Origin of the sequence: Pseudomonas sp. GX19020 (genome assembly GCF_023371075.1) — a bacterium.
Lineage (GTDB): Bacteria > Pseudomonadota > Alphaproteobacteria > Rhodobacterales > Rhodobacteraceae > Pseudogemmobacter.
This window is the reverse complement of record NZ_JAMCCR010000002.1, coordinates 111725-168990: the sequence shown is the minus strand read 5'-3', so window position 1 is coordinate 168990 and position 57266 is coordinate 111725. Positions and strand designations below refer to the sequence as shown.

Below are 57266 nucleotides of genomic sequence, written 5' to 3'. Positions count from 1 at the left end.
CGGGATCAGGCGATCAATCTGCCGCCAGGGTACCAGCTCCGGCTGGCGTCGCCGGTCTGGTATGAGATCTGGTCGCGCGATGCGGCGCGGCTCGGACGGTTGGGGGTTGCGGTCCTGCCCGAACAGATCGCCTCGCTGGCTGCTGACGAGCGGCAGGCGCTGGTATCCGATCAGCTGGCGCGCAGCGGGGCAGGGGCCGCGCTGCCGGACTGGCTGAAGCCGGCGCTGAGCCGGGCGAAAGCACGCCTTGCGATGCGGCTTTCCTGGCTCGACTGATCGCCTTCTCCGTCTCAGCTTTTGCCGATCCAGGGCAGGAAGCGTCTTTCCATCCAGCGCAGCAGGATTTCGGAGATCGTGGCCAGAGCCGAGATCACGAGGATCCCCGCAATTACCATATCCGTGACCAGGAACTGCGCCGCCGACTGGATCATGTAACCCAGGCCCCGTGTTGCCGCGACCAGCTCGGAGGCGACGAGCGTGGTCCAGCCCGCGCCAAGCGCGATGCGCATACCGGTAAAGATCGATGGAAGGGCTGCCGGCAGCATCACTTCGCGGATCAGTTGCGCACGGGTGGCGCCAAAGGTGCGGGCGGCGCGGATCTGGTTCTCGCCCGCGGCTTTGACGCCCGAGACGGTCGAGATCACGATGGGCGCCAGCATGGCAATCCCGATCACAAGGATTTTCGAGCCTTCGCCGATGCCGCACCAGATAATGATCAGCGGCAGATAGGCCAGCGGCGGCAGCGGGCGGATGAATTCGACCAGCGGATCAAGAATACCGCGCCCGATCTTTGACGTGGCGATCAGAAGCCCGACCGGCACCCCGATCAGCATTGTGAAGAACAGCGCGGCAAAAACCCGCCAGAGGCTTGCGCCCATATGTTCCAGCAGCGTGGCATTGGCATAGCCGTCAAAGGCCACCCGGGTCAGCGCCGCCCAGACCTTTGCAGGCGAGGGCAGGAATACCGGCGAGGCCCAGCCCGCCCAGGAGGCCAGCGCCCAGATCAGCACCAGCCCGCCTATTGTGGCAAGACCCAGCACCAGCCCCCAGGGCAGGCGCAGCTTTGGCCGCTCGCCCCTGGAGTGCGGCGTGGTGAGGGCGGCGGTATCTGCGGTATTGTCGGTCATCAGGCGGGCTCTTTCTCATAGATCGCGGCCAGCAGGCGTTCGCGTGCGGCGATAAAGCCGGGTTCGGATTTCAGCGCGCGCGGATCTTCGCCCCGGATGAAGCGGCGGCCATAGTCATAGCTTTCCTGAAAGCTGATCCGGCCCGGATCCGGTGCCAGCACCACGACCGAGGTTGAAAGAAACAGCGCCTCTTCGACCGAATGGGTGATCAGCAGCGCGCCGGTATGGCTCTGAGCCCAAAGCTGAAGCAGCAGCTCATGCATCCGGTCGCGGGTCATGGCGTCAAGCGCGCCAAGGGGTTCATCCATCAACAGAAAATCCGGCCCCGAGGCCAGCGCGCGGGCAATTCCCACCCGCTGGCGCTGCCCGCCGGAAAGCTGCCAGATATGTTTGTCTTCCTGGCCTTCCAGATGCACCGCCGCCAGCCAGCGCCGGGCGGTGGCTTCGCGCTCCTCCCGCGCCACCCCGGCCAGTTTCAGGGGCAGCGCGACATTCTCGACTACGGTGCGCCAGGGAAAGAGGGCGTCATCCTGGAAGACCACGGCCCGGTCCGGCCCCGGCCCGGTGAAAGGGGCGCCGCCGATGCTGACCTGGCCGGAACTTGGCTGCAAGAACCCTGCCGCAAGGTTCATCAGTGAGGTTTTCCCCGATCCCGACCGCCCGATAACCGAGATGAAATCACCCTGCGACAGCGAGAGGGTGACATCTTTCAGTACCGGCTGCGCGGTACCGGAATAGGTCAGGGATATATGCGACAGGCTGAGAACAGACATGATGCGACTTTCAGAACGGCAAAGCCCGGCGCCGGGAAAGGCGCCGGGAAGAGGCTTTTCGCGCGCGCAGATTACTTCAGCGCGGCCTCGGCAAAGCCCTTGTTCACGAAGGCGCTGTAATCCTCTTTCGCCGTCGCCGAGCCCTGTTCCTGCAAGAAGGCGGCGGTGTTCTTGATAGCCGCCGCAGTGGCGCCGCCAAGGAAGGCTTCCGAGGTCTGGTCCTTCAGCCCGGCAAAGACATAGCCTTTCAAAAGCGCCGGCACGTCAGCGGCAGGTGCGCCGGTCAGCTCGGCGATCTTTTTCGCCGCGTCGCTGTCGGGGCCCCAGGCGGCGGGGTCTTTGATATAGGCATCGGTCGCCTCGCCGGTCACTTTGACGAAAGCGGTGACGATTTCGGGATGCGCCTCGGCATAGTCCTTGCGCACGATCCAGGCGTCAAAGGTCGGGCCGCCCCATTCCGCCACGTCAGAGCTGTCGGCCAGAACCGTGCCGCCGGTGGTCTTGATCTGGTTCAGCACCGGATCCCAGATATAGGCGCCGTCGATGTCACCGCGTTCCCAGGCGGCCGCGATTTCCTGCGGGCGCAGGTTCAGAAGGTTCACCTCGGAAGCCGGGATGCCCCAGTGTTTCAGCGCCGTCAGCAGCGAATAATGCGCGGTCGACACGAAAGGCGTGGCGATTTTCTTGCCCTTGAGGTCTTCGGGTTTCTCGACCCCTTTGACGGCCAGCGCTTCGGCTTCGGCGATATTGCCGACAATATAGATGGTCTCGATCGGCAGATCCTGCGAGGCGGCTGCGGTCAGCGGCGATGAGCCGACATAGCCGATATCAATCGAGCCCGCCGCGACGGCCGCGATGACATCGGCGCCGCCTCCGAACAGGTGCCATTCGACATCGGCGCCGGTGGCGCTTTCATAGGTTTTGTCGGCCTGGGGCACGCGCGAGGGCTCGACGATCTGCTGCCAGCCGATCCGCAGCGTTTCGGCGAAAGCGGGCAGCGAGACGCCGGCAAGCAGGCCGGCAAGGGTCAGGGTGGTGGTCAGTTTGCGAAGGGTCATGTTGGTCTCATTCCGGGTTGTCACAGGCTGCCAGGGCGGCGTTTGCATGGGTCAAATCTGGCCGGGAAAGCCGTTTCAGGCCATTCTGAAGAGGCCACCGGTTAAAGCGAGCGGCATTTGCCGGCCCTGCGGGGAGGAGAAAAATATTCCCCTCCCCCGGTCAGCATCGCCTTTGATGGGGCAGAATCAGCCGGTGTCGCCCATTTCCCCGGCACCCCGGTGTTTCAGATGGTTGCGGTTTCGGTTTCACTCGATATAAGATGTAATAACATAACGTATTGAGGTCGCCATGCCCGCCAGCCCCTTTCCGAACCTGCCCCGCTCCGGGGATCAGCGCCTGCCTGTCACCGTGCTTTCGGGCTTTCTCGGCGCCGGGAAAACCACGCTTCTGAACCATATCCTGAACAATCGCGAGGGTCGTCGCGTCGCCGTCATCGTCAATGACATGTCCGAGGTGAATATCGACGCCGATCTTGTGCGCAGCGGTGCCGAACTGTCGCGATCCGAGGAAAAGCTGGTCGAGATGACCAATGGATGCATCTGCTGCACCTTGCGCGATGATCTTCTGAGCGAAGTCCGGCGCCTCGCCGGGGAAGGGCGGTTCGACTATCTGCTGATCGAATCGACCGGTATTGCCGAACCCCTGCCGGTCGCCGCAACCTTTGACTTTCGCGACAGTGACGGCGCGAGCCTTTCGGATCTGGCGCGGCTTGATACGATGGTCACCGTGGTCGATGCGGTCAATCTGACGGCGGATTTCTCAAGCCATGATTTCCTCGCCGATCGGGGTGAGAGCCTTGGCGAGAACGACACGCGCAATCTGGTCAGCCTGCTGACCGACCAGATCGAATTTGCCGATGTCATCGTTCTGAACAAGGCCGGGCTGGCGGGGCCGGTGCGTCTTGATCAGGCCCGCAAGATCGTCCGTGCCCTGAACCCCGAGGCGCGGCTGATCGAGACCGATTTCTCGCGCGTTTCGCCCTCGGACATCTTCGATACCGGGCTTTTTGATTTCGACCGCGCCCATCTGCATCCGATGTGGGCGAAAGAGCTTTACGGTTTTGCGGATCACCAGCCCGAGACCGAGGAATATGGCATTTCCTCATTCGTCTATCGCGCGCGGCAGCCGTTCCACCCGCAAAAGATCCATGACCTGTTCAATGGCGATCTGCCGGGGGTGATCCGCGCCAAGGGGCATTTCTGGATCGCCTCACGCCCGGACTGGGCGGTGGAATTCTCGCTTGCAGGCGCGATCTCCGGCGTCACGCCGTTGGGGCGCTGGTGGGCCACGGTGCCGCGTGACCGCTGGCCAACCCATCCCGAGGGCCTGGACCAGGTGATGCAGCATTGGGCGGAACCCTGGGGGGATCGTCGGCAGGAACTGGTCTTTATCGGGGCCGGGATGGATGAGGCGGCGATCCGGGCGGGCCTTGATGCGGCGCTGATGCCGGAGGCCGGGACAGAACGGGCAGGGGCGGCATGGGCCGATTTGCCCGATCCCTTCCCCGACTGGGCCCGGCGCGAGGCGGTCTGACCCATGGGGCGAAACCTGGTGACAAGCCTGCGCGGCCGCGCCCGCCCGCGCCCGATGGAGCGGTTTGACCGCCTGCCGCCCGATCTGCGCCGCTGGCTGTCGCAGGCCGTGTTGCCCTGGAGCCCGCATTCCGCATTGCGGCTCTGGACGCGGCTGGGCCGCGAGACAGGCGGAGACCTCGCGCGGATGCTGGAGCGGCTGAATCAGGCGGAACAGAGACTGATCTCGCGCGATGCGCTCGTGATCTGGGGAAGCGCTGCAGTTGGCAGCGTCGTCGCTGGCGGGGCGGTTTCCTGCCTGGATGATCCGGTTTGCACGCGGCGGTGAATTGCCGCGCCGTTCCGCCAGAGGTTATGAGAGGGTATGGTCCTGCGGCTCCTCTCCCTTCTCACTTGTTTCGCGCTGCCGCATTTGGCGCGGGCGCATCCGCATGAATTTGTCGATACCGGCCTCACCTTCCGGTTCGACGACCAGGGGCAGTTGGCGGCGGTGTCGGTGGCCTGGGTCTATGACGACCTCACCTCGCTTCTGATCCTGAGTGATCTGGGCATGGACCCCGATGGCGACGGCATCCTGACCGCAGCAGAGGCGAAAAGGCTGAACGAGATGGCGAGTACCTGGCCCGAAGGGTTCGATGGCAATCTCTGGCTGAGCCAGGGCAGCCAGCCCATCGCGCTGTCGCGCCCGCTGGACGGGGCGGCGGGTCTCAGGGAGGGGCGGATCTGGATGACCCATATCCGTGCCCTGCCCGGGCGGCGCGATCCGGCTGGCGGCGAAATCCGGCTTCAGGCCTATGACCCGTCTTACTACATCTTTTACGATCTGACCGGCACGCCGGGCATAGAGGGGCGGCCAGACTGCACCGCGCGGGTCGAGCCCGCTGACAGCAGCCGCGCCCGCGTCCTTTATGAAGAGGCGCTGGCCGCGCTGAGTGATGCGGAGCTTGAGGCCGGGGGCTATCCCGAAATCGGTGGCGCCTTTGCCGACACCGTCTTGCTGGCATGCGGTCAGCCATGAATGCCCGGCGTCTCTTCACAGCGGCCCTTATCCTGCTCGTGGTGCTGATAGCAATGGCGGTTTACGTGACCGGATTGGATGATGCATTGGCGCGCCGGCTGATTGGCTTGCAGCGTGACTTTCAAAACGCGCTCGGCCAGTCGTTGCGGGCGCTCCGCGCCGGCGACAGCGGGGCTGTGTCCGGGTTTCTTGGTCTCTGTTTTGCTTACGGCTTCTTTCATGCGCTCGGGCCGGGGCACGGCAAGGCGCTGATCGCCGGTTATGGTTTTGCAAGCCGCGCCACGCTGCGACGTCTCGTCTGGATTGCCGGGCTTGCAGCGCTTGGCCAGGCGCTGGTCGCGATTGTGCTGGTCTATGGCGGGATCTGGATGTTCGAGGGCGCGCGCGACCGGGTCGAAGGGCTGGCTGCTTTGATCGAGCCCCTCGCCATGCTGGCAATCGCCGGTCTCGGGGCCATGCTGTTTCGGCGCGGGCTGCGGCGATTGCAACCCGCGCCGGCCCACACGCATCATCACCATGACGAGACCTGTGGCTGCGGCCATGCCCATGCGCCCGGCCCCGATCAGGTTGCCGCCGCCTCTGGCTGGCGCGAGGTGCTGGCGCTGGTGGCCGGGATCGCGCTCCGCCCCTGCACGGGCGCATTGTTCCTGCTGATCCTGACCTGGCGGCTGGGGATCGACGGGCTGGGGATCCTCGGCACCATCGTGATGGCGGCTGGCACCTTCCTGATCACAGCGCTTGCGGCGACCCTCGCGGGTCTGACCCGCCAGGGTCTGGCGCTGGCCTTGCCCGGCGCCAGCCCGCGCCTCTTTGCGGCGGCCGAGATCGTGACCGGCGTGACCGTCATAATCCTTTGCCTGAGCACCGCGCTGAGATTGCTTTAGACAGCACCTCGCTGAACGCGCATGTCGCGGTCCCGCTGGCCGACGCGCCTGGGGAGTGGCACCGTCCGCCATTCTGCGCAAGGAGCGGATGGCATGGGGGTGAGCTGTGCCACGCAGTCAGGAACGGGGCTGACCGCGCGATGGCAGTGCCCTTGCGTGATCTCCGTCCGTTATTTGACCTCGCCGAGGGGATCCTGCTGGCGCAGAACGGCACCGCGCGTTCCGATCTGTTGACAGTGCGACGCCGGATCAGCTGCCGGTCCGCCGCCGCCATCGACGCCAAACCAGAGGGGGCTGTCGGCGGTGCGATATATGCGGCGGTTCCCCCGGTAAGCGTGGTTTCAGCAGATTAATGCGGTTTCATTTCTGCCGACCTAAGGGCTGTCCGCCATGACAGGGTCGTGACGTAATCCTGCGTCTGCATTGGTTCCGAATGTATAAAAGACGGCCATTTCAGGGCCGCATCGGGCGGTGTCAGCTGCGGCGGAAGGTGAGGTTCAGCCGCATATCACCGCAAACCGGGTGTGTGCCCGGTTTCAGCGAATCGATCCCGTGGAAGTAAAGCCGCGAGGGGCCACCCCAGACCACGACATCCCCATGCAAAAGCGGGACCTTCCGCGCCGGGTCGCTGCGGTTCAGCCCGCCGAAGCGGAAGATCGCGGCGAGGCCCAGCGAGACCGAGACGATGGGCTGCGAGAAATCGGCTTCATCCTGATCCTGGTGCAGCGCCATTTTTGCGCCGGGCTGGTAACGATTGATCAGGCAGACATCCGGGGCAAAGCCGGGATAGCCGGCCTCTGCGGCGGCATCCTGCGCGAGGGCGCGAAAGGGCGCAGGCATTGCGGGCCAGGGCGCGCCGGTTTCGGGATCAAGCGCCTGATAGCGATAGCCGCGCCGGTCGCTGACCCAGCCGCCGCTGCCGCAATTCGTCATCGCAACCGACATGGCAAAGCCGCCGCGCGTGACCATATGGCGAAAGGGCGAGATGGCGGCGACCGCCGCGATGCCATCGGTCAGCGCATGGGCCTGCGGGCCTGCATAGCCCCTGAGCAGCACCGCACCGGGGGCCAGGTCTTCGCGACCCCGTTGCGGGAGGTCTGCATCACCGAAAAGATCTGTCATTGCCGCCTCCGCGCCTTATCGCAGTATCGCCTCCCGGATGGCGGAGCGCAAAAGAAAAGGGCCGTCCCGGGCTGATCCCGGGCGACCCCATCCGTCTTACAACCGGTCTTCTGGCCTGATCCGAAGATCAGCCGTTGACCAGGTCTTTAAGAGCTTTGGCGATGGTGAATTTCACCTGCTTGTCGGCCGGTTTGGTCATGGTTTCACCGGTGGCCGGGTTGCGGACCTGACGCTCGGGGCGCTCTTTGCAGGCCACTTTGCCGAGGCCCGGCAGGGTGACCGCACCACCTGCAGTGACTTCCTTTGCCACCACATCAGCAATCGCATCCAGTGCGGCCGAAGCGGTTTTCTTGTCGGCGCCCATTGCTTCGGCAAGGGCAGCCACAAGCTGGGTCTTGGTCATCGGCTTGGACATTGGTGTCTCCTGTTCTCGTTCGGCGTGTCCTTCTGATCCCGGGCCTGCAATAGCGGCTTCGGGACCCCCTTTTCAGGGCTGTCGCTCAGTCACCTGGAAAGCGGGGCGAAATCAAGCCCCAGAACGCAGCCGGGGCTGGAAATCAGCGGTTTTCACCGGAATTCCCTATGTCTCACAGGAATGCGGTTTCCTCAAAGCTGCGCAATTTGCGCGAATGGATGCGTTCCAACGGGGTTTCGCGCAGCAGCTCCATCGCGCGGATGCCGATCTGCAGGTGCCGCCCGACCTGGGCCTGGTAGAATTCGGTCGCCATGCCGGGAAGCTTCAGCTCGCCATGCAGCGGTTTGTCGGAAACGCAAAGCAGCGTTCCGTAAGGCACACGGAAGCGGAACCCGTTGGCCGCGATGGTGGCCGATTCCATATCCAGCCCCACCGCGCGCGACTGCGACAACCGCCGCACCGGGCCGGACTGATCGCGCAATTCCCAGTTGCGGTTGTCGATGGTGGCGACAGTGCCGGTGCGCATGATGCGCTTGAGCTCATAGCCTTCCAGCCGGGTGACCTCTTCGACCGCGTCTTCCAGTGCGATCTGGATCTCGGCCAGCGCCGGGATCGGCACCCAGACCGGCAGGTCGTCATCCAGCACATGGTCCTCGCGCAGATAGGCATGGGCGAGGACGTAATCGCCAAGCGCCTGGGTGTTTCTGAGCCCTGCGCAATGGCCGACCATCAGCCAGGCATGTGGGCGCAGGACCGCGATATGATCGGTGGCGGTTTTGGCATTTGACGGGCCGACGCCGATATTGACCAGCGTGATGCCGTCCCCATCCGGGCGTTTCAGGTGATAGGTCGGCATTTGCGGCATTTTCGACGGAAGGAGGATCCTGCCATCTCCGGCGGTAATCTCCTGATCGCCGGTTGCGACAAAGCTGGAATAGCCGGAATTCGGGTCGTCCAGGGCGGCGCGGGCGAAGGCCTCGAATTCATCGACATAGAACTGGTAATTGGTGAACAGAACATGGTTCTGGAAATGCCGCGGGCTGGTTGCGGTGTAATGCGCCAGCCGCGCCAGGCTGTAATCGACGCGCTGCGCGGTAAAGGGCGCCAGCGGCATCGAGCCATCGGCGAAATGTTCAAGCGTTCCGTTGACGATGTCGTCATTGGTGGTCGCGAGATCCGGCACATCAAACACATCGCGCAGCGGGAAATCCAGCGCACCGGCCTGGGGGATAATCAGGTCGGGCTGACCCGCCACCGCGAAATGCAGCGGGATCGGCGTGACCGAGGGGCCAATGGTGACCGGCACCCCGTGATTGCGGATCAGAAGGCCGATCTGCTGGATCAGATAATTGCGAAACAGATCGGGGCGGGTCACGGTGGTGGAATAGGTGCCTGGCCGCGCGACATGGCCAAAGGACAGGCGGGTGTCGACATTCGAGAAACTGTCCACGACGAGGCGGATTTCCGGGTAATAGGCGCGGATCCGGTGTGCCGGTCGGCCAGTGATCAGCGCCTCGCGGAACTGGCTGATCAGATGGGCGGTGGCCTCGTCATAAAGCACATTCAGCCGGTCAACGGCTTCGGTGGCATCGGTGAAGCTTTGCGCTTCGCTCGGGTCTGGCAAAAGAAGGATCGACACTTGTCCGTTTTGTCCTTTGGATCGCTGCGGCCTGACGGATGATCCGGAGAGACATCCGGGGGGCCATCTGGCTGAGTTAAGCGCAAAGCGGGGCGCTGAGGCAAGTGAACTCCAGGTAACGGGGCGCGCGGGGGCCGAGCGGGGCGCTTGCAGTGGCGCGCGTGCAGGGAGATAGTCGCGGCCATGAAAACACTGCTTTCTCTTGGACATGGATATTGCGCCGCCGCGCTGTCGCGCGGGCTTTTGGCCGAGGGCTGGACCGTGATCGGCACCACCCGGGATGCGGCAAAAGCGGCGGCGTTTGAGGCAATGGGCGTCGAGCCGCTGGTCTGGGACCCTGCGCGGGGGGCGGCGCTTGCGCGTGCGCTGGCGCGCGCCACGCATATCCTGCATTCCGCCAGCCCTGACGAGGCGGGCGATCCGTTCCTGAACGCCTGGCCCGGGATTCGCGAGGCGCAGGTGGAATGGATGGGGTATCTTTCGACCACCGGGGTATATGGCGACACGCGTGGCGCCTGGGTGGATGAGACCTCGCCGGTTCTGCCGGCGCGGGCGCGTTCGGGCGAACGGGTCCGTGCCGAGCGCGACTGGCTGGCGAGCGGGTTGCCGGTGCAGGTGTTTCGCCTGGCCGGGATTTACGGGCCGGGGCGCGGGCCGTTCGAGAAGATCCGCAATGGTTCGGCCCGGCGGATCCTGAAAGAGAGTCAGGTGTTTTCGCGTATCCATGTCGATGACATCGTACAGGTGCTGCGGGCTTCGATCGCGGCGCCGCGCCCGGGACGGGTCTATAATGTCTGCGACGATCTGCCGTCCTCTGCCGCCGAGGTGCTGAGCTTTGCTGCCGGTCTTCTGGGGCTGCCGGAGCCACCGGCAGTGGAATTTGCACAGGCGCGGATGGGGCCGCTGGCGCGCAGTTTCTATGAGGAATGCCGGCGGGTCCGGAATACCCGGATCCGGGAAGAGCTGGGGGTGCGGCTGTTATACCCCGATTACCGGGCGGGGCTGCGGGGGATCCTCGCGGCTGAGGCCTGAGAGGGGTGCCGGCGGCGGGAGCCTCCGGCGGGGATATTTAAGAGACAGATGAAAGCCGCTTTCAGGAGCGGGCAGGGGCGGCGATGGTGACGGTTCCGGATTTCAGTTTTGAGGCGGAGGCGCTGGCGGCGGGTGCGACCTTTGTCGCGGGCGTCGATGAGGTCGGGCGCGGGCCGATTGCCGGGCCGGTGACGGCGGCGGCGGTGCGGCTTGATCCGGGGAACATCCCTGAAGGGCTCAGGGACAGCAAGGCGATGAGCCAGGCGGCGCGCGAGCGGCTTTCAGAATGGCTTCTGACCCATGCGGCGGTGTCGGTCGCGCATGCCAGTGTCGAAGAGATTGACGAGATCAATATCCTGCGCGCCAGCCATCTCGCGATGGAACGGGCGGTGGCGGGGCTGGGGCAGGGGCCCGATTTCGCCCTGATCGATGGCAACCTTTTGCCGCGCGGTCTGACGATCCCTGCCCGGGCGCTGGTCAAGGGCGATGCCCGCTGCCAGTCGATTGCCGCCGCATCAATTGTCGCCAAGGTTGCGCGCGACCGGATCATGGTGGATCTGGCGCAACAGTTTCCGGGTTACGGCTGGGAGCGGAATGCCGGCTACCCGACAAAGGCGCATCTCCAGGCGCTCCTGGATTTTGGCGTAACCCCTGTGCATAGACGGTCCTTCAAACCTATCCACAACATCTTGTATCAAGGGATTTATGTAACCCCTTGATTCAATAAACAATTTGACGCCGAATCGGTTCTGACTCATCTTTATCCACAAGACGGCACACAAGAATTGCCGCGAGCAGAGGCAGAATATGGCGACGAAAAAAGCACCGGCGGAGCATGCGCTTCCGCTGAACGAAATTCTTGCGGGTGATTGCATCGAGATCATGGAGAGCCTGCCGGCGGGCTCGGTAGACCTGATTTTTGCGGACCCGCCCTACAACCTTCAGCTGAAGGGCGACTTGCACCGGCCGGATAATTCCAAGGTCGATGCGGTGGATGATCACTGGGATCAGTTCGCCTCTTTCGCTTCCTATGACGAGTTCACCCGGCGCTGGCTGGCGGCTGCAAAGCGGCTGTTGAAGCCCAATGGCGCGATCTGGGTGATCGGATCCTATCACAATGTGTTCCGTCTGGGCGCCGAGCTGCAGAACCAGGGCTACTGGATTCTGAACGACGTGGTCTGGCGCAAATCGAACCCGATGCCGAATTTCAAAGGCAAGCGGCTGACCAATGCGCATGAGACGCTGATCTGGGCCTCGAAAGACGAAAAGGCGAAATATACCTTCAATTACGAGGCCTTGAAGGCTTTGAACGAAGGCATCCAGATGCGGTCAGACTGGGTGATTCCGATCTGCACCGGGCATGAGCGTCTGAAGGACGAGCATGGCGACAAGGCGCATCCGACGCAAAAGCCCGAGGCGCTGTTGCACCGCGTGCTGCTGGCGACGACCAATCCGGGCGATGTTGTGCTGGACCCGTTCTTTGGCACCGGCACCACGGGGGCTGTCGCCAAGATGCTGGGCCGCGATTTCATCGGGATCGAGCGCGAGGAAGCCTATCGCAAGGCCGCGCTGGAGCGGCTGGCGCGGGTGCGTAAATATGATGCTTCGGCGCTGGAGATCACCGGCTCGAAACGGGCTGAACCCCGTGTGCCCTTCGGCCAGGTGGTGGAGCGCGGCATGCTGCGCCCGGGTGAAGAGCTCTGGTCGCTGGGCAATCGCTACAAGGCCAAGGTGCGCGCCGATGGCACGCTGATCGGCAATGACGTCAAGGGCTCGATCCACCAGGTCGGGGCGGCCTATGAACGCGCGCCGTCCTGCAATGGCTGGACCTACTGGCATTTCAAACGCGACGGGAAAATGATCCCGATCGATATCCTGCGCCAGCAGATCCGGGCCGAGATGGGGGCCGATGCAGGAGCAGCCTCGGCGGCGGCTTCGCGCCCGAACTGATGCGATTACAATAAGATACATGAACGCCTGCGCCCCGGTCCGCCTGGGGTGCCACTGCCCCGCCATGTTCGCATGGCGGGGCCTTTTGTCACTGCCCGGCCTGGAGGCTCAGAGATTTTTTGCGGCGAAAGTCGCGAATTTCTCCAGCACGGTGCCGAGGAATTTCGCGGTATCGGGTTTCAGCCCGCCTTTGTCGTCGAGCATGTTCTGCACCTGGGCGAGATAGGCCTCTGGCTGTTGCAGCGTTGGCATATCGAGGAAGACCAGCGACTGGCGCAGATGGTGATTGGCCGCAAAGCCCGAAATCGCACCCATCGAAGCCGAGATCACCGCCGCCGGCTTGCCGCCCCAGACACTGTGCCCATAGGGGCGCGAGCCGACATCCAGCGCGTTTTTCAGCGCCGCCGGCACTGAGCGGTTATATTCCGGGGTGACAAAGATCACCGCCTGTTTCGCCGCAATCGCCTTGCGGAATGCGGTCCAGGCGGCGGGTGGGGTGCCCTCGTCCAGATCCTGGTTGTAAAAGGGCAGATCCCCGATCGGGATGATCTCGAGGGTCATGCCCCTGGGGGCGATGGCTTGCAGCCCTTTGGCGACCGAGAGATTGTAAGACCCGGCGCGCAGGCTTCCGACCAGGACGGCGACTTCCAGCTTGGACATTTGAAGGCTTCCTTCTGTTGATCCATGCATTCAGTGTTGCGCATTCCGGCCCGGGCGCAAAGGCTCGGGTGCCGGAGGCCCTGTGCAGATCGGCAAGGATCAGCCGCGAAGGTCAGCCGCGCCCGACATAGGGCATCGCGGTGGCCATGATCGTCGTGAAGAGCGTGTTCACCGTCAGCGGCTGGCGCGCGATCATCACGATGGCCCCGGCGACATGGGCGACATCCATCACCGGCTCGGGCCGGATGCTGCCATCGGCCTGGAGCATGCCCTTCGGCATTTCTGCGGTCATTGGCGTTGCGGCATTGCCGATATCGATCTGGCCGACCGCGATGCCATGGTCGCGCCCTTCGAGTGCGAGGGCCTTTGTCAGCCCGGTCACCGCATGTTTCGACGCCGCATAAGAGATTGTCTGCGGCCGCGGGACATAGGCCGAGATCGAGCCATTGTTCAGGATGCGCCCGCCTTTGGGCTCTTGCACCAGCATCTGCCGCCAGGCCTCGCGCGCGCAGTAAAAGGCGCCGTTCAGGTTGATCGCAATCACCGCATCCCAGGAGTCCGGCGTGGTATCCTCGACACGCGCCTGGCCGCCAAAGGCGCCGGCATTGTTGAAGAGGAAATCGATACGACCAAAACGCGCGACGATCTGCGCGAAAGCCTCACGGACCGCGTCGGACTGGCTCAGATCGGCGGTGACGATCAATGCGCGGTCGGGATCTGCGCTTTGCGCCGCCGTTTCTGCAAGGGGCGACTTGCGCCGACCGATCAGCGCGCAGCGATAGCCCGCCGCGATCAGTGCCTGCGCCACGGCGCGCCCGATCCCTGATCCGGCGCCGGTGATCACCGCAACCGGCAATTCGCTTTGTGTCATCTCAGCCCTCCCCGGCCTCGGTAATATCCACCGAATGGCGGCCCTCCTGCTGGCCGTCAAGCCGCAGCATCCCTGTCACCGGCGCCACATCACCATAATCGCGGCCCATGCCGACTTCTATATGGTCCGCGCCGGTGAAACAGGCATTGGTCGGGTCATAGTCGATCCAGCCGCGCTGGCTGCCGCCCCAGGCCCGGACCCAGGCATGCATCGCATCGGCACCGACAAGGCGCTTGCGCCCGGGCGGCGGCAGGGTGCGCAGATAGCCCGCCACATAGGCCGCCGGAATGCCGAGGCTCCTGAGGCCGCCCACCATGATCTGCGCGAAATCCTGACAGACGCCATGGCGCGCGGCAAAGGCCTCGGCCGGGGGCGTGTCGACATCGGTGGCGCCGGTTTCGAATCTCATATGGTCATGGAGCATGAGGCCAAGCCGTTCGGTCACCACCGCCACGCTGTCGCCCGGCCTCAGCGCGCCGGCGGCGAAATCGCTGATGGCGTTCACCTCTGGGATACGGCGCGAGGGCAGCTGGTAGTGCAGTGGCGATGTCGGCCCGAGGCTGCGGCATTGCGCGATCTCGGGGCCAAGCCGGCACACCGGCATCGAGAGGTCGAGCCCCTCGGCCTCTGCAAGCCGCTCGACCCGGGCTTCAAGGCGCAGTTCAAGCCATGTCAGCCCGGCGGGGATCGCTGCCTCAACGACGGAAGTGCCGAAAAAATCGGTGAAAAAGCTCAGCTCGCCCGGTTCCGGCTCCAGCGTGACCAGGGATCCCAGCAGGCGCTGGCGCCCGGGCAGCGTGGCGGGAAGGATGCGGAAATGCTGCCGCCCGGCGCCGCTGGGCCGGTCGAATTCATAGCTGATCTGCAGGCGCAGGTTATAGAGGCTCATCGGAAATAGCGCTCCGAGATCAGGTCTGAAACCTCGCCAAGCCGCGTCTGCACGGAATAGAGCGCTGCACTGTCGAGGGTGTCCGGCGTGGCGGTGGCGAGGTCGGTCTGCAACCGCAGCAATGCGCGCGCCGGGGCGCTCAGCCGGTTTTCGACGAGGGCTTCGGGCAGCATCCGGACCAGATCCATCATGCCATCAACCTGATTGCGGATCGCACGCGGGTTCAGCGGGTCCAGCGCCAGAAGCCCGATCACGGGCCCGCGCGCCGAGCTCATGGAATAGCGGCGCCGATGGATCATGACGGAATCGCCCAGCTCGATACACAGGTCGAGGCCACCGGGATCGGCTTCGGGATCGGTCAGCGCCGCCAGCCAGCCCGCCATATTTCGGGCGCGTTCCTGCATCCGTCCCAGCGTCAGAAACCGCCAGCCGATCAGGCGGTACATATTCTCATGCACCAGGCCCGAAAAGCCCGCGAGCTTGCGCAATAGTGCCGAAAGCGCCTGGGCCGCGTCATCTCCCGGGGTGACCTGCTGCGCCAGGCGCCGTGCCGATTTGTCGAGATCTGTCAGCGCCGCCCAGCCATCGGTCGAGAACCGGTCGCGCAGCTGCGCCGCCGAGGTGACTGCACGCCCGATCGTGTCCAAAAGCCCGTTGGGGATCGGATCGGCAGGGTCGAGACCGGCAAACTCCAGTAGCTGATCGGTCTCGGCCAGCAGCGGCAGTGATCCGGTGCCGCTTTCGGCGATGCGGCCATGGCGCGCGCGCAAGAGCCGCACCATGCCCTCGCTGCGTTCGACATAGCGGCCCAGCCAGAAGAGGTTGTCAGCGGCGCGGGCTGGCAGTTCATCGGGTTCGGGTGTGCCACTGTGCCCCGCGGGGTGGTTCATCAGGGTGTCGCCACCCACATGGTCGGGCGCGATGATCCAGACATCCGCCGCCCCGCCGCCGCGCTGCATCGCCAGCGCCGCCGGGTCGGTGGTGGCACCGATCCGGGCGAAACCGCCCTGCATCACCTTCCACCCCGAAGCGGTGCGCGCGAGATAGACCCTGAGCGACATCGGGCGCGGCGTGATCCGGCCATCGACCAGGGCGGGGGTGGTTGAAAGCAGCACGGCCTCCTGCGCCACCAGCGCGCCCTGGTCACGTTCAAGCCGGTCGCGCAGCGCGTCTGGCGTCAGGCTGGCCGCCGCCAGCGGGTCCTCCATCCGGTCATAGGGCAGGCCGGTGCCAAGCGCGGGGGAAAGGTTCATGCGATCTGCCGCTGCCATTACCGCCGCGCGGGCCGCCGCATCGCCGCACCACCAGGTGGCGATATTCGGCAGCAGCAGCTCTTCCCCGGTCAGGACCGGCGCGAGGCGCGGCAGGAAGGCCATCATCGCCCGCGTTTCCAGCACGCCCGAGCCGGGCGGGTTAACCATGGAAAGCCCACCCTGGCGCAGCGCCGAGACGAGGCCGGGCGTGCCAAGCCGCGAGGCGGGGTCCAGTTCCAGAGGGTCGGCAAAGGACCCGTCCAGCCTGCGCCACAGCACATCCAGCGGCTTGAGGCCCGAGACAGTGCGCAGCATCAGCCGGCCGCTTTCGACCGTCAGATCCTCGCCCTGAACAAGGCTGATCCCCAGATATCGTGCAAGCCAGGCCTGTTCATACCAGGTCTCGTTCCAGGGGCCAGGTGTCAGGATCGCCACCCGGGCGGCGGGATCCGCCCGCATCGACAGGAGGTGATCGCGAAATTCGCGGAAGAACCCCGCAAGCCGGTGCAGCTGCGGACCAAAAAGCTGCGGGCCAAAGGCGCGGGTGGTGGCGACCCGGGTCTCAAGCGCATAACCCGCGCCCGAAGGCGCCTCGGTCCGGTCGGCGAGCACCCACCATTGCCCGTCGGGGCCGCGCCCGATCTCAAAGGCGACGAAATGCAGGAAATGGCCCGAACGCGGGCGGATACCCACCATCGGGCGCGCCCAGGCCGGGTTACCGGCCAGCAGTTCCGCCGGCAGATGCCCCTCTGCGACCATCCGGTTCGGCCCATAAAAATCCGCCATCACCAGTTCCAGCAGATCCGCCCGCTGGATCAGCGCGGCGGAAAGCCGGGTCCAGTCGGCCTCGTCTATCAGCACCGGCAGATGGCTCAGCGGCCAGGGGCGCTCGACCGAGGCCGTACCGGCAGAGGTGTCATACTGACGGTAGATCACCCCGGAATCGCGCAGATAGAGGTCGGCGCGGTCGGTGGCACGGGTCAGATCGGTGGGGGAAAGCGCCGCCAGATGGTCCAGCATCGGCTGCCAGAGCGGGCGGACCTGGCCATCCGGCCCGATCAGCTCATCCGGGACGCCGGGCAGCGGCTGGTATTCGGCAAGACCGAAATCATGCCGGGCGAGGGGATCACCGGAGGAAGAAACATCACCAGTCATGGCCAGGATCAGATGCCGATGGGGCGCCTCAGGTCAAGGGTGAGCGGAAATTCCGGGTGGCGGATTTCGGCGTCAGGCCGCCAGAGACCGCCGGTCCCGCCCGAGGGCTGGAAGCGCGCGAGGCGACGCGCCTCTGCCTCGTTTCCGTTGACCGGGAAGGTGTCGTAATTCCGCCCGCCCGGATGGGCGACATGCCAGGTGCAGCCGCCAAGACTGCGCCCCGACCAGCGGTCATAGAGGTCAAAGGATAAAGGCGCCTGGGATTTCAGACGCGGATGGATGGCCAGTGCCGGCTCCCAGGCTTTGAACCGGACGCCCGCCACCGCCTCGCCGCTTCGGGTAGCGGTCAGGGGCAGTTCGCGCCCGTTGCAGGTCATGGCGTAGCGGGACGGATACGCCGTGGTCAGTTTCACCTGGAGCCGTTCGGTCGAACTGTCGGTATAACGCGCCGTGCCGCCAATGGCGCCGGTCTCGCCCAGCACATGCCAGGGCTCCAGCGCCTGGCGGATCTCGATATGGCTGCCCTCATAATCCACCTCGCCGCAGAAGGGGAAACGGAACTCTGCCTGCGCGCTGAACCATTCCTCTTTCAGATCAAAACCATGGGTGCGCAGATCGGCCAGCACATCGCGGAAATCCTGCCAGACGAAATGCGGCAGCATGAAACGGTCATGCAGGCTGGTGCCCCAGCGGGTCAGCGGGCCGGAGGCCGGAGCGTTCCAGAACCGCGCGATCAGGGCGCGGATCAGAAGTTGCTGGGCCAGCGACATCCGCGCATCCGGCGGCATCTCGAAGCCCCGGAATTCGACAAGACCCAGCCGGCCGGTCGGACCATCGGGGGAATAGAGCTTGTCAATGCAGATCTCGGCGCGGTGGGTATTGCCGGTCACATCGGTAAGCATGTTTCTCAGCAACCGGTCGGTCAGCCAGGGCAGCGGCGCTTCACCTTCGGAAGGCGCGGGGATCTGCGACAGTGCGATTTCCATCTCGTAAAGCGCGTCATGGCGCGCCTCGTCGATCCGGGGCGCCTGGGAGGTCGGGCCGATGAAGAGCCCCGAGAACAGGTAGGACAGCGACGGGTGCCGGTTCCAGTGCAGGATCAGCGAGCGCAGCAGGTCAGGGCGGCGCAGGAAGGGGCTGTCGAGCGTCGTGGCGCCGCCGACCACGACATGATTGCCACCCCCGGTGCCGGTATGTTTGCCGTCGATCATGAATTTCTCGGCGCAAAGCCGGCTTTGGCGCGCATCCTCGTAAACGCCATTGGTAATCGCGACGCAGTCTTCCCATGAGGTGGCCGGGTGGATATTCACCTCGATCACACCCGGATCGGGGGCGACGCGGATCACGTTCATCCTTGGGTCATGCGGTGGCTGATAGCCCTCGATATGGACCCTGAGCCCGAGTTTGGCCGCCGCAGCCTCGGTTGCCGCCAGCAGGTCGAGGTAATCCTCAAGCCGCACAACAGGGGGCATGAAGACCGAAAGCCGCCCCTCGCGCGGCTCGATAGACAGGGCGGTGCGGACGGCACCGCCAAGGTCGGAACCGGCGATCTGTTCGGTGATCTGCTGGCCTTCGGTCGCGGCGGTAAAGCTGGCGCGGGGCTGGGGATGGGCGTCAGATTTCGGCAGGTCGGGGCGGGGTTCGGTCGGATCGGCGGGGTTCAGCCAGGGGTATTCCGCGGCGGAGAGATGCTTCAGGCTGCCGAGCGGCAGACGGTAGCCAACCGGGCTGTCGCCAGGGGTCAGAAAGACCTTGCCCCGGCGCATGGACCACAATTCAGACATCCATTTGCGACTGCTTTCGCGCCCCTGCCAGGGCTGCACCGGCAAAACATAGCCGACAGGCTCCGTCAACCCGCGCGCGAAGACCTGCGAGATGCGATGCCGCGCCTCGGGGTCTTTCAGCTCGGGGTTTTCCGGGGTGACATTCTCGGGAAGCATCGCTTCTTTCACCAGCCATTCGGCGGGGTCTTCATAGGCGGGCAGGATGAAATCCTGCGGCAGATCAAGCTGTAGCGCGATTTCCGACAGCAGCGCCGCCGCCTGTTCGGGCGTCGCGCTCTGATCCTCGCCTTCGGGGGCGATCAGGCTGGCATCTTGCCAGACCGGATGGCCGTCCCGGCGCCAGTACAGCGAGAAGGTCCAGCGCGGCAGCGTTTCGCCCGGATACCATTTGCCCTGGCCGTAATGCAGAAAGCCGCCCGGCGCGAAACGGTCGCGCAACCGGCGCACCATCTGATCGGCAAGTGCGCGTTTTTGGAGGCCGACGGCTTCAGAATTCCATTCCGGGCTTTCGAAATCATCGATGGAGACGAAGGTCGGCTCGCCGCCCATGGTGAGGCGCACATCTCCCGCCGCCAGCGCCTGATCAACGCGGGCGCCAAGGGCGGTCAACTCCTCCCATGCCGCATCGGAAAACGGTTTGGTGATGCGCGGATGCTCAGAAATGCGGGTCACGCGCATGTCGAAATCGAAACCGACATTGGCCTGCCCCGTAAAACCGCCGGTGATCGGGGCGGCATTCCGGTAATGCGGCGTTGCGGAGAGCGGAATATGGCTTTCGCCGGTCAGAAGACCCGAGGTCGGGTCAAGCCCGATCCAGCCGGCGCCGGGCAGATAGACCTCGGCCCAGGCGTGAAGATCAGTGAAATCGACCTCGGTCCCCGACGGGCCGTCGAGCGCCTTCAGATCCGGTTTCAGCTGGATCAGATAGCCCGAGACAAAGCGCGCAGCGAACCCCAGATGCCGCAAAAGATTGACCAGCAGCCAGGTGCTGTCGCGGCAGGAACCTGAGCCAAGTTGCAGCGTCTGCGCCGGCGTCTGGACGCCCGGCTCCATCCGGATCAGGTAATTCACCTCTGACGAGATCCGCGCATTCAGCCCGACGATGAAATCAACGGTGCGCTGCGGCGCGCGACTGATCGAGGCGAGCAGGGCGTCGAATTCGGGGCCATGTGGCTCCACCTGGCGATAGATCGACAGGTCCTGGATCAGATCGTCGGGATAGGTGAAGGGGAAGGTCTCGGCGCTTTCCTCGACGAAGAAGTCAAACGGGTTGTAGACGGTCATGTCGGCGACCAGATCGACCTCGATCTTCAGCTCGCGCACCGGTTCAGGAAAGACGAAACGCGCCAGCCAGTTGCCGTAAGGGTCTTGCTGGTGGTTTACGAAATGGCCGCCCGGGCTGACCCTGAGATTGTGGCTGATCACCCGGGTGCGCGAATGCGGCGCCGGTCGCAGCCGGATCACCTGGGGGCCAAGCATGACCGGCTGGTCATAGATATAATGGGTCAGGTGATGGATTGCGGCCGTGATCGACATCGGAACTTCCTGTTGGCGACCGGCAAGATGTTCCACCCCGGCCCGGAACCCCAGAGTTCAGGGCAAATCCGGGTCGGACAAGGGGTTTTTGCGTCCCTTTTGCCCAATTGGCGCAAATCGGGGCAATTGCTGCCCGCCAATCGGGCAGTCCGCAGGGGTGCTACCCGTCAGCGGTTGTGACCGGCGGCGGCACCAGCGGTGGCAGGACATTCGTGTGCGGCTGGCGGCGCGCCTCGTCTTCCCGGATCTCGCGCTGCCATTCCCGCCAGATCGACATCAGAAGCGCCATCAGCACCGGACCGACAAAAAGCCCGACAATGCCCATGGTCTTTACCCCGCCGATCAAGCCGAAAAAGGTCGGCAGGAAGGGCAGTCGCACCGGGCCACCGACCAGCATCGGGCGGATGGTCTTGTCGACGATGAACAGCTCGACCGTGCCCCAGGTGAACAGCGCGACCCCAGCCCAGGGCGAACCCGAGGCGACCAGATACAGCGAGGCCAGCGTGAAGGACAAAGGCGCGCCGCCGGGGATCAGCGCCATGACGGCGGTGATGACGGCGAAGGTGACGGGCGAGGGCAGGCCGGCGAAGTAATAGGCGACGCCCAGCACCACGCCTTCGCCAATTGCGATCAGTGTCATGCCGGTCACTGTGGCCGAGATTGTCGCGGGCGCGATGCGCGACAGGCGATTCCAGCGCTCGGGCAGGATGCGGGCGCCGACGCGGTCGATCTGTTCCACCACGCGGTCACCGTCACGATAGAACACGAACAGCGCGATCAGCATGAATACGAGGTTCAGGAACAGGTGGAAGGCGGTCGATCCCGCGCTGAGCACGCCGCGATAGATCGAGCCGATATTCTCGCCCGAAATCAGCTGTACCAATTCCCCAAGGCCGCCGGGATGGCCGATGGTCGCGCGCCATTTCTCATCGATCCAGCCGCCGACCTGCGGCAGTTCGACCAGCCAGTGCGGCGGTGGCGTGCCGGTGCTGTTGATGCGGAACCCCCAGGAGATCCAGTCACGCAATTCGTGGAAGGCGTAGAACAGCGCCGCAAGGATCGGCAGCACCAGAAAGCATAAAAGCACAAGCACCAGTGCCGTGGCGGTCAGGGTGCGCCCCAGCTTTGGCAGCGAGCGTTCGCGCAGGGGCCAGCTTGCGACCGCGATCACGGTGGCGGCCAGCACGGGCACGATGAAGCCGTAGAAGAAATAGACCGAGGCTGCGAGGATCGCGAGCAAGAGCCAGCGCGCTGCCGAAATATCAGTGATCAGCGGGCGACGATATCCGTGCCGCGTCTCTGCAGCAAAGGACGGCTCGGGGCTGGGCGGAGGCCCGGGGAGGGAAGGGGTCGTCGTTGCGGCCATGTTCCGATCTTTTCCATTTTCCGGCATAGTCGCGCCCCGGGGCGCCAGTGTCGAGATGCCAGTGTCAGGACAGCGGCACTATGGATCGCAGTTTCATGAGACATTCCGATGAAAATCTCTTTTCTGCAGCAGGATTTTCGCGGCACTATGGCCGCGAGGTCACCATCACCAGATGGGGTGGCGACCCGCCAACTGCAAGTGTTTATGATCTGCAAGTGGTTGCTTTTCCGGATCGTTTTTCGATTTTGCCAATCCGCCGGAAGAGTGGGCGGGGCAGGACTTTCCGGCCCGCCCACTGCCTCTTCGCGACCGCGAAGGTTGTGATGCATATATTTGCAGATTATGGCCTAAGCCGAAAACGACTGGAAACTCAGGGCGATCCTGACGGGAGGCGAAGCTATGGCTCCGAAATTTGGCACCAGCGGCCTGCGCGGCCTCGTGACTGAACTGACTGACGCATTGGTTGCGGATTACACCCGCGCCTTTCTCGCAGCCTGCCCCAGGGAAGGCGGCTCGGGCGGTGGGCTGTTTGTCGGCGAAGATCTGCGGCCCTCAAGCCCTGGCATTGCGCGTGTGGTGATCGAGACCGCGCTGAAGGAGGGCGTTGATGTCACCGCCTGTGGCGCACTCCCGACGCCGGCGCTGGCCAATCTCGCGCGTCGGGCCGGAGCGGCGGCGGTGATGGTGACCGGCAGCCATATCCCCGCCGATCGCAATGGGCTGAAATTCTACACTCCTGCGGGCGAGATCACCAAAGAAGATGAGGCCGCGATCCTTGGGGCCCTTGGCCGCGATCCGGGTAATGCCGCCCATGACGGCCGCCGGCTGCAGGAGACCGGGGGCAATACTGCCTTTATTCACCGCTATGTGTCGGTCTTCGGCCCTGATGCGCTGCAAGGGCGGAGGATCGGCGTTTACAGCCATTCGGCGGTCGGACGCGAGGCCATGCTTTCCACGCTGCGCGGACTTGGCGCCGAGGCGATTGAGTTTGGCCATTCCGACAGCTTCATCCCGGTCGATACCGAAGCTGTTGACCCCGATGTTGCACGCCGGATCGCGATCTGGGTGGCAGAGAACGGCCTTGATGCCCTGATTTCCACCGATGGCGATTCCGACCGCCCGCTTTTGGCAGATGAGACCGGGCGCATCGTGCCGGGTGATATCCTCGGCCAGATCGCGGCGACGGCGCTGGGGGCGGATACGGTGGTGACGCCGGTTTCGTCGAATTCGGGTGTGATGCGGAAGGGGTTTGCCTCGGTCCGGCGCACGAAGATCGGCTCGCCTTTCGTGATCGCGGCAATGGAGGCTGCGGGCGGGCGCGTGGTGGGATATGAAGCCAATGGCGGCTTCCTGCTGGGCTTTGACGCGGCGCTGGCCGGCGGCGTGATCAGGGCGCTGCCGACCCGCGATTTCCTTCTGCCTATCCTGATGGTGCTGATCGCGGCGCAGGGCGGCACGGTCTCGACCCTTGTGGCGGGTGAGCCGCCGGTCGTGACCCTGTCGGACCGGCTGCAAGAGATCGCGCCAGAGCGCTCGGGTCCCTTTCTCGCGCGGCTGATCGGGGATCAGGGCGCGCGGGCAGCCTTTCTCGCCGGGCTTGGCCAGCAGGAAAGCGCTGTCGATCTGACCGACGGGTTGCGGATCTCCCTGGCGACCGGTGCCATTCTGCACCTGCGCCCCTCTGGCAATGCGCCCGAATTCAGGCTCTACACTGAGGCGGAAGATGCAGTCTCAGCACGGAGTTTAATGGATCGCGGGCTGACATCGCTGAGGCAGGAGCTGATCGGATAAAGGTGATTTATGGCTGAGACACGCAAAGCGCTGGTGACGGGATCTTCGGGCTTTATCGGCTATCACCTCTGCCGGCGCCTGCTGGCGGATGGGTTCCAGGTGATCGGGCTCGACAATATGTCCGATTATTATGACGTGACACTGAAACAGCGCCGCCAGGCGATGCTGAGCCAGGATCCGGGCTTTCAGGTCGTGAACGATTCGGTCGAAACGCCGGGTCTTATGATGCAGCTGTTCGACACCCATCGCCCCGATGTGGTGATCCATCTCGCCGCCCAGGCCGGGGTGCGCTATTCCATCGACAATCCGCGCGCCTATCTGGAAAGCAATATTGTCGGCACTTTCGAGATCCTCGAGGCCGCCCGCGCCTTCCCACCGCAGCATATGCTGTTGGCCTCGACCTCTTCGGCTTACGGCGCCAATACGAAGATGCCCTATGCGGAAACCGACCGCGCCGATCACCAGATGTCGTTCTATGCGGCGACGAAAAAGGCCACAGAGGGCATGGCGCACAGCTATGCGCATCTCTTCGGCCTGCCGGTGACGATGTTCCGCTTTTTCACGGTTTACGGACCCTGGGGGCGCCCGGATATGGCGCCGATCAAATTCACCGCGAGAATTCTCAGAGGCGAGCCCATCGACGTCTATAACCATGGCGAGATGAAGCGCGACTTTACCTATATCGACGATCTGGTCGAAGGCATCCGCCTGTTGATCGATGCGGCTCCGGCGACGCCGGAACATGGCCAGGTGCCCGAAGGCGACAGTCTCTCGCCGGTGGCGCCCTGGCGTGTGGTGAATATCGGCAATTCCGAGGCCGTCGAGCTGGATGATTTCATCGCAGCCATCGAGGCCGCCACCGGGCGCAAGGCGCTCCGCAATCTGATGCCGATGCAGGCCGGTGACGTACCTGCGACCTGGGCCGATGCGAATTTGTTGAAAAGCCTGACGGGTTATCAGCCGAAAACCCGCGTGACCGAAGGGGTGGCGGCTTTCGTCGACTGGTATCGTGACTACTACAATGTCTGAGAGCGCGGGCTTTATCGGCTCACATATCTGCAAGGCGCTGGCTTCGCGCGGGGTCCATCCGGCCTGCATTTGACAATCTCCCGACCGGCTGGGGTGAGGGGGGAACGGATTGCCGGCGCAGTTTAAGCCGGTGACGCATTTCGCGGCGCTGGCAGCATATACCGGCTCATACAGAGCATTTGCCGAGTGCCGCCATCCCTGACCCTGTTCCGGCAGGCGCACCCGACCCGGAAATATCAGTAAGCCCTTGTTTGCAAGGGTGTTATTTTGCGTGAGCAGCTAAACATGGGAAAAGGTGAGAGGCTGGACAACGACCCAAACGGATCTCGTTACGGCTGCTTCCTTCCGGACCTGACCGGGTTGGCGAGGCGTTCACCCGCGCCAACCTCTCAAGTCCGATATAAGCGGCCTGAAAGGCTGACGCAAGAGGGGCTCAGATGGCGAGACCGGCAAGGCGTGCGCCCGCCAGCAGGTCATCGGCGATGTGATGCGCCCAGCGGCCTGTCGGGCTGACGACGTCTTTCACCTGCACCACGGTGCAGCCGGCGCGGTGGCCGGCCTCAGCGCCGGTCTCGCTGTCCTCGAAGACCAGGCAGCGCGACGGGTCGAGATCCAGCATCTGGGCCGCCATCAGATAGGGTTGTGGATCGGGCTTCGGCCGCGTTACCTCGTCCAGCGTGATCACCCCGGCAAAGGCCGCATGAATGCCGGTCAGCTCCAGCTTGCGCAGCGCGCCCGGGCGCCCCGACGAAGTCACCAGCACCGCAGGCACCGCGAGCCCGTCAAGGAGCTGGCGCGCGCCGGGTTTCAGATCCAGGCCCGCTTCGAGATCTTCGTAAAAGGCGCGGTGCAGATCGGCCTGCAGCTGATTGGCGTCGAGCCCCGGCATCGTCTCACGCAGCAATTCGGTGATTGCGGGCTCGTCCTTGCCGATCATCTCATGCAGGAAATCGGCTTCGACCGGATGGCCATGCTCCGCAAAGACCCGCATGTTAGAGCGTAGCGCCAGCGCCTCGGTATCGACCAGAGTGCCGTCGAGATCGAAGAAAACCGCGTCAAACATATTCATCCTCAGCCATAGAATCCGCTGGCCGGACCCTGCACCATCACAGATGCAGACGAAAGCGCGAAAAGCCTGATGGCATCAGCCCGATTGGCTCGGGACTCAGCAAGGCGGCGGAGTCGAGCCGCTCGCCGGCGCCGGTTCCGCTGTCAAAAAACACCGAGGTGCCCGGCATCGGCATGAAGCGCCAGCCGGGGCGGTCATCTGAGACGATCCGCTCCTGGTCGCGGATGTAATCGGCGATGATCCCGGTGCAGTTGCGGCCTTCATCAAGGATCACCTCACCGGCGGGGCGGCGGGGATCGTCGGTTATGTAATTATTGACGACGAGGATCACTGGGTCCTCTGGCCCAAGCGGCCGGCCGTCGATCATGAGGTCCCTGATGCGGCCCTTGCCAAAGGGGCGCGCGATCCCGGGCAGGGCTGGGGGCAGGCTGAGGTCGATCTGATAGGCGGCGCCGATGGCCGCGGCGTAGCTGAAGGCCGGAATCACCGGATTGGTCAGGATCTGGTCAGGTTTGCCCGGCATGATCTGGTTGAAGAGGGTGCAGGAAAGGTCAAGCCGCCTGGCCAGCTCTGCTCCGGTGGTAAGGAGCGCGGTCAGCGTATTTGGAAACGGATAAAGGCTGAACACATGGCGCAGCGAGACATTTCCCTGCGGAATGTCGACATAGTTCATCGGCCCGCCGCGCCCGCCAGAGCGGAAAGACGAAACCAGCGCCACCATCGGCAGCTTGCTCCATGGACCGCCTTCGAGACGGGCGCGGGCATGCGCGCTGAGCGCAGCGCCGATGAGCCGCATCGCCTGGCCGTCAGCGACACTGGCAAACCAGGACGAGACCGGCATCGCGACCGCCCCAAGGCGCTGCCGCATCCGGAACAGCGCGGCGGAATGATCCTGGGCCAGCGCAAGCCGCAAGGGGGCCGAAGCCTCGCGGATGGTGCGCGACGGCATCCCGGCAACCGTTTCCTGGCCGGCGATCAGGTGCGTCCGGCTGCGCGTCACCTCCCATCGGCGGTTCGGGATGCCATTCACCGGGCTCAACCAGAGGTCGATCACCCCCAGATGTGACCCTTCATGCCCCGGCTGCACCACCGGCTTGCCGGAAATATGGCCGCTGACCCCGTTCACTCTTGGGTCGGCATAGCTGCGCAGGTCGGGAAAGGTGAGGTGGCTGTGGCCGGCAATCACCGCATCAAGCCCGGGGATCCCCGCAATCTCGACCGCCTGATTGTCTTCGGACACCCCTGCGACCGGCTGCGCGATGCCGGTATGAGCAAGGCAGATCACGATATCCGCCCCCTGCGCCCGCAATTCTGGCACCCAGGCACGGGCGGTCTCCTCCATCTGCCGTATCTCGAGCCGGTCCCGGATCCAGCGCGCATTCCATTGCAGCGTCTCGGGCGGGGTCAGGGCGAAAATCCCGACAGTGACCGCGCGCCGCGTTCCGTCCGGAAGTAAGATCTCGCGGGTCAACAATGTTGCAGGCGTGGCGAAATGCCGGTCTGCAAGCGGCGTTGATGCCTTTTCGATCAGGACATTGGAGGAAATCACCGGAAAAGCGGCGCTCTCAATGGCGCGGTTCAGCGTTTCGAGCCCGTAGTCGAATTCATGATTGCCAAGCGCCACAGCATCATAAGAGAGGGCGTTGAAGGCGGTGATCGCGGGATGCGGCCGTCTGCCGCGCCGCATCGTTCCGATCTCGGCCAGGGCACCACCCTGCAGAAAATCACCGTTGTCGAGCAAGAGAGAGGTGGGCGCAGTACGGCGCGCTTCGGCGATCAGACAGGCGATCTGTGCGAGGCCGGTGCCGGGAAGCTGACGATTTGCGAAATAGTCATAAGAGAGCAACTGCGCGTGAAGATCGCTGGTCGCGATAATCCTCAGCAGGCCCGAGCCGTCAGGCGGCGTTTCGCGGGCAAAGACCAATCCTCCGGACCAGAGCCTGTCAGGTTCTGAAGACACGTTGCCTTGCCTTCGAAGGGGGTGAGAGTGCAACCATTCCGGTCATATTTGATGAAACACGATTCACATTCTAATGTACAACTGAAGGTTGTCACGCCGGAGGCTCAGCTGCAAGCCCCTGCCGGAAACTCTCCGCCGGGTGTGGCGAAGGGGCTTTTCGGCGCCTGTCCGGCATGTCATCACCGCCTGAAGATCCCTGAAGGCTAATGCGGTGGAGCAAGTGATGCAACAGGCCAGTTCCGTGACTTTCGGCGGCACCGGGCGTGACAGGGGCCATGAGCTGCGGTCTGACCCCGAGGCGCTGGCGGCGCTTCTTGCAGGCGGGCTGATCCTGCCGCTCTGGCGCGGGATGCCGCTGGCCGATGACACCACATTGGGGTTCCTGTCTGCGGGTGATCCGTTGCTGGCCGATGCCCCGCCGCCGGTTTTTCTCGGGCTCTGGCGGGAAAAGGGCGTCTTTGCCGCTGATGTTTCATCCTGGAAGCCGGAAGAGGGTCTTCCGACCGAGACGATTTTCGATGCCGGGCGACAGCCGCATCCGCTGGCTCCGGCGGGGCGGCAATTCATCGAACTGCGCCAGATCATGGCCGCGCTTGACCCGGACGAGGCCGAGATGGCCGCAACCGCCCGGGCGCTGTTGGAATGGCACCGCACACATGGCTTCTGCCCGGCTTGCGGTGCGAAATCCGAGGCGGGCGGCGCCGGCTGGCACCGCAAATGCCCGTCCTGCAAGGCGATGCATTTCCCGCGCACCGATCCAGTGGTGATCATGCTGGTGACCAGGGATAATAACCTTCTGCTCGGCCGCAGCCCGGGCTGGCCCGAGGGCATGTATTCGACGCTTGCAGGCTTTGTCGAACCGGGCGAGACCGTCGAGGCTGCGGTGCGCCGCGAGGTTCAGGAAGAGACCGGCGTGATCTGCGGCGCGGTGCGCTACCTGGCCAGCCAGCCCTGGCCCTTCCCGGCCTCGCTGATGCTGGGCTGCCAGGCGCAGGCACTCAGCGATGAGATCATTCTCGATCCGGTCGAGCTGGATCACGCGCTCTGGGTCAGCCGCGAAGATATGGTGCGGGTGGTCAATGGCACGCATGAGGTGGTGCGACCGCCACGCCAGGGCTCTATTGCGCGCTATCTTATCGAAAGCTGGCTTGCCGACCGGCTGGATTAAGGGGATTGTCGCAAATCCGGTGGTAAAAGCCGGAATAAAATCGCGGCGAAATATCTGACGATACACAGGATATATCTGACGTAACGCTGCGCCCGGGTTTAAGGTCGTGGTATCTCCGGCAAGGTTGCGCCGGTACAGTTTTCACCCGCCGTTTCGCCTCGCAGATGTGGCGGTCCGCGGTCTGGCATATAACAACACTGACAGTCAGGTTCTGACATATGAAATTCAGCGCGAAGCAGGATATTGAGGCACCACTGGACTTTGTCTGGCAGGAAGTCATTGATTTCGACCATTTCGAGCGCATGGCCGTGCGCCGTGGTGCAGAGGTCGAGCGGATCGACCATCAGAAACGCCCGGGGGCCGGGATGGGCTGGCGACTGCGTTTTGCCTATAAAGGCAAGCCGCGCAAGGTGCTCTTGCGCATTTCCGAACTGAGCCCGCCCAACGCGCTTGACCTCGATCTCGACAGCCCGTCGGTGGCGGGAGGGGTGCGGCTGGAATTGCTGAGCCTTGCGCCGAAACGCACGCGGGTTTTGCTGGTCGCCGAGACCCGCCCGAAGACCATCGCGGCGCGGCTGCTGATCCAGTCGCTGCGCCTGGTCAAAGGCCGCACGCAGCGCAAGCTGGACGGGCAGATGGGCAAATTCGCGAAGATGATCGAAGAGCGCTGGCGGGAAAGCGCAGGCTGAGCGCGGGCTGGCCGGGGCCACAGGCAGGGTCAGCGCCCGGTCTCACGCAACTGGGTCAGGCGGGCATCCCGCCATCGGAATCGTCGCCAGCCTCTTCCAGCAGGCGACGATAATCCGGGATCTCGATCAGCCGCTTGCCATGCAGCCGGATCACCCCGTCGCGCTTCAGCGCCGAGATCTGGCGGCTGACCGTTTCCAGCGTCAGGCCAAGGTAATCCGCCATTTCTTCGCGGGTCAGGGGCAGCTCGACCGAGGCCTTGCCCAGTGTCTCATGCACCTTCAGTGACGCATCGCGCCGCGCCACAATCGCCAGCAGCGAGGCGATCTTTTCGCGCGCGGTCTTGCGGCCCAGAAGCAGCATCCATTCGCGCGCCGCATCCAACTCGTCCAGCGTCATTTCCAGCAGGCGCTGCGCCACATGCGGGGTTTTCACCAGCATGTCCTCGAAGGGTTTGCGGCGGAAACAGCACATTACCAGATCGGTCGTCGCGGTGACGTCATAGGTTGCGGTCGCCCGCCCCGGCCGCCCGACAAAATCCGATGGCAGCAAGAGGCCCACCATCTGGCGCCGCCCGTCTTCCATCGTCTGCGTGAGTGTGGCGATGCCCGAGACCACCGAGGCCACGAAATCCATCCGGTCCCCCGACCAGATCACCGTCTGGCCGGCCTGAAAGCTGCGGTAATATTTCAGCTGCTCCAGCGTATCCATCTCGTCGCTGTCACAACGGGCGCAAACGGCACGATGGCGGATCGGGCACCCGCCGCATTCCATGTGCAAAGCCTGTTTGTCGTGCAGCGTTAAATTCACGCCAGGTGCCTCATTCAAAATCATTGATCTGCGTCAAGGAAGCAAAGCCTGCGCCTCTTTAGGGTAGAGCCATGACGCCAGATAAGCAACTTGAACGGCTGGGACTTTTTGACGCGAAGGTGCCCCGCTATACTTCATACCCGACCGCGCCGCAGTTTCGGGACGGGATCGGGGCGCCTGAGTTTACCTCCTGGCTGGCGCAGATCCCGGCCCGGTCGAGCATATCGCTTTATCTTCACGTGCCTTTCTGTCGGAGGTTGTGCTGGTTTTGCGCCTGCCGCACCCAGGGCACGCAATCCGAAGACCCGGTCATCGCCTATGCCCGGACACTGCGCGACGAGATCGCGCTGCTGGCGCAACATCTGCCTGATAACGTTACCCTTTCAAGGCTGCACTGGGGTGGGGGCACGCCCACCTTGCTGCCACCGGAGGAAATCCTGCGCCTGACGGATGCGATTTTCTCGGTCGCGCCGATGGCACCGGGCGGCGAATTCTCGGTCGAGATTGATCCCAATGAGGCCGATGAGGCGCGCCTTGATGCGCTGGCGCAAGCGGGCATGACCCGGGCCTCGATCGGGGTGCAGGATTTCGATCCCGAGATCCAGAAAACGATCGGCCGCGACCAGAGTTACGCGCTTACAAAGCGCATATCCGATGGGCTGCGCGCCCGTGGCATCACCAGCCTGAATGCCGATATCCTTTACGGGCTGCCGCATCAGGACCGCGCCCGCATCGCTGATTCGGTGCAAAAGCTGCTCTCGCTGGGGCCGGACCGGGTGGCGCTTTACGGCTATGCCCATGTCCCCTGGATGAGCCGGCGCCAGCAGCTGATCCCTTCGGAAAGCCTGCCGACCCCGCAGGAACGGCTGGTTTTGTTCGACACCGCCCGGGCGCTGTTTGCCGCCGATGGCTATGACGAAATCGGCATCGACCATTTCGCGCTGCCTTCGGACGGGCTGGCGAAGACCTGGAAAGAGGGGCGTCTGCGCCGGAATTTCCAGGGCTATACCGATGATCAGGCCGGGGTGCTGGTGGGGCTGGGGGCCTCGTCGATTTCGCGCTTTCCCCAGGGCTATGCGCAGAACGCACCCGCCACGGCCGCCTATACGAAAGCGATCCGCGAGGGGCGGTTTTCGGTTGCCAAAGGCCATGCCTTCCAGGGCGAAGATCTGGTGCGGGGCCGTATCATCGAGGCGCTGATGTGTGATTTCCGTGTCTCGGGCACCGAGCTTATCCGTGATTACGGCGCCAGCCCGGCAGGGCTTGCGGCGCTGTTTGACACGGTTAGCGCGCGGTTCGGCGATATGGTCCGGCGCGACGGTGCCGATCTGATCATACCGCCCCGGGGCCGGCCATTGACGCGGATGATCGCGCGGATGTTTGACGCCTATGACAGCGCCAAAGCACAGCATTCAGCGGCGGTCTGATCCTTTACACGCCCCGGACCGTTACACGCCCCGCACCAGGCTTTCGACCAGTGCGACCTGGGCCGGCAGACAGACCCGCTTCAGATCGTATTTCGTGACCACCTCCGCACGGGCGCGGGCACGGATCTCGTCAAACCGCGCGGGTTCGGCCAGGCATTCGGCAAGCTGCCGCGCCCAGGCTTTCTGGTCGAAGAAATCCACCAGAAGCCCGGTCTCGCCATGGCGGATCATCTCTTCGACCGGCGCGGTACGTGATCCCACGACCAGAGCGCCTGCCGCCATTGCCTCGACCATCGACCAGGACAGCACAAAAGGATAGGTCAGATAGGCGTGCGCCCGGCTGACCTGCATCAGCCGCAGATAATCGGCATAGGGCAGCTTGCCGGTGAAATGCACGCGGGACAGATCAAGCCGGTCCTTCACCTCATCAAGGATGATATCCTTCCAGCCCTTCGCAGTCTTCGGCGGGGCGCCATAGCTCACCTCATCACCGCCCACGATCACCACCTGGGCATTGGGGCGTTCGCGCATCAGGTGCGGCAGCATCCGCATGAAGATGTGATAGCCGCGATAGGGTTCGAGGTTGCGGTTCACGAAGGTCAGCACCTCGTCTCCGGCCCGCAAGACCTGGCCCGAGGGGGTGGTGAAATACGCGCCCGGATCGGGGCGGACGATGTCGGTATCGACGCCGTCAAAGATCACATCCACCATCGGGCGCAGCGCGGCGGGCAGCGTCGAGGCCTGCCATTCGGTCGGCGCGAGCCCGCGATCCGCATGGATCAGCGCCTGGCCCAGATGCGCGGCGCGGCCCTGGGCGATCATCACCTGGTCAAAGCCGCCGGGCGAAAACTCGGGGTCAAAGCCCACATCCTGACCGGCACCGCGATAGTAGAATTCCGAATAGACCAGCAGTTTCGCGTCGGGCCAGATATCTTTCAGAAACAGCGTCTCGCCCCAGCCGGAATGGCCGATGATCAGATCGGGCGAGAACCCCTCGCGGTCGCGGATGGTCATTGCGGCACGGGCCGCCACCACGCCCCGGTCGGAATGGGTGGTGTAATTGCGCCCCAGACGCGTGGCACGGGGATCGACCGGGTCGGGCGTGAACTTGTAGCGCCAGGTCTTAAGCGGCGAGGGCCGGTCATTCCCCTGATCGGTCAGGGCCCGGCAGTCATGTCCACGCCGCACCAGTTCCGGCGCCAGATGCGGGAACTGGCCGGGGAAATTCTGGTGGACAAAGAGGATCTTCACGCATCATCCCCGGGGGGGCCTGCTGCAGCGCCTTCGGGAACCTCTTCTGCGCTGACAGGACGCAGATCGCCGAAAGCGGCCTCCATCAGGGCACGGGTGTAATCGCTGGCGGGGCGGCGGAATACCTGTTCGGTCGTGCCGGATTCGACCACATCGCCCGCCCGCATCACCATGACTTTATGCGACATGGCGCGGATCACCCGGAGGTCATGGCTGATGAAGATATAGGCCAGCCCCCATTTCCGTTGCAGCCCGCGCAGGAGTTCGACGATCTGCACCTGCACCGTCATGTCCAGCGCCGAGGTCGGCTCGTCCAGCACCACAAGTTTCGGGCGCAGGATCATGGCGCGGGCAATGGCGATGCGCTGCCGTTGCCCGCCGGAAAACTCATGCGGGTAGCGGGTCATCATCTCGGGGTCGAGCCCGACCTCGCGCATGATGTCTGTCACCATATCGCGCGGGTCGCGACCCGGTTCGACGCCATGCACGCCGAGGCCTTCGGCGATGATCTGTTCCGCCGTCATCCGGGGCGAGAGGCTGCCGAACGGGTCCTGGAACACGATCTGCATGTCGCGGCGCAGATCGCGCAAAGCCTGACCGCGCAGCCGCGAGATATCCTTGCCCATGAACAGCACCGGCCCTTCGGAACCGATCAGCCGCATCAGCGCCAGCGCCAGCGTGGTCTTGCCCGAGCCGCTTTCGCCGACGATTCCCAGGGTTTCCCCCGCACGGACCGAGACATTGGCATCGTTCACTGCCTTCACATGCCCGACGGTGCGCTGAAGGAAGCCCTTTGTGATCGGGAACCAGACTTTCAGATGTTCCGAGCGCACCACTTCCGGGGCGTCAGGTGCCACCGGCCCGGGGCTGCCGGCGGCCTCGGCGGCAAGCAGTTTTTGCGTATAGGGATGCTGGGGGTTACCAAAGACCTCGGCCGCCGGCCCCTGTTCGACGATCACCCCGTTTTGCATCACGCAGACCCGGTCGGCGATGCGGCGCACGATGTTCAGGTCATGGGTGATGAACAAAAGGCTGAGGCCTTCCGAGGCTTTCAGTTCCGCCAGCAATTCAAGGATCTGCTTCTGGATCGTCACATCCAGCGCGGTGGTCGGCTCATCCGCGACCAGCAGCTCCGGCCCGTTGGCCAGCGCCATCGCGATCATCACCCGCTGGCGCTGCCCGCCCGAAAGCTGATGCGGCCAGGCATTCAGCCGGCTTTCCGGGTCGCGGATGCCGACCTTGGTCAGAAGCTCGATCACCCGCGCCCGCGCTTTGGCGCCGCGCAGGCCCTGGTGGAGTTCGAGGCTCTCGGTGATCTGCCGCTCGATCGAATGGAGCGGATTCAATGAGGTCATCGGCTCCTGGAAGATGAAGCTGATATCATCGCCCCGCATCCTGCGCGGCTCTGGCTCCGAGAGTTTCGCGATGTCGCGCCCCTGCCAGGAGATGGTGCCCGAAACCGTGGCGTTATCGGCCAGAAGCCGCACGGTCGACAGCGCGGTCACCGATTTCCCGGAACCGCTTTCGCCGACCAGGGCCACCGTCTCGCCCTTGCCCACGGAAAAGGAAACGCCCTTCACCGCTTCGATCCGGCGGCCGTCCTGGGCAAAGCTGACGCGCAGGTCTTTTACGTCAAGCAGGCTCATCGGAAGGTCTTCCTCGGGTCGAATGCGTCGCGGATACCTTCAAAGATGAAGATCAGCAGCGTCAGCATGATGGCAAAGGTGAAGAAGGCGACAAAGGCCAGATGCGGGGATTGCAGGTTGGCCTGGGCCTGGCGCGAAAGCTGGCCAAGGGAGGGCGCCGACAAGGGCAGGCCAAAGCCGAGGTAGTCGAGCATCGCAAGCGTGCCGATGGTGCCGGTGACCATGAAGGGCAGCATGGTCAGGGTGGCGACCATCGCATTCGGCAGCATATGGCGGAACATGATCTGAAGATCGGGCACCCCGAGGGCGCGTGCCGCCCGCACATATTCGAAATTCCGCGCGCGCAGGAATTCGGCCCGCACCACGCCCACCAGCCCCGTCCAGCCGAACAGCACCAGAAGAAACACCATCAGCCAGAAGCTTTTCGCCCATATCGCGGTCAGGATGATGATGACATAGATCGAGGGGATCGAGCCCCAGAGTTCGATCACGCGCTGGAAGATCAGGTCGGTCTTGCCGCCGAAATAGCCCTGTACCGCCCCCGCCGCGACGCCAAAGACGCCGTTCAGCACGGTGACGATCAGCGCGAAGGTGACGGAAAGGCGGAAGCCATAGATCACACGGGCCAGAACGTCGCGGCTGGCCTCATCGGTGCCCAGCAGGTTCCGCGCCGAAGGGGCGGCTGGCGCGCGCCCGCCGGTATCGACAATGGTGCTGTAGCGATAGGGGATCGGCGCCCAGAGGATCCAGCCCTTCTGGACCGGCTCACCCAGAACGGTGCCCTTCTCGTTCAGTTCAGCCATGACGGCGGCGGTGTCATTCTCGCATTCGGCATTGCCGCCGGTCATGATCAGGCATTGCACTTCGGGCGCGCGCCAGGTCGCCTCGGTGCGCAGGACACCGCCAAACCGGGTTTCGGGGTAAAAGCTGAGAAAGGGCGTATGCCAGCTGCCCTGGTAGCGCACCAGCAGCGGCCGGTCATTGGCGATCAGCTCGGCGCCAAGGGTCAGCAGATAGAGCACGCCAAACAGGATCAGCGACCAATAGGCGCGCCGGTTGGCTTTGAAATTGCGCCAGCGGCGCTGGTTCAGCGGCGAAAGTGCCATCAGCCCGCCCTCTTAGAGAAATCAATACGGGGATCGACGAGCACATACATCAGATCCGAGATAATCCCCACGACCAGCCCGATCAGGCCAAAGGCAAACAGCGTGCCGAACATCACCGCAAAGTCGCGTTCAATCGTGGCACGGTATAAAAGCAGCCCCAGACCGTCCAGCGTGAAGATCATCTCGATGATCAGCGACGAGCCGAAGAAAACCCCGAGGAACAAGGCCGGGAAGCCCGCAATCACGATCAGCATCGCATTGCGGAAAACATGGCCGTAAAGCACGCGGCGTTCTGACAGGCCCTTGGCGCGGGCGGTCATGACATATTGCTTGCGGATCTCGTCAAGGAAGCTGTTCTTGGTCAGAAGCGTCAGCGTGGCAAAGCTGGCGATCAGCTGCGCCGTCACCGGCAGGGTGATATGCCAGAGATAATCGCCGACTTTGCCGATCCAGGACAGGCTGTCCCAGTTGTCCGATGTCAGCCCCCGCAGCGGGAACCATTGCCAGTAGGTGCCCCCGGCAAACAGCACCATCAGCAGGATCGCAAACAGAAAGCCCGGGATCGCATAGGCGGCGATGATGATGCCCGAAGACCAGGTGTCGAACGAGGATCCGTCCTTTACCGCCTTGCGGATGCCCAGCGGGATCGAGATCAGATAGGCGATCAGCGTCGACCACAGGCCCAGAGTGATCGAGACCGGCATTTTCTCGATGATCAGATCCACGACCGAGATCTTGCGGAAAAAGCTCTCGCCAAAGTCAAAACGGGCATAGTTCCACATCATGATGCCAAAGCGTTCCCAGAACGGGATCATCTCTTTGTGACAGGCCTCGTTGCGGATGTCGCGTCTGCCGGTGAAGCCATCGTCACAGATGATGCGGGCAAAGCCGAATTGCTCCTCAAGCTGCGCCCGGTATTCCGGCGACAGGCCTTGTGCGCCGGTATAGCCCGACTGGCCCGAGTCACCCGTTCCGGCATCGCCGCCCGCCCCGGCGATCCCTGAAATGGAATCGCCCGATCCCTGCAGCCGTGCCTCGATCTGATCCAGCGGGCCGCCCGGCACCACATTGGTGAGGGCGAAATTGATCAGCATGATGCCGAACAGGGTCGGGATCACCAGCAACAGCCGTCGGAGAATATAGGAGCCCAAGGTCGTCCCGCCTGTTCGTTCAAAATTCGGTCGTGAGAGGGTCGGTCAGAAGAGAGATCACTGTCGCAGCGCGCCGCGAGCCTTCAGCGCGGCGGCTTTTTCCGCATTGACCCACCACCAGCTCCGCTCGCCCGTGGCATAGGGCGGCAGCTCGGCGGGGTGTTCATACATATCGTAATAAGCGACCCAGACCTCCGGCTTGTGCCACATGGGCACGCGGAAGCGATCTGCGCGCAGCACCCGGTCAAGGGCATGAACCGCCGTGGTGACCTCGTCGCGGGACTGTGCCGCCACGATGACATTGATCAGCCGGTCCACCGCCGGATCTTTCAGCCCGGCAAGGTTCCTGACCGAGACATCCGCCTCGGCCGATCCGATCCATTGTCGCAGGCCGGAATCGGGGAAATAGTCAAAGACAAAGAAGGTGCTGGTGAAGTCGAAATCATATTCGGGGTTGCGGGTCCGCACCTCATATTGCGCAGAATCGATCTGGTTCACATTTGCATCAATGCCGACCGCGCGCAGGTTTTCGACAAAGGGTGCCAGGATCTTTTCAAAGGTCGGGTTGTCATCGAGGATCTCGATCCGCAGCACCTCGCCTTTCGCATTGCGGCGGATGCCTTTGTCATCCACCAGCCATCCCGCCTCATCCAGCAGTTGCGACGCTTTGATGAGGGATTTGCGGTCGAGGAGCTTTCCGGGATCCGAGACAGGCTGCGAATAGGGCTCGTCGGTCAGGATTTCGGCCGGCAGCAACCCTTCCCCGACCAGTGGCTGCAGCAGCGCGATCTCTTCCGGCGCGGGCGGGCCTTCGGCCTGCAACCAGGAATTTTCCCAGAAGGAATTGATCCGGTGGTATTTGCCGAAGAACAGCGTGTCGTTGCTCCATTCGAAATTGAACAGGATCGCAACGGCCTCGCGCAGTCGTGGATCCTGCCAGATGCCGCGGCGCAGGTTGAAGACCCAGGACTGGCCGTTGGAGACCCCGTCAAGCGCCAGTTCTTCCATGCGGACGCTGCCATTCTGGACGGCGGGGAAATCGTAATTCAGCGACCATTGCCGCGCGACGTTTTCCTGGCGGAACGTATAGGCGCCGCCTTTAAACCCTTCGAATCCGGCATTGGCCTCGGCGAAATATTCATAGCGGATCACATCGTAATTGTTCATGCCCTTGCCGAAAGGCAGATCCTGCGCCCAGTAATCGGGGTTGCGCCGATAGCTGATCGTGGTCGGGCTTTTCGCGGGCAGAACAGGCACATAGGCGCCGGTGCCAAGAAAGGGCTGCATCGAGCCCTGTTCAAGATCCATGTTCCGCGCTTCGTAATCGGCTTTTGACAGGACCGGCAGGCCGCCAACCATCGCGGGCAGGTGCCGGCTGGGCACCCCGGGCTGGAACGTGAATTTCACCCGCAGCGGGTCAAGCACCTCTGCCGAAGCCACCTGGGCCTCAAGCTGCGGGCGAAACTCGGCAAGACCCTTGGTCAGAAAGACGTTGTAGGAAAACACCACATCTTCGGCGGTGAGGGGCGAGCCATCCGAGAAACGCACATCATCGCGCAGGTTGAAGATCACCCAGGAGCGGTCTTCGGGGAATTCCATCGTGGTGCACATGAGGCAATAGGACGAGCCGATCTCGTCGGCGGTGCCGGTCAGGATCCCTTCCAGCATCATCGTGGCGCCCTGGGCCGCGCGGCCCTGGACCGAAAAAGGGTTCATCGAATCATAGCCGTCCTGAATGGCCTGCATGCTGAACTCGCCGCCCTTTGGCGCGTCGGGGTTCACATAAGGCAGGTAGGCCATATCCGCCGGATGCAGCAATGTGTCGGAATTGAAGGTGGCAATGCCATGCGAGATGATCACGCCGGTTTCGGCCTCAGCCGGGATTTCCGCTGTATCGGCCGGCGCGGCTGTCGGGGTGACTTCGGCCGGTGCGGCGTCCTGGGCGCGCAGGGCCCCGGCGGTTATCAGGGCCGCAGCCAGTGCGAGGGTTCCGGTCAGCAGGACGGCACGCATCCGGGACAGGGGGGCGGGATCCAGGGCCATGATCGCGGCCTCGCCCGCCATCATCCGGCCTTTGTCGCCCCTGCGATCCGTCCTTGCCGCCATTCCATCCCCCGGTTTCTGCCCGATCCGGATTGTGATGCTAAAGCCATGCCGCGCGGGGGGAAAGGCGCGAATGCGTTACTCTGATGATGAGCGCATGAAAAAGGCCGCACCAGAAGGTGCGGCCATTGTTTTCAGCGGAATTTTTCCCCGGATGGCGGGGAAATCCGTTACTTTTGCTGTTCCAGGAAGGCGATCAGGTTGATGCGCTCATCCTGCTTCGGCAGGCCTGCGAAAGACATCTTGGTATTGGCCGCAAAGGATTTCGGCGCGCGCAGGAAATGGTCCAGCTCTTCCGCATCCCATTTCGTGCCATCGGTGCCGTGATCCGCCATCGAGGAGGAATAGGCAAAGCCCGCAGAACTGGCGATCTGGCGGCCAACCACACCGTTCAGGTGCGGGCCGGTGCCGTCGGTGCCATCAAGCTTGTGGCAGGCCTTGCATTTGTTGAAGACCTTTTCGCCCTTGGCCGGATCTGCCGTTGCCATCAGCGCGGCGATATCAACCACCTCGGCCGGTTCGTCGCCGCCGGCAGCTGCGCCGGTGTCGATCGTATAGGCCTGAGCGACCTCTTCGCCATGGCCGCCGCCATGGGGCGCGGTGCTGTAAAGTGCAGACGCAGCCCAACCCCCCAGCAGCAGCACGAGAAGTGCGCCACAGACAGCTCCGGTCGCCTTGGTCATCGTCATTGTGTCGAACATGTCGAACGCATCCCTTGGTCGTCTTGCCCGGTATTAGCCGCTTCCCTGCATGGCTTGCAAGGTGTAGGAGCGCGACCAATCGTCTCTCATGTGCGAAACCCGCGATTTTTCAGGAGATCATGCCATGTCCGCAGCAGTTGTTGATGCAAAGCCCGGCCTGATTTCATTCCAGGGCGAGCCTGGCGCCTATTCGCACCAGGCCTGCGCCCAGGCGCGACCGGGGATGGAGGTGCTGCCCTGCGGTACTTTCGAGGAGGTGGTCGAATCTGTCCGCGACGGTCGGGCGGATCTGGGAATGCTTGCGGTCGAGAACTCGACCTATGGCCGTGTGGCGGATGTCCACAGCCTGTTGCCGAATTCGGGCCTGCATATCATCGACGAGACATTCGTGCGGGTGCATGTCAATCTTCTGGGGGTCAAAGGCGCGGGCGTGGCGGATGTGCGCGAGGCGCATGGCCATGTGGTGATCCTGCCGCAATGCGCGGGGTTTCTGAAAAAGCACAATATCCGCGGCGTGATCAGTTCGGACAATGCCAAAGCCGCGCGCGAGGCGGCTGAGGCGAATGATCCGTCCCATGCGGCTCTGGCAAGCGAACTGGCGGCAGAGATCTACGGGCTCGACGTGCTGGCCCGCCATATCGAGGATCACGCGAACAACACCACCCGCTTTCTGGTGATGAGCCGCGCGCCCGATCACCGTCGCCGGGCCGAAAAAATGGTCACGACCTTCACCTTCCAGGTCCGCAATATTCCGGCGGCGCTTTACAAGGCGCTTGGCGGCTTCGCGACCAATGGGGTCAACATGACCAAGCTGGAAAGCTATATGGTCGGCGGCCATTTCACCGCCACCGCCTTTTATGCTGATGTCGAGGGCCATCCCGAAGACCCGGCGCTGGCGCGGGCGCTGGAAGAATTGAGCTATTTCACCACAGAGCTGAATATCCTCGGCGTCTATCCGGCCTCTGGCGAGCGGCGTTGAGCCGCCCGCCAGGGGTCCTGTCGCTTAATGCGCCATGAAAACAGGAACTTCGGCGCTTTCCAGCATATTGCGGGTGGCGCCGCCCAGAATCGCCTCGCGGAAACGGGAATGACCGTAAGCCCCCATCACCAGCAGATCGGCGCCAATATCCTGGCATTGCCGCGCAAGAACATCCGAGACCCGCGGCAGCGTGCGCGCCAGCACGGAAACCTCGGCCCTGACCCCGTGGCGCACCAGCAGCTGGCACAGATTGCCGCCGGGATCTGACCGTTCGGGCCCGTTTGCCGACGGATCGACCACGGTGATCACCACCTGTTCGGCGGCCTTGAGGAGGGGCATCGCGCGGCGCGCGGCCACCATTGCCTCGCGGCTTTGATTCCAGGCCAGAACGATCCGTTTCGGCAAAGCCGCAGGCAGACCGGAGGCGGGCAGCACCAGCACCGGTGCCGCGCCGTCGAACAGGGCGGCCTCAAGCACCGCCTCGCCCTCGGCGCCCTGACCATCGCCATAGGGCTGCGGCAGCACCACCAGATCGCTGTAGCGCGCGCGGGCGCCGACCAGCTCTCCGAGGGCGCCCAGCTGACAGACCGCCGAATCAAGCGACCAGCGCAGGTCCTGGCCCTGGGCTTCAAGCGCCGCGCGCAGGTTTTTCTCGTGCAGGGCCGCCTCTTCGGCGGCGCGTTCCATCGCGACCTGCATGATCACCGCGCCGGTTCCGATATAGGCATAGCCCAGCTGCGAGCGGTCCACCCCGAGTGCGAGCGTTTCCAGATGCGCATCCATCGCAAGCGCGAGTTTCGTCCCCGCATCGACGGCGGTGCGCGTGCCAGTCTCTGAACTGGCGATGGTGAGAAGCGATTTATAGGCCATGACCCGTCTCCCGCAGGGTTGTCGAAGGTTCATTCACAACCATAACGCTAGAGGCCCGGCCCGGGTTCCGCCTTGATGGAGGTCAAATTCCCGGGCCTGCCGATGCTGTGTTTCGCGGCGTGGCAAGATGCCACAGCGCCCGGACGTGTTGACGCAGATCAAGGCGCGCGCGCCCCGTCTATAGCACAAGGCAGACAGTCCGGAGGTCTGTCAGGGGGATCTAACCCCCTCAGACGCCGTGGATATAAGACGAGGGAACGCCTTATGTGGGATTACGTCAAACTGATCGCGCTTGGCCTGACAGCGGTTCTGGCCGCTATCGCGGCCAATTTCGCGCGCGATCTGGCTTATCAGGTCAATGCGATCACGGTCATGCTGGCCGCCGCCATCACCTTTGTGGTGGTGCTGCGCGGCGTCGGTGAACCGAAGATCGTCAACAGGAACGAATATATGGACGGCGTCGTCCGCGCCGGGGTGATCGCCACCGCCTTCTGGGGCGTGGTGGGCTTTCTGGTCGGCGTGGTCATCGCCAGCCAGCTGGCCTGGCCCTGGCTGAATTTCGAATTCCTGCAGGGGATCGGCAATTTCGGGCGGCTGCGCCCGCTGCACACCAGCGCCGTGATTTTTGCCTTTGGGGGCAATGCGCTGATCTGCACTGCGTTCTACGTGGTGCAGCGCACCTGTGCGACGCGGCTCTGGGGCGGCAATCTGGCCTGGTTCGTGTTCTGGGGCTGGAACCTCATGATCGTCCTGGCGGCGAGCTCCTATGTGCTTGGCGGCAGCCAGGCCAAGGAATATGCCGAACCCGCCTGGCATATCGACATCTGGATCACCATCGTCTGGGTCGCTTTCCTCGCGGTCTATGCCGGCACGGTGATGAACCGCAAAGAGCCGCATATCTATGTGGCCAACTGGTTCTACCTCGGCTTCATCATCACCATCGCCATGCTGCATGTCGTCAATAACATGGCGGTGCCGGTTTCGATTTTCGGCTCGACCTCGGTGCAGGTCACCGGCGGCGTGCAGGATGCCATGATCCAGTGGTGGTATGGCCATAACGCGGTGGGCTTCTTCCTGACCGCAGGCTTCCTTGGCATGATGTATTACTTTGTGCCAAAACAGGCGGAACGCCCGGTCTACAGCTATAAACTGTCGATCATCCACTTCTGGGCACTGATTTTCCTTTATATCTGGGCCGGTCCTCACCACTTGCATTACACCGCTCTGCCGGAATGGGCCTCGACCCTTGGCATGGTGTTCTCGATCATCCTCTGGATGCCCTCCTGGGGTGGCATGATCAACGGTCTGATGACGCTTTCGGGTGCCTGGGACAAGCTGCGCACAGACCCCGTTCTGCGGATGATGGTTGTGGCGCTTGGTTTCTACGGCATGGCCACGTTCGAGGGGCCGATGATGTCGATCAAATCGGTGAACTCGCTGTCGCATTACACCGACTGGACCATCGGTCACGTTCATTCCGGCGCGCTTGGCTGGAACGGGCTGATCACCTTCGGCGCGCTTTACTATCTGACGCCGAGGCTCTGGAACCGCGAGCGGCTTTACAGCCTGGCGCTTGTGTCCTGGCATTTCTGGCTTGCGACCATCGGGATCGTTCTCTACGCCTCGGCGCTTTGGGTTTCCGGCATCATGGAAGGCCTGATGTGGCGCGAAGTCGATGCCAATGGCTTCCTCGTCAACGCTTTTGCCGACACCGTGGGCGCCAAATATCCGATGAACGTGGTGCGCACATTGGGGGGGCTTCTTTACATGGGGGGCGCGCTCATCATGTGCTGGAACCTCTGGATGACCGTCCGCGGTCAGGAAGCGAAAGCACCAGTCAATGCCAACAACGCCATTCCGGCTGCGTGAGCGAGGGTTAAATGTCCATACTCGACAAACATAAAAAGATCGAAACCCACGCGACACTCCTGATGGTGCTGGCCTTTATCGTCGTCGCGATCGGCGGCCTCGTGCAGATCGTGCCGCTTTTCTATCTCGAGAACACCATCGAGAAGGTGGAAGGGGTTCGCCCCTACACCCCGCTCGAACTCGCGGGCGCGCAGGTCTACAAGAACGAGGGCTGCTACAACTGCCACAGCCAGATGATCCGCCCGATGCGGGACGAGGTGACGCGCTATGGTCATTACAGCCTTGCCGTCGAATCGATGTATGACAAGCCGCATCAATGGGGATCGAAACGCACCGGGCCGGATCTGGCCCGGGTGGGCGGGCGTTATTCGGATGAATGGCATGTGGATCACTTTACCGATGCCAAACAGGTGGTGCCGGAAAGCCTGATGCCGCCCTATGGCTTTCTGAAGAACAAGGTGATCGATGGCAGATATATCGCCGATTCCCTGAAGGCGAGCCGCATCGTCGGCATCCCCTATACCGATGAGATGATCGAAAACGCGCAGGCCGATTTCCTGGCCCAGGCCAATCCGGATGCCGACAGTTCCGGTCTTGAGGCACGTTACGGCGAGGCCGCATTCGGCCGCGCCGTCAATGTCAGGAACTTCGACGGCTCGCCGAAGATCACCGAGATGGATGCCCTGATCGCCTATATGCAGGTCCTGGGGACGATGGTCGATTTCTCGACCTTCACCCCGGATCCGACACGCTGAGGAGGACAAAGAATGGAACTCTATTCATTCCTGCGCGCCACCGCCGACAGCTGGGGCCTGCTGCTCATGTTCCTGATGTTTGTCGGCATCGCATTCTGGGCCTTCCGCCCGGGCAGCCGGAAAGTCCATGACGAGATTGCCAGCTCGATCTTCCGCAATGAGGACCGCCCTGCTGCGGACCCCGCGGAGCCCCGTAACAGCCAGCGGACGGAGGCGTGAATCATGTGCGCCAAAAAGATTACCAAAGTCGAACGTGAGGTTCCGACCACAGGCCATGACTGGGACGGCATCCAGGAACTGGACAACCCGATGCCGCGCTGGTGGGTCTGGGTGTTCTATGCCTGTATCGTCTGGGGCATCGGCTATACCATCGCCTATCCGGCCTGGCCTTTGCTGACCCGTGCGACGCAGGGCGTGATCGGCAATAATGAGCGCGCCAATGTCGCGGCCGAGATCGCCGACTGGAATGCGAGGAATGCGGGCAATCGTGAAAAGCTGGTGGCGACCGATCTGAACGCGATCGGCGATGATCCTCAGCTTGCGGCTTTTGCCGAAAACGCAGGTGCGGCCGTGTTTCGCACCAATTGCGTCCAGTGTCATGGCGCAGGTGCGGCCGGGATTCAGAGCCTTGGCTATCCGAACCTTCTGGATGATGACTGGCTCTGGGGCGGCTCGATGGAGGCGATCCATCAGACTGTCAGCCACGGGATCCGCAATACCACCGACCCCGATGCGCGCTACAGCCAGATGCCGGCCTTCGGGAAGGATCAGCTGCTGGAGAAACCGCAGATCGCGGAAGTGGTGGAATATGTGCTGCAGCTTTCGGGCCAGGAGCATGACGCCACACTGGCCTCTGCGGGGGCGACGGTCTTTGCCGATAACTGTTCCTCCTGCCATGCCGAGACCGGCAAGGGCGACCGCGAACAGGGCGCCCCTGATCTGACCGATGCGGTCTGGCTCTATGGCGGCTCGCGCGAGGCGATCACCTATAGCGTCAACAATGCGCGGTTCGGGGTGATGCCAGACTGGGCGGGGCGATTGTCAGAGGCCGATATCCGCGCGGTCAGCTGGTATGTCCACAGCCTTGGCGGTGGCGAGTGATACATGAGACGGGCCCTTCGGGGCCCGTTTTCATATCCGGGATCAGAGAGAAAGCCGGGGCCCTGGCGCATTGTGCGTTTCCAGAACCTGTTGCCGGTCTCTTCGCCATCGCGGATTAGCCGGCCACCTGAGTGCCGGCTATCTGTGCCGATACCGCAGCCATGTGACTGATTATCCAGGCACTTTTCCTTCTGGTGCGCGGTCCTGAATGACCGCACTCATCTGTGGGGATGATGGCAAGAGACGGTGCCGGCAGGCTAAGAAGCGTGGTCAAGTCATAAGGGGCAGACCTCGCGGGCCACACTGCCCCTGTCCCCGGCGAGGAACAGGCTCAGCTTAGCAGGCGCCAGATACATAACCGTCAGGTTTTCCAGGACTGGCTGATCCTTGAAGCCGGCGGGCAGGAGGAAGATAACCCGTTTGCAGGTCCCGACCATTTCGCGATGCGGCTGGCCAGGGGCTTCGCCGGTCCCGCCGGCTGACTGGGCGGGGGACTGTTTTCTGTACCTCCGACAGGGGCGGGCGAGTGTTTGCGAGCGTTGTAACCTGAGGGGCCGCGCCGCTGAATAGCGGCGGCGCCGCAGAGGCCGCGACAGGATCGCAGGGCAAGGCATCTCCCTTCAATTGCAGAGTCCCTGAAACAAAAACCTGACCTTTCGATGCGATCTTCCGGGCGCGCCGTCCCGAAAGCACCGCGAACCTGCCTGATTTGAGCCCAAAACAATGGACATGGTCAGACCATGTGCAGTCACGAGTCAGGGTGGCAAATGTCAGGCCAGGTTTTGCAGTTTGAGGAAGAAGGCGGTCACCGGTTTGTTGTGGCGGTCAGAACACGGCGTTTGGGGCAGACGGATCTCTTCGCGCGCCTGTCCAGCCCCCGGCCGGCTGAATTCAGGTCGCGGCGGGCCGGAAGTGGCGCGGTCAGGACGGGCGGGAGCGGCCAGGATCCCGGACAGGATATGGCATGGGAGACCGCCTCCAAAGCCCAGGCCGGAGCCTTGTAGCGACCGGCAGGATCAGCCCCGGCATGCAGGGGCCGGGTTCGGTTCTGATTTCTGTAAGCGGCCTGTCCGCGCTAAATTTGAGAGGCCTTCATGACGAAGGGTAACATCAGGCTGAAGCATCGCGAGGGGTTCGGGGAACTGAACCGCTATTGGTCGCGCCTGGCGGATCTTGAGAAGGCTGTCGAGGATTTCTACGATTTCTCGCTCGCCTTTGTCGAAGAGCCGATTGACCGGGTGCTGGATAAGATCCGGTCGTTCGAGCCTTCGGTCTCGGTGATCGGCCAGATCAAGGCCGGGAAAAGCACACTGGTCAATGCGCTGGTGGGCGAGACTGATCTCTTGCCCTCAGATGTGAACCCCTGGACTTCGGTGATCACCGCGCTGCATCTGAACAGCCGGCACCGGCCGATGAATACCCGCGCGCTGTTTCGCTTTTTCGACCAGCATGAATGGGACCGGCTGGTCGCAACCGGGGGCCGGCTTGGCGAGATGGCCGCCCGCGCCGGATTCGATCAGGAGGCCGATGAGGTGCGCGCGCAGGTCACGCAGATGCGCCAGAGCACCGAGGCGCGGCTGGGGGCCGATTTCGCCGGTATCATCGGGTCAAACCATTCCTTCCCCGATCTCGATAAGGAAACGATCAACCGCTACATCTGCTACGGTGATCCGTCCGACCTGAAGGACGCAACGGGTGACGGCGTCTATGCCGATATCACCAAGACCGCCGATCTTTATATTGACGCCGAAGGGCTGCCGTCGGGCCTGTGCATCCGCGACACGCCCGGCGTGAACGACACATTCATGATGCGCGAGCAGATCACGCTCAACGCGATTCAGGACAGCCGGGTCTGCGTCGTTGTGCTGTCGGCGCATCAGGCGCTTTCCACTATGGATGTGGCGATCCTGCGCATCATCTGTGCCGTCGAGGCGCGCGAAGTGGTGATTTTCGTCAACCGGATCGACGAGCTGGCCGATCCGAAGGCCGAAGAGGAAAAGATCAGCGCTTCGATCCGCCGCACCCTGGCGCGGCTGGGGCTGAACCAGGATATCCCGATCCTGTTCGGCTCGGGCTATTGGGCGAATTTTGCGCTTTCGGGCGAGGGCACGCTGATGCCGCGCAGCCTTGCGGCGCTGCAACAGCTGACTCCCGATCTGGATGTCACTGACAATGGCGCGCTGCGCGAGGCGGCGTTCGAGGCCTCGGGCGTGCCCGCCTTGCACCGGCTTATTGCCGAACGTGTGATCGATGGCCCGGGGGCGGCTTTCCTGAAAGACATCGAAGCCGAGATCAAACTCATCATCGAAATGAGCGAAGCGGTGGATTCGGCGGCACGGCTGCGGGATGCCGGCATGGCGGTGCTGACGATCAGCCAGGAAGATCTGATGCTGAAGGTGGCAGATTCGCTGCAAAAGGTAATGACCACCTTTGACGCGGCAGCCGTCGATCTGCGCGCCGCGTTGCACGAACGCCTGATCCGCGCCCGCGATACCTTTGTCGAGTCCGCGGTCGAGGCGCTGCAATCGCATATCCAGGCCTTTGGCGAGACCGGCTCCTGGGATCACGACCCGACCGGCCTGCGGATGATGATGCGCACGGCCTATCTTTCTTCCTGTGCCCGACTGCGCCGCGAAGGCGAGATCAGCTTTGAATCGATGCTCGATGCGGTGCAGGACGTGCTGCAAAATGAGCTGGGCGTCTATCGCAATGCCGCCAGCATCGATTTTCCCGAACAGCAGCAACATAGCGCGCCGACCGTGCTGGCTCGCACGCTGTCCTTCGACCTTCAGGCGACGTGGTGGCATCGGATCTGGGATACCGGTGCGACCGGCAGGCTGGCCGGGCGCTTCCTGCGCTTTGGCCAGGCGAAGAAGGTCGAAAAGAAATACCGTGCGTTGATTATCGAAGAGACCCAGCCGCTGATCGACAATCTGCTGGCGGATTTCTTTGATCCGGCGGTTGCGGCCACGCGCGGGATCGTCACCGGATTTGCGCTGGATCAGAGCCGGTTCTGCGAGGCGCTGCTGGAGCGGCTGCATGAAAAGGGGCCGGACGAGGTGAATTCCGGGCAGATGGATGAGACCAGTCTCGCCCGTCTGGCCGATACGCGGAGGATGTCGGCGTGATGGGCTTCTGGAACCGCAGGAAACCGGCTGACCCGGCGGCTGAATGCCCTGGTGCTCCGGTGCAGCGCAAGCCACGCATCCTGATCGCGGGCGAATTCAGCGCCGGCAAGACCCAGCTGATCAACGGGCTGGTCGGTGGCCCGGTGCTGCCGTCGAATGTCACCGCGACCGCGCTGCCGCCGGTCTGGCTGGTGCGGGGCGAGCCGTCGCTGATCCGTGTCGGTCTGTCGGGCCGGGGCGAGCCGCTGGCCGATCTGAACACTGTCGATCTGGAAACGACCCGATATTGCGTGATGGCGCATCCGGCACCGGTCCTGACCGGGATGGAAATAATCGACACGCCCGGCAATTCCGATCCGAACATGGCGGCCGAGACCTGGCAGCGCATGCTGGAATTTGCCGATGCCGTGGTCTGGTGCACCAATGCGACCCAGGCCTGGCGGCAAAGCGAAAAGGCGGTCTGGCAGGCGATGCCCGCGCGGCTGCGGCAGAATGCGACCATGGTGGTGACCCATGCCGATCTGCTGGGCAGCCCGGCCATGGCTGACCGCGTGTTGCAGCGCGTCCAGCGCGAGGCCGGCGCGTTTTTCGAGAGCTTCCTCATGGCGTCGCTCCTGCAGCGCGACGATTTTGACCGCATCGCGGCCCGTCTGCGTATGGTCAGCGGTTGCGTGCGGCTGGACGGGGCGCCCAATACGCTGATCGACCAGTTCGCGGCCTCGGTGCCGGTACGTGTCACGACGCCTGAGCCGGCGACCTCATCCGTTGCGACCGGGGCCGCGGACCCGCAGCCCGCTCCTGCCCTGAACGCGCAGAAGGAGGCCGGCGAGGATCCCGATCCTTCCGCATCACCGCGCGATGTGGTCGGGGCCAATGTCCTGCAGCTCGTCCGGAACCGTCGCCCGGAGGAGACCCCGCCCGATACTGCGCCAGAAACCGCGCCTCTTGCAAACGCGGCTCTGGTCCGCGCCGCGCTGGCCGGGGCAGGGATCGGGCGTGCGCGCAGCCTCTGGAACGAAATGAGCCAGAGCGTTGACCACAGCGATCCGGAATCGCTGCTCGCCGCTGTGGAGCACTTTATTGCCCGCCTGGATGCGCAGCCCGCCCAGTCCGGCGCTGTGAATGGTAACTCTGTGAATAGTGGCTCTGCCAGTAGTGCCGGACGTGCCGGTTTCTCTGCGGATTTTTGTGAGTGAGAAGCTGACATGCAAATTGCACCTAACCAGCGCCAGGAACTGAATTTTCTTCGGGATTCCCTTGACCGGATCGACAAGGTCATCAGCCGTGACATGCGTCCGGGCTTTCGCGCGCTGCGCGAGCGGCTGGACAACTGGGCCGCAAAAGTCGCGGTGATCGGCCAGGTCAAGGCGGGCAAGTCGACCTTTCTGAACGCTTTCCTTTACAGCCATGATTTCCTGCCCTCGGATGTGAACCCCTGGACTTCGGTCGTCACCAATATCCGCGTGAACCTGCCCGGTGACCCGGTGATGGGGGCAAAGTTCGAATTCTTCGGCAATGCCGACTGGAACGAGATCGTCAATGGCGACAGCCGCATCCGCAAGCTGACCGAACAGTTGCTGCCGGGCTTTGATACCCAGCTTTTGCGCGAGCAAAGCGACCAGATGCGCCGGCGCGCCGAGGAACGCCTTGGCAGACGCTATGCCGATCTGCTGGGAACGGCGCATGATTACGACTATGTCTCCTCGGATCTGCTGCGGAGCTATGTCTGCGCCGGGGCCGAGGATGAGACCGATCCGACGGCGGCAGGGCGCTATGCGATGCTGACCAAAGTTGCGAATGTCTATATGCGGCTGCCGGAATTCCAGGTGCCGACCATCATCACCGATACGCCCGGCGTGAATGACCCGTTCCTTGTGCGCGATGAATTCACCTGTCGCAGCCTCGATAAGTCGGATGTGTTTGTCATCGTCCTGTCGGCGCATCAGCCGCTGACCGATGTCGATATCGCGCTGATCCGCATTCTTGCGAAACAGGATAGCAAGGATGTTCTGGTCTTTGTGAACCGGATCGACGAGCTTGACGATTACGACACAGATGTGCCGCGCGTGATCGAGGATGTCTCGCGGCGTCTGTGCGGTGCGATCCCCGATATTGATTTCACCATCGTGGCCGGTTCGGCCTGGATGGCGGATCTGACGCTCCAGGACGGGGATGAGGCCGAGGCCGATCGCGCCGCCCTCGATGACACCCGCCTCGCGCGCTATATCCATTCGCGCTACGGCTATCTGCCCGATGACCGCTGCGAGCGCCTGATGCTCGCCTCTGGCATGCGCGACGTGAAAGTGGCGCTGTCACAGCTGATCGATTCAGGTGTCGGCCGGTCGCAGATGGCGCAGATCAGGGCCGATATCCGGGCCGAGCTGAATGGCGCGCTGTTTGTGGCGCGGCGCGAACGCGCGTCGCTGCAAACCCAGGCCGGCAGTGTCAACAGTGAGGTCGCCAATATGGCGATCGAGGATCTTCAGCTTGAGATCGACGCCATCCGCAAGGTGCAGACCGGGCTGGAAGCCCATGTCGAGAATGCCGAGGTGCAGATCGAGAAAGTGCTGACCAGGTCCTGGTCCAGGCTGGAAACCCGGCTGATCGGCATGATCGAGAGCTTTGTCGAAGATCAGAAGCCGGAATTCGAGGCGCGGATCATGGCCGGAAAGCTGCGTGGCGAGACGTCGCGGGCGATGGAAATTGACCTCTCGCCTTTGCAAAAGGTTATGGAGCGCGAACTGACCGCGGCCTGGAGGAATTCGCGCGCGGGCACCGATGTGGTTCTTTCGAACGGGTTGTCATCGTGCCAGCAGACCATCAAAGACCGCTTTCAGGAACGGGCCGAGGGGGTCAACCTTTCCGATCTTCCCTATGATGAATTCGTCTCGACGCTGACGCTGGCGAAACGGTCGCTCAGGGTGAATTTCATTTCGAATCGCAGCTGGGCCTTCTGGCGCCGGCCCGGGATCAATGTCGAAAAGAGCCTTGCCGCGCTGCGCATGATCGCGGCAGAAGAGCTGCGCCCGCCGATGGAAAAACTTCTGGCCGCTTTCAACGAGGCCCAGGTGGAACGCGCAGATGCCGGCATCGACCGGCTCCGCGTGATGCTCCGGATGTTCGAGCTCTCGTTGAATGAGCGGGTCCACCGGCTGAAAAAAGACATGGTGGAATTCGGGATGGTCGTGAATGACCCCGATTTCCGCAGCCGCATCGTCCACCGGCTGCAAAGCCAGATGGAGGTGCTGGAGCGCCGGCTGATCAACCTTTCAGCCGTAGAAAGCGCGCTGGCGCAGGCGGAGATGACGCGGGCCGCTGCTGCGGCCTGACGGACAGACAGCCCCTGACCGGGGGGTGGACAGCCTGGCACGCCAGGCTGGTTGGCCGGGGCGCCGGATATGGCGGGAACGGGTTTTCAAACCACCGGTTCCCGCCATTCTTCGATGTGAATTCCGCTATTTTTCAAGGCTTTGCAACACAGCTGAAAGGCGCTTCCGGAACAAAGAAAATCCTCCGGAGATCCACAGATTCTTCACAAAGCCGGGTCAATTTCATCCTGTACGAGGAGGAGGTCATCTGGCTGGCTTCCCCGGATGTGTGATGGTTCTCGTGTCGGAGCGGTTTTTGCTCTTTCTGGTTCTTTGTCCTCAGCCGGCGGCCCGCCTGTTACCTGATCCCCGGGGATTTTCAGGCGGGTTGTGTCCCCTTCGGGACGCAGCTGTCCTTGCGATGCTGCGATCTGTGCTCCCGCACAGGGGAAGGGGAATATGAAAGTCATTCAATCCGCCGCACAAGCGCTTTCCGGTTCGGCCTCTGACGCAAAACCTTCCTCCGGGTTTCCTGCAGCTATCTGTTCCGCGATACGCCCGGCGGGAATGACACGTTTCTCACGCGCGAAGAAGTCACCCTGCAGGCGCTGCGCGGGGCAAAGGTCTGTGTCGTGGTTCTCTCGGCGCATGAGGCGCTGAATACCACCGATCTTGCGCTGATCCGGCTGATTGCAAACGCTGAATCGCGTCAGGTTGTGCTGTTCGTCAACCGTATCGACGAGCTCCATACGCCCTCTGAGCATGTGGCCGGGATTCATGAGGGTATCCACAAAACGCTGCGCCCCTATGGCCGTCTGCGGGATGTTAAGGTGGTATTCGGCTCGGCCCGCTGGGCTGCGATGGCGTTGCAGGGCGAGCGCCCGGATCGTGACGATGATGGCAAAACTGCGCTGTCCGACTGGGCCTCAAATTGCGATGTCGGGGCCGATCCGCAAGGCATTGGTCAGCGGGCGCGATAGTGCAGGGCGGCCGACAGCTGTCGATCCGGAACAGCTGCGCGGCGATCTCGATGCCGTTGTCGGTCGCGCGCGGGAAAAGCTGGAAGAGACGCTTTTCCGGCTGGAGGGCGAGATCGCACCGGCACTGACCCAGGTGCAGCAGGATTATGTGCTCCGCGCCACCGACGCTCTGACCGATCATCTGTGCAGGGCCGGCCCGGAGGACAGCTGGACCTTCAATTCCTCGGGGCTGCGCCTGGTGCTGCGCACGACCTTTGACCGGTTTTCGGCCCGGGTGCGGGTGCAGGTGGAAACGGTGTTCTGTGGCGCAGCAAGTGATCTGAGCCCGCTCTGTGCCGGCGCATTGGGGCCTGCGGGCCGCGGTATCCAGATCGGGCCGCCGCAGGTGCCGAAAGCGCCGCCACCGGTGGTGATGGGCAAAACCATCACCATCAACCTCCGCCGCAGCTGGTGGAAGCGCTGGTGGCTGCGTCGCAGGGATCCCGCCACGTTTGCCGCCGGGTATCGCGGCCTGATCGAGGTCAGGATCGGCGCGGTGACCGATGAGCTGAAACAGAGCCAGGTCATTGAAGTATCGAAAGAAATCAGGCGAATTTTCGATGATTTCCTCGCAGAGCAGACCGCGACCGTGCTTGATCTCGCCAGCCGACAGCCCGAGGCCAGTGATTTCGGGTCTCGGCGTGCCAATGTGTTTGACAGGATCCGACCGGAGAAGGCGTCTGAGGCTGATCCCGGGGAACTGCGCAAATCGGTGGGGGGCTGTTGATGGGCGCTCGGGATGGTCGTGAGCGTCTCGTCCCCGGGGGGGCAGCATCCGCCTGATCTGGCGGATTGCGGTTCTGTTCCGCCGGAAAGCACGGCTTCTATCAGGCTTTTTGTGAGGCCGACATTCTGCAACACCGCGACCTGATCGCCAGGCCGGGCGTCACGGACCAGAATATTCCGCTGAAGGGCCGGAACCCCGGCATCGGCCACACCAGGGCGCTGATCTGAGGCAACTGGTTGGCCAGGCCTTACGTGAAAGGGGGCGCGGCTGCGTCAGACCTCGCGCAGGCTGATCACCTGCACGGAAAAGATCACCTCTGACAAGGAGTGCCACAAGATCGAACGCCGGCCGGAGCGTGAGACCGGAGCGCATCCAGAGGGTTGATCTGCGACTGCGGTCCGCCTCGGATGGTGACGCCGCCAGATGCCCGTTCGGCTTTGTTGGAGAGGCAGGCGCATTATCACGGCAAGCCCGCAGTTCAGCACGCCTGTCCCGGAAATATCGGCGGACTCTGGGGGCTATCGTCATGTCGCGGATGCAGAGGGTCTGGCACGAGAGATTTCGGCCGGGACATCTGTCCGCGCCGGTTCCCGAAGGTGACAACGGCCTCGCTGCTGGCCGTTATCTTTGTGGCCAGGTCCGTTTCCGGTCGGGCCAGCCGGTCTCGATGGTCTTTGCCGGTGAGCGCCGGGTCATCACCACGGATGAATTTGAGGCGATTTGCGCCGGTCGCGGGCGCTGAGTGCCGGATGGCACGAGGGCAGGCGAACGGCCTGACTGGGCCCCGCATCTGGGATTGATCCAGGTCAAGGCCCTGACAAGGCGCTTTTGGCACTAAGAAGCCGCCCCGCCTTTTCGAACCCCATCGGAGACGGCGGGGGGCGACCCTGGCCCAACCCTTCCTGTTCGCGCGTTCCGGGGTTTGGTCAGGGTCGGGATCCGGGCCGCAAACGCTGACCCTTGCGGTCACGGCTGCGGCATTTGCGCACTGCGGCACCGCACAGGATCAAACTTGAATCGCCCATGGAATATTTGACGCATGTCAAAGCCGGATTGCTGCCGGTCTGCGATACCAAACTGCAACAGCCGATTCCGGAGCGAGTCCGTGTCCATACCAGAAGCCAGCCCGCCGAGCCTTTATGCGGCGCGTGAGCCGATCTTTCCCCGCCGCGTCAAAGGCCATTTTCGCACCGCGAAATGGTGGATCATGGCGATTACGCTGGGCATTTATTACATCACGCCCTGGATTCGCTGGGATCGCGGGCCGAACCTGCCCGACCAGGCGGTGCTGGTGGACCTGGCCAATCGCCGCTTTTTCTTTTTCATGATAGAAATCTGGCCGCATGAATTCTATTTCGTTGCGGGTCTTTTGATCATGGCGGGGCTGGGGCTGTTTCTGTTCACCTCGGCCGCAGGGCGGGTCTGGTGTGGCTATGCCTGCCCGCAAACCGTCTGGACCGACCTTTTCATCCTGGTCGAGCGATGGATCGAGGGGGACCGCAATGCCCGCATCCGTCTGCACCGGAGCAAATGGACGGCAGAGAAGATCCGCAAAAGCGCGGTGAAATGGACGGCATGGTTCCTGATCGGGCTTGCAACCGGCGGTGCCTGGATCTTCTACTTCACCGATGCGCCGACTTTGCTGCGTGACCTGGTGACGCTCAGCGCCAGCCCCGTCGCCTGGATCACCATGCTGACGCTGACCATGACCACCTTCGTCTTCGGAGGGTTCATGCGCGAACAGGTCTGCATCTATATGTGCCCCTGGCCCCGGATTCAGGCCGCGATGATGGATGAAGAGACCATCACCATCGCTTATCGCGACTGGCGCGGCGAGCCGCGCGGCAAGCCAGGCGCCGAGAAGGGCGACTGCATCGACTGTATGGCCTGCGTCAATGTCTGCCCGATGGGGATCGACATTCGTGACGGTCAGCAGCTGGCCTGTATCACCTGCGGGCTTTGCATCGACGCCTGCAATGACATGATGGACAAGATCGGCAAGCCGCGCGGCCTGATCGACTATCTCGCGCTGACCGACGAGGCGCGCGAGCGCAGGGGCGAGCCTGCGGTTCCGGCCTGGAAACATGTTCTGCGCCCGCGCACAATCCTTTACACCCTGCTCTGGGCCGGGGTCGGGGCGGCGCTGGTGGCGGCTTTGTTCCTGCGCAGCCCGATTGATGTCAACGTCACTCCGGTGCGCAATCCGACCTTTGTGACGCTCTCGGACGGCACGATCCGCAACACCTACGAGATCCGTCTGCGTAATATGGAAGGCGAGGCCCGCTGGTTCTCCTTCTCTGTCGAAGACCCGGCGCTGGCTTTGTCGGTCGAAGGCGGCACAGGGGGACGGATCGAGGTTCCGGCCAATGAGACCGCGCATGTGCGGCTTTACGTTACGGCGGCACCCGGGACGGCGGCAGCCAGAGCGCAGCGCAGCGATATCCGGCTCTGGATCGAGGGCGAGCCGGTGCCCGGCGTCAAAGATACCACCGATCTTGTGTCGAAAGACACGGTCTTCAACGGCAAAGGCGATCAACCATGAGCAACTTCCAGCTTCCGGGCTTTCAGCCGATGTTCCTTCTGTTCGTCCCGCTGGTTCTGGTGGTGATCGGCTTTGGCCTCTGGTTCCGGCGCGGCAAGCTGACAGGGGGGAAAGTGCTGTTCGCGGTGCTGTCCTTCTTCGGGATCATCACGGCGGTGAATGTCTTCATGGCGTTCAAGGCGGTATCGACCTTTCCGGGGCTCGAGGTGCAAAGCTCTTACGTTGCGGGCCGGGGATTCGACGGGCGTCGCGAGGCGCAGGAGGCGCTTGGCTGGGGGATCGAGCAGGTTTACGAGCCGGGCCGGATGTCCCTGACGATCACCGATACCAGCGGCCAGCCGGTCGAGGCGCGCGCGCTTGAAGCGCTGATCGGCCGCGTGACCATCGCGAGGGATGACCAGAGCCCCGATTTCCGCTGGACCGGGAAAGGCTATGAGGCGGCGGTCGAGCTTGGCTCGGGCGAATGGATGATGAAGGTGCAGGCCATCGCGCAGGATGGCACGCCTTTTGAACGCCGGCTGGATTTCACCGTGGCACCAAAGGGCTGAGGTCAGAATCATGAGCATGACGGCCAGCGATCTGAACCGGATGTCTGATAGTCCCGGCGGCATTTCGGCCTGCCCGGCCTGTGTCGTCGCCCCCGCTGCCGCCGATCTGGCGCGGGTGGTGAAGGATGCGCGCATCGTGCTGTCGCTGCCCGCGGCGCATTGTGCGGAGTGTATCTCGACGGTGGAAAAGGCGTTGCAGGCAGTGCCGGGGGTGCGCTCGGCACGGCTCAATCTGACACTGAAACGGGTCTCGGTCGATGCCGGGCCAGAGATCACGCCCGCCGACCTGGTTCAGGTGCTGGATCGCGCCGGCTATGAGGCGCATGAGCTGGATCCGGGGCTTTTGTCGGTGACCGAGACCGATCGCCAGGGCCGCGATCTTCTGATGCGGATGGGTGTCGCCTTCTTTTCCATGATGAATGTCATGCTTTTGTCGGTGGCGGTCTGGTCCGGCGC

General features: G+C 63.3%; 49 protein-coding genes and 1 other RNA gene (2 of these 50 running past the window's edge). 27 read left to right on the top strand and 23 right to left on the bottom strand.

What is annotated here, in order from left to right:
• Positions 1-276, top strand: partial view of a hypothetical protein gene (locus tag M3484_RS05470; RefSeq protein ID WP_249496072.1) — the 3' portion only. The gene continues 105 nt to the left of window position 1, outside the view; 276 of the gene's 381 nt are visible here — the last part of the coding sequence; its start codon lies beyond the left edge, outside the window; its stop codon occupies positions 274-276.
• 14 nt (positions 277-290) lie between these two features.
• Here the strand turns inward: M3484_RS05470 and M3484_RS05465 are convergent, their stop codons facing one another.
• From M3484_RS05465 to tauA, 3 genes are all read right to left on the bottom strand, one after another.
• On the bottom strand, positions 291-1127 hold the full coding sequence (locus M3484_RS05465; protein ID WP_249496071.1) for an ABC transporter permease subunit: 837 nt from the start codon (positions 1125-1127) through the stop codon (positions 291-293).
• Entirely contained in the window at positions 1127-1900 is a 774-nt protein-coding gene (locus M3484_RS05460) for a taurine ABC transporter ATP-binding protein (RefSeq protein WP_249496070.1), read from the bottom strand. Before M3484_RS05460 ends, M3484_RS05465 begins: the two co-directional genes overlap by 1 nt.
• 71 nt (positions 1901-1971) lie before the next feature.
• On the bottom strand, positions 1972-2958 hold the full coding sequence (gene tauA / locus M3484_RS05455) for a taurine ABC transporter substrate-binding protein (protein ID WP_249496069.1): 987 nt from the start codon (positions 2956-2958) through the stop codon (positions 1972-1974).
• Between the two features lie 289 nt (positions 2959-3247).
• Here tauA and M3484_RS05450 point away from each other — a divergent pair, with 289 nt between their 5' ends.
• The 4 genes from M3484_RS05450 to M3484_RS05435 are packed head-to-tail and all read left to right on the top strand — an operon-like array spanning position 3248 to position 6393.
• On the top strand, positions 3248-4492 hold the full coding sequence (locus tag M3484_RS05450) for a GTP-binding protein (protein WP_249496068.1): 1245 nt from the start codon (positions 3248-3250) through the stop codon (positions 4490-4492).
• A 3-nt stretch (positions 4493-4495) separates the two neighbouring features.
• Positions 4496-4819 carry a DUF6525 family protein gene (locus tag M3484_RS05445; protein ID WP_249496067.1) on the top strand — a complete coding sequence of 108 codons (324 nt, stop codon included), beginning with the start codon at positions 4496-4498 and terminating at the stop codon, positions 4817-4819.
• A 36-nt stretch (positions 4820-4855) separates the two neighbouring features.
• The gene (locus M3484_RS05440; RefSeq protein ID WP_249496066.1) at positions 4856-5509 is read left to right on the top strand and encodes a DUF1007 family protein; all 654 of its coding nucleotides are present in this window, start codon (positions 4856-4858) and stop codon (positions 5507-5509) included.
• Complete coding sequence (locus M3484_RS05435) at positions 5506-6393, top strand: nickel/cobalt transporter (protein ID WP_249496065.1); 888 nt, start codon at positions 5506-5508, stop codon at positions 6391-6393. Before M3484_RS05440 ends, M3484_RS05435 begins: the two co-directional genes overlap by 4 nt.
• A gap of 474 nt (positions 6394-6867) precedes the next feature.
• Here the strand turns inward: M3484_RS05435 and alkB are convergent, their stop codons facing one another.
• From alkB to M3484_RS05420, 3 genes are all read right to left on the bottom strand, one after another.
• Positions 6868-7515, bottom strand: a complete 648-nt coding sequence (gene alkB, locus M3484_RS05430; protein WP_249496064.1) for a DNA oxidative demethylase AlkB — start codon at positions 7513-7515, stop codon at positions 6868-6870.
• Between the two features lie 127 nt (positions 7516-7642).
• Complete coding sequence (locus M3484_RS05425; RefSeq protein WP_092900635.1) at positions 7643-7930, bottom strand: HU family DNA-binding protein; 288 nt, start codon at positions 7928-7930, stop codon at positions 7643-7645.
• Positions 7931-8102: 172 nt separating this feature from the next.
• Positions 8103-9569 (bottom strand): AMP nucleosidase, encoded by a 1467-nt coding sequence (locus M3484_RS05420; RefSeq protein ID WP_092900637.1) that lies wholly within the window; start codon positions 9567-9569, stop codon positions 8103-8105.
• A 183-nt stretch (positions 9570-9752) separates the two neighbouring features.
• On the opposite strand from M3484_RS05420, the gene M3484_RS05415 reads away from it, so the two are divergent.
• The 3 genes from M3484_RS05415 (at position 9753) to M3484_RS05405 (ending at position 12551) form a co-directional block, all read left to right on the top strand.
• Positions 9753-10601, top strand: a complete 849-nt coding sequence (locus tag M3484_RS05415; protein ID WP_249496063.1) for an SDR family oxidoreductase — start codon at positions 9753-9755, stop codon at positions 10599-10601.
• Between the two features lie 83 nt (positions 10602-10684).
• A complete protein-coding gene (gene rnhB, locus M3484_RS05410) occupies positions 10685-11320 on the top strand; it encodes a ribonuclease HII (RefSeq protein ID WP_249496062.1) in 636 nt (211 codons plus the stop codon).
• Positions 11321-11408: 88 nt separating this feature from the next.
• Entirely contained in the window at positions 11409-12551 is a 1143-nt protein-coding gene (locus tag M3484_RS05405) for a site-specific DNA-methyltransferase (protein ID WP_092900646.1), read from the top strand.
• A gap of 108 nt (positions 12552-12659) precedes the next feature.
• Here M3484_RS05405 and M3484_RS05400 read toward each other — a convergent pair whose 3' ends face one another.
• From M3484_RS05400 to M3484_RS05375, 6 genes are all read right to left on the bottom strand, one after another.
• Positions 12660-13211, bottom strand: coding sequence for an NADPH-dependent FMN reductase (locus M3484_RS05400; RefSeq protein WP_249496061.1), 552 nt, complete (start codon positions 13209-13211; stop codon positions 12660-12662).
• A gap of 112 nt (positions 13212-13323) precedes the next feature.
• Positions 13324-14082, bottom strand: a complete 759-nt coding sequence (locus M3484_RS05395; RefSeq protein ID WP_249496060.1) for an SDR family oxidoreductase — start codon at positions 14080-14082, stop codon at positions 13324-13326.
• 1 nt (position 14083) lies between these two features.
• Positions 14084-14971, bottom strand: coding sequence for a transglutaminase family protein (locus M3484_RS05390; protein WP_249496059.1), 888 nt, complete (start codon positions 14969-14971; stop codon positions 14084-14086).
• The gene (locus M3484_RS05385) at positions 14968-17379 is read right to left on the bottom strand and encodes a circularly permuted type 2 ATP-grasp protein (RefSeq protein ID WP_249496058.1); all 2412 of its coding nucleotides are present in this window, start codon (positions 17377-17379) and stop codon (positions 14968-14970) included. Before M3484_RS05385 ends, M3484_RS05390 begins: the two co-directional genes overlap by 4 nt.
• 8 nt (positions 17380-17387) lie before the next feature.
• Positions 17388-20699 carry a transglutaminase family protein gene (locus tag M3484_RS05380; RefSeq protein WP_249496057.1) on the bottom strand — a complete coding sequence of 1104 codons (3312 nt, stop codon included), beginning with the start codon at positions 20697-20699 and terminating at the stop codon, positions 17388-17390.
• Between the two features lie 160 nt (positions 20700-20859).
• Positions 20860-22065, bottom strand: coding sequence for an AI-2E family transporter (locus tag M3484_RS05375; RefSeq protein ID WP_249496056.1), 1206 nt, complete (start codon positions 22063-22065; stop codon positions 20860-20862).
• A gap of 399 nt (positions 22066-22464) precedes the next feature.
• Between M3484_RS05375 and M3484_RS05370 the strand changes: the two genes are divergently transcribed.
• Both M3484_RS05370 and M3484_RS05365 read left to right on the top strand, forming a co-directional pair.
• Positions 22465-23856 carry a phosphomannomutase gene (locus M3484_RS05370; RefSeq protein WP_249496055.1) on the top strand — a complete coding sequence of 464 codons (1392 nt, stop codon included), beginning with the start codon at positions 22465-22467 and terminating at the stop codon, positions 23854-23856.
• A gap of 9 nt (positions 23857-23865) precedes the next feature.
• Positions 23866-24885, top strand: coding sequence for an SDR family NAD(P)-dependent oxidoreductase (locus M3484_RS05365; RefSeq protein ID WP_249496054.1), 1020 nt, complete (start codon positions 23866-23868; stop codon positions 24883-24885).
• A 293-nt stretch (positions 24886-25178) separates the two neighbouring features.
• Here M3484_RS05365 and ffs read toward each other — a convergent pair.
• The 3 genes from ffs to M3484_RS05350 form a co-directional block, all read right to left on the bottom strand.
• An RNA gene (ffs, locus tag M3484_RS05360) (signal recognition particle sRNA small type) lies at positions 25179-25277 on the bottom strand.
• 41 nt (positions 25278-25318) lie between these two features.
• Positions 25319-25948: an HAD family hydrolase gene (locus tag M3484_RS05355; protein ID WP_171909581.1), complete on the bottom strand. Its 630-nt coding sequence runs from the start codon at positions 25946-25948 to the stop codon at positions 25319-25321.
• A 43-nt stretch (positions 25949-25991) separates the two neighbouring features.
• Positions 25992-27914 carry a metallophosphoesterase gene (locus M3484_RS05350; protein ID WP_249496053.1) on the bottom strand — a complete coding sequence of 641 codons (1923 nt, stop codon included), beginning with the start codon at positions 27912-27914 and terminating at the stop codon, positions 25992-25994.
• A gap of 223 nt (positions 27915-28137) precedes the next feature.
• Between M3484_RS05350 and nudC the strand changes: the two genes are divergently transcribed.
• The gene (gene nudC, locus M3484_RS05345) at positions 28138-29082 is read left to right on the top strand and encodes an NAD(+) diphosphatase (RefSeq protein ID WP_092900682.1); all 945 of its coding nucleotides are present in this window, start codon (positions 28138-28140) and stop codon (positions 29080-29082) included.
• Positions 29083-29300: 218 nt separating this feature from the next.
• Positions 29301-29771, top strand: coding sequence for an SRPBCC family protein (locus M3484_RS05340; protein WP_092900685.1), 471 nt, complete (start codon positions 29301-29303; stop codon positions 29769-29771).
• A 55-nt stretch (positions 29772-29826) separates the two neighbouring features.
• Here the strand turns inward: M3484_RS05340 and fnrL are convergent, their stop codons facing one another.
• Positions 29827-30579 (bottom strand): transcriptional regulator FnrL, encoded by a 753-nt coding sequence (fnrL, locus tag M3484_RS05335; RefSeq protein WP_349306261.1) that lies wholly within the window; start codon positions 30577-30579, stop codon positions 29827-29829.
• A gap of 71 nt (positions 30580-30650) precedes the next feature.
• Here fnrL and hemN point away from each other — a divergent pair, with 71 nt between their 5' ends.
• On the top strand, positions 30651-32006 hold the full coding sequence (gene hemN / locus M3484_RS05330; protein WP_249496052.1) for an oxygen-independent coproporphyrinogen III oxidase: 1356 nt from the start codon (positions 30651-30653) through the stop codon (positions 32004-32006).
• Between the two features lie 21 nt (positions 32007-32027).
• Here hemN and M3484_RS05325 read toward each other — a convergent pair whose 3' ends face one another.
• The 6 genes from M3484_RS05325 to M3484_RS05300 form a co-directional block, all read right to left on the bottom strand.
• Positions 32028-33257, bottom strand: coding sequence for a glycosyltransferase (locus M3484_RS05325; RefSeq protein ID WP_249496051.1), 1230 nt, complete (start codon positions 33255-33257; stop codon positions 32028-32030).
• The gene (locus M3484_RS05320; protein ID WP_249496050.1) at positions 33254-34903 is read right to left on the bottom strand and encodes an ABC transporter ATP-binding protein; all 1650 of its coding nucleotides are present in this window, start codon (positions 34901-34903) and stop codon (positions 33254-33256) included. Before M3484_RS05320 ends, M3484_RS05325 begins: the two co-directional genes overlap by 4 nt.
• On the bottom strand, positions 34900-36009 hold the full coding sequence (locus M3484_RS05315) for an ABC transporter permease (protein ID WP_092900699.1): 1110 nt from the start codon (positions 36007-36009) through the stop codon (positions 34900-34902). Before M3484_RS05315 ends, M3484_RS05320 begins: the two co-directional genes overlap by 4 nt.
• The gene (locus M3484_RS05310) at positions 36009-37160 is read right to left on the bottom strand and encodes a microcin C ABC transporter permease YejB (protein WP_092900702.1); all 1152 of its coding nucleotides are present in this window, start codon (positions 37158-37160) and stop codon (positions 36009-36011) included. Before M3484_RS05310 ends, M3484_RS05315 begins: the two co-directional genes overlap by 1 nt.
• Positions 37161-37217: 57 nt before the next feature.
• The gene (locus tag M3484_RS05305; protein ID WP_249496049.1) at positions 37218-39266 is read right to left on the bottom strand and encodes an extracellular solute-binding protein; all 2049 of its coding nucleotides are present in this window, start codon (positions 39264-39266) and stop codon (positions 37218-37220) included.
• Between the two features lie 167 nt (positions 39267-39433).
• Complete coding sequence (locus M3484_RS05300; RefSeq protein ID WP_092900705.1) at positions 39434-39964, bottom strand: c-type cytochrome; 531 nt, start codon at positions 39962-39964, stop codon at positions 39434-39436.
• A gap of 124 nt (positions 39965-40088) precedes the next feature.
• Between M3484_RS05300 and M3484_RS05295 the strand changes: the two genes are divergently transcribed.
• Positions 40089-40943, top strand: coding sequence for a prephenate dehydratase (locus M3484_RS05295; protein WP_249496048.1), 855 nt, complete (start codon positions 40089-40091; stop codon positions 40941-40943).
• Between the two features lie 24 nt (positions 40944-40967).
• Here the strand turns inward: M3484_RS05295 and M3484_RS05290 are convergent, their stop codons facing one another.
• A complete protein-coding gene (locus M3484_RS05290) occupies positions 40968-41813 on the bottom strand; it encodes a universal stress protein (protein ID WP_092900711.1) in 846 nt (281 codons plus the stop codon).
• A 450-nt stretch (positions 41814-42263) separates the two neighbouring features.
• Here M3484_RS05290 and ccoN point away from each other — a divergent pair, with 450 nt between their 5' ends.
• From ccoN to M3484_RS05225, 13 genes are all read left to right on the top strand, one after another.
• Positions 42264-43682 carry a cytochrome-c oxidase, cbb3-type subunit I gene (gene ccoN, locus M3484_RS05285; RefSeq protein WP_249496343.1) on the top strand — a complete coding sequence of 473 codons (1419 nt, stop codon included), beginning with the start codon at positions 42264-42266 and terminating at the stop codon, positions 43680-43682.
• A gap of 11 nt (positions 43683-43693) precedes the next feature.
• Positions 43694-44437, top strand: coding sequence for a cytochrome-c oxidase, cbb3-type subunit II (gene ccoO / locus M3484_RS05280; protein ID WP_092900717.1), 744 nt, complete (start codon positions 43694-43696; stop codon positions 44435-44437).
• A gap of 12 nt (positions 44438-44449) precedes the next feature.
• Positions 44450-44656, top strand: a complete 207-nt coding sequence (locus M3484_RS05275) for a cbb3-type cytochrome c oxidase subunit 3 (protein ID WP_092900720.1) — start codon at positions 44450-44452, stop codon at positions 44654-44656.
• 3 nt (positions 44657-44659) lie between these two features.
• Positions 44660-45538 (top strand): cytochrome-c oxidase, cbb3-type subunit III, encoded by an 879-nt coding sequence (gene ccoP, locus M3484_RS05270; RefSeq protein ID WP_092900723.1) that lies wholly within the window; start codon positions 44660-44662, stop codon positions 45536-45538.
• A gap of 1094 nt (positions 45539-46632) precedes the next feature.
• Positions 46633-48666, top strand: coding sequence for a dynamin family protein (locus M3484_RS05265; RefSeq protein WP_249496047.1), 2034 nt, complete (start codon positions 46633-46635; stop codon positions 48664-48666).
• Complete coding sequence (locus tag M3484_RS05260; RefSeq protein ID WP_249496046.1) at positions 48666-49862, top strand: dynamin family protein; 1197 nt, start codon at positions 48666-48668, stop codon at positions 49860-49862. The genes M3484_RS05265 and M3484_RS05260 overlap by 1 nt, the downstream gene beginning before the upstream one ends.
• A gap of 9 nt (positions 49863-49871) precedes the next feature.
• Positions 49872-51995 (top strand): dynamin family protein, encoded by a 2124-nt coding sequence (locus tag M3484_RS05255; protein ID WP_249496045.1) that lies wholly within the window; start codon positions 49872-49874, stop codon positions 51993-51995.
• A gap of 521 nt (positions 51996-52516) precedes the next feature.
• Complete coding sequence (locus tag M3484_RS05250) at positions 52517-52954, top strand: P-loop NTPase family protein (RefSeq protein WP_349306265.1); 438 nt, start codon at positions 52517-52519, stop codon at positions 52952-52954.
• Complete coding sequence (locus M3484_RS05245; protein ID WP_249496043.1) at positions 52911-53720, top strand: hypothetical protein; 810 nt, start codon at positions 52911-52913, stop codon at positions 53718-53720. The genes M3484_RS05250 and M3484_RS05245 overlap by 44 nt, the downstream gene beginning before the upstream one ends.
• A gap of 526 nt (positions 53721-54246) precedes the next feature.
• Complete coding sequence (locus M3484_RS05240; RefSeq protein WP_249496042.1) at positions 54247-54462, top strand: hypothetical protein; 216 nt, start codon at positions 54247-54249, stop codon at positions 54460-54462.
• A gap of 363 nt (positions 54463-54825) precedes the next feature.
• Positions 54826-56262, top strand: a complete 1437-nt coding sequence (ccoG, locus tag M3484_RS05235) for a cytochrome c oxidase accessory protein CcoG (protein WP_249496041.1) — start codon at positions 54826-54828, stop codon at positions 56260-56262.
• Positions 56259-56810: a FixH family protein gene (locus tag M3484_RS05230; protein WP_249496040.1), complete on the top strand. Its 552-nt coding sequence runs from the start codon at positions 56259-56261 to the stop codon at positions 56808-56810. Before ccoG ends, M3484_RS05230 begins: the two co-directional genes overlap by 4 nt.
• A gap of 10 nt (positions 56811-56820) precedes the next feature.
• Positions 56821-57266: the 5' end (the start) of a heavy metal translocating P-type ATPase gene (locus tag M3484_RS05225; RefSeq protein WP_249496039.1), read on the top strand. The gene runs 1765 nt beyond the window's last position; only the first 446 of its 2211 coding nucleotides appear in the window; its start codon is at positions 56821-56823; its stop codon lies off the right edge, out of view.

What these genes read in the sequence shown, in the direction of transcription:
- M3484_RS05240 (WP_249496042.1), top strand. Translation starts at nt 54,247, where the DNA reads ATGTCGCGGATGCAGAGGGTCTGGCACGAGAGATTTCGGCCGGGACAT.
- M3484_RS05275 (WP_092900720.1), top strand. Translation starts at nt 44,450, where the DNA reads ATGGAACTCTATTCATTCCTGCGCGCCACCGCCGACAGCTGGGGCCTG.
- M3484_RS05305 (WP_249496049.1), bottom strand. Translation starts at nt 39,266, where the DNA reads ATGGCGGCAAGGACGGATCGCAGGGGCGACAAAGGCCGGATGATGGCG.
- M3484_RS05320 (WP_249496050.1), bottom strand. Translation starts at nt 34,903, where the DNA reads ATGAGCCTGCTTGACGTAAAAGACCTGCGCGTCAGCTTTGCCCAGGAC.
- M3484_RS05460 (WP_249496070.1), bottom strand. Translation starts at nt 1,900, where the DNA reads ATGTCTGTTCTCAGCCTGTCGCATATATCCCTGACCTATTCCGGTACC.
- M3484_RS05245 (WP_249496043.1), top strand. Translation starts at nt 52,911, where the DNA reads ATGTCGGGGCCGATCCGCAAGGCATTGGTCAGCGGGCGCGATAGTGCA.
- ccoO (WP_092900717.1), top strand. Translation starts at nt 43,694, where the DNA reads ATGTCCATACTCGACAAACATAAAAAGATCGAAACCCACGCGACACTC.
- M3484_RS05415 (WP_249496063.1), top strand. Translation starts at nt 9,753, where the DNA reads ATGAAAACACTGCTTTCTCTTGGACATGGATATTGCGCCGCCGCGCTG.
- M3484_RS05260 (WP_249496046.1), top strand. Translation starts at nt 48,666, where the DNA reads ATGGGCTTCTGGAACCGCAGGAAACCGGCTGACCCGGCGGCTGAATGC.
- nudC (WP_092900682.1), top strand. Translation starts at nt 28,138, where the DNA reads ATGCAACAGGCCAGTTCCGTGACTTTCGGCGGCACCGGGCGTGACAGG.
- M3484_RS05365 (WP_249496054.1), top strand. Translation starts at nt 23,866, where the DNA reads ATGGCTGAGACACGCAAAGCGCTGGTGACGGGATCTTCGGGCTTTATC.
- M3484_RS05405 (WP_092900646.1), top strand. Translation starts at nt 11,409, where the DNA reads ATGGCGACGAAAAAAGCACCGGCGGAGCATGCGCTTCCGCTGAACGAA.
- M3484_RS05425 (WP_092900635.1), bottom strand. Translation starts at nt 7,930, where the DNA reads ATGTCCAAGCCGATGACCAAGACCCAGCTTGTGGCTGCCCTTGCCGAA.
- M3484_RS05395 (WP_249496060.1), bottom strand. Translation starts at nt 14,082, where the DNA reads ATGACACAAAGCGAATTGCCGGTTGCGGTGATCACCGGCGCCGGATCA.
- M3484_RS05440 (WP_249496066.1), top strand. Translation starts at nt 4,856, where the DNA reads ATGGTCCTGCGGCTCCTCTCCCTTCTCACTTGTTTCGCGCTGCCGCAT.
- M3484_RS05255 (WP_249496045.1), top strand. Translation starts at nt 49,872, where the DNA reads ATGCAAATTGCACCTAACCAGCGCCAGGAACTGAATTTTCTTCGGGAT.
- M3484_RS05290 (WP_092900711.1), bottom strand. Translation starts at nt 41,813, where the DNA reads ATGGCCTATAAATCGCTTCTCACCATCGCCAGTTCAGAGACTGGCACG.
- M3484_RS05400 (WP_249496061.1), bottom strand. Translation starts at nt 13,211, where the DNA reads ATGTCCAAGCTGGAAGTCGCCGTCCTGGTCGGAAGCCTGCGCGCCGGG.
- M3484_RS05450 (WP_249496068.1), top strand. Translation starts at nt 3,248, where the DNA reads ATGCCCGCCAGCCCCTTTCCGAACCTGCCCCGCTCCGGGGATCAGCGC.
- ccoP (WP_092900723.1), top strand. Translation starts at nt 44,660, where the DNA reads ATGTGCGCCAAAAAGATTACCAAAGTCGAACGTGAGGTTCCGACCACA.
- M3484_RS05445 (WP_249496067.1), top strand. Translation starts at nt 4,496, where the DNA reads ATGGGGCGAAACCTGGTGACAAGCCTGCGCGGCCGCGCCCGCCCGCGC.
- M3484_RS05340 (WP_092900685.1), top strand. Translation starts at nt 29,301, where the DNA reads ATGAAATTCAGCGCGAAGCAGGATATTGAGGCACCACTGGACTTTGTC.
- M3484_RS05390 (WP_249496059.1), bottom strand. Translation starts at nt 14,971, where the DNA reads ATGAGCCTCTATAACCTGCGCCTGCAGATCAGCTATGAATTCGACCGG.
- M3484_RS05385 (WP_249496058.1), bottom strand. Translation starts at nt 17,379, where the DNA reads ATGACTGGTGATGTTTCTTCCTCCGGTGATCCCCTCGCCCGGCATGAT.
- alkB (WP_249496064.1), bottom strand. Translation starts at nt 7,515, where the DNA reads ATGACAGATCTTTTCGGTGATGCAGACCTCCCGCAACGGGGTCGCGAA.
- M3484_RS05265 (WP_249496047.1), top strand. Translation starts at nt 46,633, where the DNA reads ATGACGAAGGGTAACATCAGGCTGAAGCATCGCGAGGGGTTCGGGGAA.
- M3484_RS05380 (WP_249496057.1), bottom strand. Translation starts at nt 20,699, where the DNA reads ATGTCGATCACGGCCGCAATCCATCACCTGACCCATTATATCTATGAC.
- M3484_RS05435 (WP_249496065.1), top strand. Translation starts at nt 5,506, where the DNA reads ATGAATGCCCGGCGTCTCTTCACAGCGGCCCTTATCCTGCTCGTGGTG.
- rnhB (WP_249496062.1), top strand. Translation starts at nt 10,685, where the DNA reads ATGGTGACGGTTCCGGATTTCAGTTTTGAGGCGGAGGCGCTGGCGGCG.
- M3484_RS05375 (WP_249496056.1), bottom strand. Translation starts at nt 22,065, where the DNA reads ATGGCCGCAACGACGACCCCTTCCCTCCCCGGGCCTCCGCCCAGCCCC.
- tauA (WP_249496069.1), bottom strand. Translation starts at nt 2,958, where the DNA reads ATGACCCTTCGCAAACTGACCACCACCCTGACCCTTGCCGGCCTGCTT.
- hemN (WP_249496052.1), top strand. Translation starts at nt 30,651, where the DNA reads ATGACGCCAGATAAGCAACTTGAACGGCTGGGACTTTTTGACGCGAAG.
- M3484_RS05300 (WP_092900705.1), bottom strand. Translation starts at nt 39,964, where the DNA reads ATGTTCGACACAATGACGATGACCAAGGCGACCGGAGCTGTCTGTGGC.
- M3484_RS05295 (WP_249496048.1), top strand. Translation starts at nt 40,089, where the DNA reads ATGTCCGCAGCAGTTGTTGATGCAAAGCCCGGCCTGATTTCATTCCAG.
- ccoN (WP_249496343.1), top strand. Translation starts at nt 42,264, where the DNA reads ATGGACGGCGTCGTCCGCGCCGGGGTGATCGCCACCGCCTTCTGGGGC.
- M3484_RS05370 (WP_249496055.1), top strand. Translation starts at nt 22,465, where the DNA reads ATGGCTCCGAAATTTGGCACCAGCGGCCTGCGCGGCCTCGTGACTGAA.
- M3484_RS05465 (WP_249496071.1), bottom strand. Translation starts at nt 1,127, where the DNA reads ATGACCGACAATACCGCAGATACCGCCGCCCTCACCACGCCGCACTCC.
- M3484_RS05315 (WP_092900699.1), bottom strand. Translation starts at nt 36,009, where the DNA reads ATGGCACTTTCGCCGCTGAACCAGCGCCGCTGGCGCAATTTCAAAGCC.
- M3484_RS05355 (WP_171909581.1), bottom strand. Translation starts at nt 25,948, where the DNA reads ATGTTTGACGCGGTTTTCTTCGATCTCGACGGCACTCTGGTCGATACC.
- M3484_RS05230 (WP_249496040.1), top strand. Translation starts at nt 56,259, where the DNA reads ATGAGCAACTTCCAGCTTCCGGGCTTTCAGCCGATGTTCCTTCTGTTC.